This is a genomic window from Herbivorax alkaliphila (assembly GCF_030848475.1).
Taxonomy (GTDB): Bacteria; Bacillota; Clostridia; order Acetivibrionales; family Acetivibrionaceae; genus Herbivorax.
The window spans coordinates 1-57,671 of the sequence record NZ_JAVDDS010000001.1 but is presented as its reverse complement, the minus strand read 5'-3'; the positions used below and the strand labels follow the sequence as shown (position 1 = coordinate 57,671).

Below are 57,671 nucleotides of genomic sequence, written 5' to 3'. Positions count from 1 at the left end.
ATTTTTTATGAGTTGCTTTTAGATTTAAAGTTTTAAAAACAGAAAATGCAGTCTTTTAATGATTGATAAAAGGAGGATGTTTTATGCCAGAGGGAAGATTTGGAATTCATGGTGGACAGTATATACCAGAGACACTTATGAATGCAGTTAGTGAACTTGAAAAATCATATAACCATTTTAAAAATGACAAGACTTTTAATACAGAGTTAAAAGAATTGTTAAAAAACTATGCAGGTAGACCGTCACTTATTTACCATGCAGAGAAAATGAGTGAAGATTTAGGTGGAGCAAAAATTTATTTAAAAAGAGAGGATCTTAATCATACAGGCTCACATAAAATAAACAATGTGTTAGGACAAGTTTTGCTTGCAAAGCATATGGGTAAAACCCGTGTGATTGCGGAGACAGGAGCAGGGCAGCATGGTGTGGCAACTGCTACTGCAGCAGCTCTTTTAGGACTAAAATGTGAAATTTTTATGGGAAAGGAAGATACAGAGAGGCAGGCACTTAATGTTTTCAGGATGGAACTTTTAGGTGCAAAAGTACACACAGTTACAAGTGGAACTCAAACTTTAAAAGATGCAGTTAATGAAACAATGCGTGAGTGGACAAATAGAGTTGATGATACTCACTATGTGCTTGGTTCTGTAATGGGTCCTCATCCTTTTCCTACAATTGTAAGGGACATGCAGAGCATTATAGGAAGAGAAGTTAAATCACAAATGATAGAAAAAGAAGGTCGTCTGCCGGATGTTTTAATGGCGTGTATCGGAGGAGGCAGTAACGCAATGGGGTTATTTTATGATTTTATTAAGGATACAGAGGTAAGGCTTATTGGATGTGAGGCAGCAGGGCATGGTATAGATACAGATAAGCATGCAGCAACTATGACAGTAGGAACTCCTGGTATATTTCATGGAATGAAGTCATATTTTTGCCAAGATGAATATGGTCAGATTGCACCTGTGTACTCAATATCAGCAGGACTTGATTATCCTGGAATAGGTCCGGAACATGCAAATTTAAAAGACATGAAGAGAGCAGAATATGTGTCTGTTACAGATGCAGAAGCTGTTGAAGCCTTTGAATACCTTTCTAGAATGGAAGGCATTATTCCTGCAATTGAAAGCTCTCATGCAGTGGCATATGCCAAAAAACTTGCGCCTAAAATGAAGAAAGATCAAATAATTGTAATTTGTCTTTCTGGAAGAGGAGATAAAGATGTTGCTGCAATAGCTCGTTATAAGGGGGAAGAAGTATATGAGTAAATTAAAACATGCATTTGAAAACAAGAAAGCTTTTATACCATTTATTACAGCAGGAGATCCTACCCTTAAAGTCACTGAAGAATTGGTAATAAAAATGGCTGATGCAGGTGCTGACTTGATTGAACTTGGTATACCATTTTCTGATCCAGTTGCAGAAGGGCCTGTAATCCAGGAAGCGGATTATCGTGCACTGGAAGGTGGAACAACGACAGATAAAATTTTTGATATGATCTCAGATGTCAGAAAATCCTGTGATGTTCCGTTAGCTTTTATGACATATGCAAATCCTGTATTTACTTATGGGACTGATAAGTTTATGAAAAAGTGCAAGGAAGTAGATGTATCGGCAGTTATTATCCCTGATATTCCTTTTGAAGAAAAAAAAGAAATCATCCCCTTTTCATCAAAATATGGAGTTGATTTTATTTCAATGATTGCACCAACCTCACAAAGTCGTATACGTACCATTTCACGTGAAGCACAGGGATTTTTGTATTGTGTTTCCTCTATGGGAGTAACTGGAGTTCGTCAGGATATCGGAAGTGAAGTAGGAGAAATGATTAAGGCGGCAAAGCAGGTAAATGACATTCCATGTGCAATTGGCTTTGGTATTTCTGATCCAGAGCAAGCAGCAAAAATGAGTAAAATTTCTGATGGGGTAATTGTGGGAAGTGCAATTGTTAAAATTATAGGCAAGTACGGTGAAAACTGTGTACCCTATGTGTTAGATTATGTACGCACTATGAAGGAAGCAATTGTTTGATTTTGTGTAAATTCATCCCAAAGATTTTGTTATTGTTAAATGGCATATTTTAAGAATTACTAAAAGTGAAGGTTCACTTACAAAAATATATTTAAAAAGCATCTCTAATCATTATACTTAGAGGTGCTTTTTTAAAAATAAAAAAATTTTAAAAATTTATTATTTAGCAGGATATTCTACTGATATTGTAGAATATATAAGATAAGTAATGTTTACTAAGACTACGTGGAAATGTTAGACATGTTATTAGATATAAAGACTTGTGTTATCTCGTAGATATTCATTTCAAAATGGATGCTTTTGTTTGCAAATCATTATACATAAATATCGCATTTAAATTTTATACAGACTTTTGTCAATCTAATTTAAGAAAATAAATTACCTAAACAGATTATAAAGCTAAAAATAAATAAGAGTTATACTATAAAAAATTGTCGGAGGTATTTTTATGAAAAACAATATAAAAGGAATAAAAAAATACTTGAATCCATTAAACATAGCATATAGTTTCGTAATCGTTATTGCAATATTTTTCGGTCTTTTTATTTATAGAATGTCTGAGGCACCTATGGCTTTCGTAAGTGGTGCAGGTGTCTGTATTATAATTGCTTTAATTATAAATAAAGCTACAAATTTAACGCTAAAAAAAGCAATTAACAATATGAATAAGCAACTGGAAAAATATAATCAGGGTGATTATTCACAATCATTAGAAAAAATCAATGTTGATTATATTGATAAAATAATATCCTGCATGAATAATTTAGTTGAAGATACAAGAAGTCTTATTGGAGATTTTTTTTCACTGTCATCTTCAATTGTTGAGTCAACTAAAGGTGTAGCTGTAGTTTCGGAAAAAACATTAAAATCAATTGATAAAATGTCAAAAACTGCTGAAGATATAGCAGCAGGAGCATCTTCCCAAGCAGAAGAAGCACATCAAAGTGTAAAAGTGGTAGATAGGCTATCAGATCAAATAAACTTTTTATCTGATAGCTATGAGGATGTAACTAAAGAGACAAACAGTATTAACCAATTAAACTCTGTAGGTCTGCAATCAGTGAGTGTTTTACATGAAAAGTCAGAGGTCACTTATGATTCCTATGAAAAGATATTTTCAGTAGTTGAAAAGTTTGCTAATAAAACAAAAGATATTGGTTTGTTTGTAGAATCAATAGAAACAATTTCGGAACAAACAAATCTTCTTGCATTAAATGCAGCTATAGAAGCTGCAAGAGCTGGAGAAGCAGGTAAAGGTTTTGCTGTTGTTGCTGAAGAAGTAAGAAAACTTGCAGATCAAAGCAGAAAATCTACAGAGGAAATAAATATTCTTATGTCAAATATTGAGCAGGAGTCTAAAATGGCAATTGATTCAATGGAAACGTTTAAGCAGGTTTCCATTGATCAGAATTCTGCAGTGGGTAAAACAGATAGGGCTTTTAATGATATCGCCAATGCAATTAATTCTTTAGTACAAAAAAATAATGAAATTAATCAGTCAGTATCTAAAATGTTAGATGTTAAAAATGAAGCAATTTCATCAAGTGAGAACATTTCGTTGGTATCACAGAAAACAGCTTCTTCCACTCAAGAAGTTGCTGCCATTACTGAAAGTGAATTAAAGTATGTAAAAGAAATGAAAGAGAATTCTTTAAAGTTAGAACAGATGGTAATAGATTTAGATAACAAGCTTAAAAAATATAAAATTAAGTGAGTGAATAAAAGTACAGTATATATTAAATGTGAAGAACAAGATTCTAGAAACACCCTATACTACCCTTAAAATTTATATCATAACTTTCAGGTGGATTGAAATCTCCACCTGAATTTAACTAAACCAATTCATATACACTCCCTCCATAGATACCTATCTTTTTTAAGATATAGAAATATGAGAGTAGTCTAACTTTTTTCTGAATAACACTTGTGTTATGCAATAACAGTATGTACAATATAAATATAAAAGTTTTAAAAAAAGCCTTGTACTATTTCTAATGGATTGAATGCAGTCCTTGATAGTAAAGTCTTAGAAAAACAAATTAATGTATATAGGGGTATTTTTATGAGGACAAAAGTATTTGTTGTTTTTTTTATGTTTGTTTTTTTTATGTCAAATTTAGTTGTTACAAGTTCAGGTGGAGATAGAGATGAAAATATAGAAATAATTACACCTGTTTCTGTTATGGAAAGAGCTCCTTATTATGAAGGGCAAAAACTTACAGTTGTTTTTTCTATAAAAAACAAAGAAGAAGAACCAATTTATATTGATTCTATAATGGCAGCAGTTGTTAATGGAGAAGAACAATACTCGAATTCTCAATGGTTTAGAACTGTTGCGATTAATCCAGATAGTTCATATCATTTTAAGGGAGATATTACCTTTGATGAATCAGGTAAGTATAGTGTTTTTATCTGTTATAAAAGGCAAGATGGCAAGTGGATTAAATTTGATGAACAATCTTCAACTTTTGAAATAGAGATAAATAGTAAAAGTGACTCTGAGAATATGAAACCTAAAGCTTTACCAAATGCCTATAAAGGTAGCCAATACGGACCTATAAATATATTTTCAAATGACAACAATGAAAAAATCAATTTAGATGGTAAAGTTCTTCCAGAAGGCTTGGATTTTTCTAAGGATGGATACATTTCAGGTATTCCGACTAAAGCAGGAGAATTTATATTTGAGATAACTGAATTAAAAAAAACATATAAAATTAAAGTAGAGGAAAATACCGATTCCTTATTCGAGGAAGTTGTGATAAAAAAGGATGAGGTTCTTTTTCCAACTGCACAGGCAATAGAGTTTTCAGATATAAAAAATCATTGGGCTAAAGACATAATTATGCGTATGTATTCATTGGGAATTATAAAAGGTTTTCCTGATGGGATGTTTTATCCTGATGAGCCTGTAACAAGAGCAGAGCTTTCAGCAATGGTGTTTAATGCATTGAACTTTTCACTAGATGAAGATTTTACAAGTGATTTTATAGATATTGAAAAACATTGGGCAAATGATTTTATATCTCAAATAAGCAATCATTTTATATTTATAGAAGATGAAGTTTTTAATCCAGATATACCTGCAAATAGAGAAGAAACGGTGGCAGTTATTGCAAGTGCAGCAGGACTAAATCATTCATATGTTAATCCTGCAATCGTGGATTGTGTTTTTGAAGATTCTGCATCAATTTCTCATTCATTAAAAGAATTAATAGCCCAGTGTTATTTAAATGGTATTGTTAGAGGATATGAAGATGGTAGTTTTAATCCCAGTTCAAATGTAACAAGAGCAGAGGTGTGTACCATTATTGAAAACATTTTAGCAAATGGTGTGTCAAGTGACATTCTTTCTTCAAGACCTTTTGATAATCAAGATTATTTAATAGAGGCCAATTCATTTGATAGTTTTTTAGCTCAAAACTACTCAGACTCAGATGAAGATTATTTAATGCCGGCTACAAGAGGTGGTTCTTCTTCTAGATTTGATGAGAGAAAATTGAGGGAAATGAGACTTGAATACATTTTTGGGAAAAATGATGATGGCACGTATAACACTTATAGCACTAAAGAAGAAGCTGATGCACATATGGTAAAAATTGATATTAAAGTATGGGATTTTGATTCTAGTACTGGAGAAAAAATCACAAAAACTTTAGATCTTACAGTTAATGAGAAAATTGCAGATGAGACTTTAGAGATATTTAATTTAATATATGAACACGAAGAAAGGTTCCCTATTAATTCAGTAGTTGGATATGATTGGAGACCACCTTATGGTTCAAATAACAGAATTTCTGAACACAATTATGGAACTGCTATAGACATAAATTGGGCAGACAATCCCCATGTATTAAATGGAGTAGCGGTTACTCAAGGTAGATGGGAACCAGGAGTAAATCCTTACTCTATACCACCAGATGGTTCTGTAGTGCAAATATTTAAAGCTTACCAATGGGCGTGGGGTGGTGACGCATGGGGAAGCCACAATAGAGATTATATGCACTTTAGCTTTTTAGGAAATTAAAGGTTTTTGATGTTCTTCTAAGATTGTGGATGTTTGATAAAGTTAAACCAGTTTACTTAAAAGATAAAAATGAAAATTTTAACCTCAGATTTTATAAAAGAGGGCTTTTATTATAAAAAGCCCTCTTTAACAATAGAAAGTTGTCTATAGATAAAAAATGTGATTGCCTATCCTTGTAAGATATTGCCTATTTTGTACAATCCACGTTCCAGCCGATTTATCCGGATTAAAAAAGTACATTGAGTTTCCAACAGGCCTTGCTCCATTTAATGAGTCTTTTGCAGCTTGTACACTGGACTGGGAAGGCATATTATAAATTGTACCTTCAGCAACAGGACTGAACTGAGGAATGTGCTTGTAGTATTCAAAAATAACACCATAAATTGTATCTGGAAACCGAGGTGAATTAACTCTATTTAACACAACGTTTCCAACAGCTACCTGTCCTTGGTAAGGTTCACCTTGAGCTTCTGAATTTATAATTCTAGAAAGCCAGTATACGTCGTCTGAATTATATGATTGTGAAGAAAATTCAGTGCTGTTTTCTGAATATAACAAAGACTTTGTTTGAGTTCCAGCAATGCCATCCACTGTAAGTCTATTATCTGATTGAAAGTTAATAACTGCTCTTTCAGTTATTTTTCCAAATATGCCGTCTATGGAACTTTGATAGTATCCTCTGTTTTGCAGAGTTTGTTGAAGCCTTGTAACTTTACTTCCTCTACTTCCAAATCTTAAATTAGAATAATTGTTATTTGGTTGACTGGAGTAAAGTAGAGATTTTGTTTGAGTTCCAGCAATGCCATCAACGGTAATTTTATTATCTAATTGAAAGTTAATGACTGCTCTTTCGGTTATACTTCCAAATATACCGTCTACGGAACTTTGATAGTAGCCTCTGTTTTGTAGAGTTTGTTGAAGCCTTACAACATCATTGCCTCTACTTCCCAATCTAAGATTTGAATATGATGAATTTCCATAGGATGATATTGGTTGTAGAGAGCATACAACTATAATTAACAATAACAAAATTGTTTTTTTAGCTTGCATCTGTATCCTCCTTTCTGTACTAAACTTTTTAGGGGTTTGCAGTGTTGCAATAATGGTATTATACAAAAGTGAACTAATTATGTAAACCTATTCTGAACACATACCACAAATTACTAAAATCAAGACAAATAATATAAAACTATAAAGTGCAGTGCCATTATTAGGTAGGATGCTTTTATTGACATAGTCCAAAGGTTATTATAAAATCGATAATGTAGTAAAATTAAAAAGTTATATAATTAATTCACAGAGATTCTAAAGGAGATAATGAATTTTACCCTTAAGTGAATTAGAATTGAAAATTATTAAAGGTGGTATTGTTAAATGAGATGGATGAAGCAGACTATAGCGATTCTTTTGCTTTTTTGTGTGTTTACAGTGGTGCAACAGGAAGTTCAGGCAGGACTTTCAAGGCAGACATTTATAACTGTTAAGGTAAACGATAATTTTGTTAAAATGGATGTTCAGCCGTATATAACTGATGGCAGGACACATGTTTCGATACGTTTTATAGCAGAGACATTAGGGGCTGATGTAATCTGGGAACCTGAAAAAGAAAAAGCAGTTATACTTTATGAGGACACTGAAATTGAAATGTATGTTGATGATAATATACTTTTAGTAAATGATATAAAACAAACAATGGATACAAGTATTGAAATTGTTGATGGTCGCATTATGGTGCCTGTTAGGTTTATTGCTGAAAACTTAGATTGTGGTGTAAAATGGGATGAATCAACATATTCTGTAGTAATTGAGAAAGAAGATATTGAGATTTCAAAAGACTACATATATGAAAGGGAGTACACTGACGAAGACTTAATGTGGCTTGCTAGAATAACAAATGTGGAAGGTGGAGGTTTATCTCTAGATGCAAGGGTAGCAATTGCAAATGTGGTACTAAACAGAAAAGAAAGCCCACGGTTTCCTGATAACATTTATGATGTTATTTTTGATAAGGCATATAATGTTCAATTTCCCCCTGCACACAGGGATGGATTTAAAGAGCTAGAGCCTACGAGAGCCTGTATTATAAGTTCTAAAATGGCGTTAGAAGGAGTTAATAATATAGATAATGCTTTGTTTTTTAACAATGTGCCATTTGCAACTAACAGTGTAACTTTACATGAAATAATAGATGGTATGTATTTTTATTTCTAATAAAATATAAATTCAATTTAAGTTGCCAAACCTATTTCAAATTAGCACTAAATTGTTTATAATGGATTTAGGGAATTATTATATCAAGAAAAGTAAAGGAAATTATTAAAAGCTTACATGTTTAAGTTTTTAGTAAGTAATGGGGGTTTTTTTATGAAGTGTAGAAAGTTTATAAGTTTTATTTTATTAAGTTTTATTATTTTTAGTTTATCTTCATGTTTTGTTTCAGATGGTAATGAAGTTAACGATGAAAATGGACATGCTGTTGAAGATTACGACAGCTTTGTAGCAGAGGTTGAAGGTGAAAAGATAACAGAATCAGAATTAAGATTTATCCTTGGTCATATGAAAGATATATCAGAAGAAAGTTCTAATTTAAGTGGGGCAGATGATGAGCAAATAAAAATGTTTTGGGAAGAAGAAATTGATGGCGAAAAGAGAAAAGATATAGTAAAGAGGGCTTCTCTTGATGATTTGATAGAAGTAAAATTATTGGTTAGCAGAGCAAAAGAAGAGAATGTTCAGCTAGATGAATTAGACAATATAGAAATAGATGAGCTTATGTGGCAATATATTCAAACAAATGGAGGAGAGGAACTTGCAGAAATAAAACTACAAAAAGACTTTGGTATGAATTTAGATGAGTACGAGAAGATAAATGAAGAGCTTATACTTTCGGCAAAATATAAAGATGAGGCAGCTAAAAATATTGAAATTGACGAGGAAGATATTAGAAAGTATTATGATGATAATATTGATAGAGTTGAAATGGTGAGTATTAAGTATATTTTGTTTCTTACAGAGACTCATGAGTATGATGACCCTATGACGGAAGAAGAAATAGAAGAGAAAAAAGAGTTAGCGAAAGAGGTCTTGAGCATGGCGGAGGCTGGTGAAGATTTTGATAGCTTGACAGAGGAATACACAGAAGACCCGGAATATCAATTATATGGAAATGAGTATACTTTTTCCAGAAACAGTGCAAGCGAGGATTTAAAAGAATGGAGTTTTAGTTCAGATGAGGGAGAACTCACTATGCTAGAAGTACCTGCGGGCTTTATGGTGTTAAAGCTTAATGAAAGACATGGTTTTGAATATGTTAAAGAAGGCATTAAACAGACTTTGCAAAAACAGGAATTTGAAAACAATTTAAAACAGTGGAAAAAACAAGATTTTGCAATCAATCAAGAAGTATTAGACTCAATTAGTATACTTGATTAGTAAGTCGATATAAACGTTAAAAAAGTTTAGTTGTGCAGCCTAGCAAGATGGATTTAAAAATGTTTTGTTAGGTTGCTTCTTTCATAAAGGTATTATATTTAAGAGCAAAGTATTTAATATGTTTAAGATTTAAGCAAAAAATATAAGAGAGTTCTAAAAAAAGAAGTTGTTGCAATAATTTAAAAAATAGCTTTTTAAGTAGTGCTTACAAGATACAAAATGATTGTTAGGAGGTACAGTTTATGGGAATAGGTAGTAATGAATTTTATGACAACAAAACATTAGATGAATTAACTGAGCTAGCAAAAAAAAGCGATAAAATCAATCCTGAACTATATGGTAAGTTTGATGTAAAACGAGGTTTGAGGGATATCAATGGTAAGGGTGTAATTGCAGGGTTAACTGAAATTGGAGAAGTACATTCATATATTATCGATGAAAATGAAGTGGTACCAGTTCCAGGCAGGTTGCTTTATAGGGGAATTGATATTGAAGATTTGGTAGAAGGCTTTATTAATGAGGGACGTTTTGGTTTTGAAGAGGTCTGCTATTTGTTGTTATTCGGTGAGCTACCTGACAGAAATCAACTTATATCTTTTGAGGAGTTTCTTGCAGAGTATAGAAGACTTCCTAAAAGCTTTGTTCGTGATATGATAATGAAGGCACCTAGTAAGGATATAATGAATGTACTTTCAAGAAGTGTACTGGCATTATATAGCTATGATAGTATGGCAGATGACACTTCTATTAAAAATGTGCTAAGGCAGTGCATTCAAATGATAGCATACTTTCCTTTATTGGCAGTGTACGGATATCAAGCCTATTCCCACTATCATGGAGATAAAAGTCTTTTTATTCATAGCCCTAGACCAGATATGAGTACTGCGGAAAATATTTTACATATGTTAAGACCTGATAGTAAATTTACAAGGTTAGAGGCATCTCTTTTAGACCTTGCTCTTGTACTTCATGCTGAACATGGAGGAGGAAATAATTCTACTTTTGTCACCCATGTTGTAACTTCATCAGGAACAGATACCTATTCTGCTATGGCAGCTTCTCTTGGCTCTCTTAAAGGTCCGAGACACGGAGGAGCTAATATAAAAGTTGTTCAAATGTTTGAAGACATTAAAGAAAATGTGAAGGACTGGAAAGATGATGAAGAAATTGCAAATTATCTTGATAAAATTCTAAAAAAGGAAGCTTTTGATGGTGCAGGTCTAATTTATGGAATAGGTCATGCTGTTTATTCTATATCTGATCCTAGAGCTGTTATATTCAAGGAATATGTTGGAAAGCTTGCAGAGGACAAGGGGTTAGAGGAGGAATTTCAACTTTACGCTAGAGTAGAAAAAATAGCTCCTGAAGCAATTGGGAAAATAAGAAAAATATATAAAGGTGTTAGTGCAAATGTAGACTTTTATTCTGGATTTGTGTATAGAATGTTGGATATTCCACCTGAATTATATACACCTATATTTGCTATATCAAGAGTGGTTGGTTGGAGTTCTCATAGGATTGAAGAAATATCAAATAGAGGAAAAATAATCAGGCCGGCATATAAAAGTATTGCTAAAAGAAGAAACTACACAAAAATAGATAAAAGATAACCTTAAATCAATATATCACTAAAATAATTCCATTGGGAGCTGTTTTTATACATTTCAGCGAAATTTTAATACAAAAAAATATAAAAATAGTATAATATAAAAGACGATGTGATAATTCCAGTAGATAATCAGGGATGTGAAATGACAATTTCACATCTTTGATTATAGGTTTTGTAGTGAAGTTAATGTTTTAAAAGTGAGAAGAATTTTAATAGATTCATCTGCATTCTAGTCCTAGCAGTTGTTTTAGTTTTTTGATTTTAAATCTACTTATTGGAATGTCAACTTCTAGTCCTTTTAATTTGGCAATGTAACTGTTAGTTCCTAGCCAAGGGGTTATTTTTATTATGTTATTCATGTTGACAAGATAGCATCTGTGGCATCGAAAAAAATTCAAGTCGTTTAAACGATTTTCCAAAGAGTCCAAGGTTTCTTTCACCTTGTACTTGTCATTATTTGTCATTGCAAGGGTGTTTCTGTTTTCAGATGTAAAACAAACAATGTCGCTTATATTAAAAACAAACATTTCATCATCTTTCCAAACAGCGATTTTTTCACTGCCTAAAGTGATTTTCTTTTCTATATTGCTTACTCTTTCCATTAGACTTGAAATACAGTTATAAATTACTGCACTGTTATCTTCCTGTTGTAAATTAAGAATATTTCCAGGAAATAGTGCATCCTTTTTTTTAATTGATGAAAATTCCGACAAAATATCATCAAGAACCTGAGAAGTTTCGGCATAAAAGTTGTCAACAACTGTATTTGTTTCAAAATCATTTTTTGGTAATTCAGTACTTACTTTTTTTATTGAGTCTATATTTTGATGTATAGTTATCAAAGCAGAGTTAATTTTCTCAGAAGCATTTTTTATATATGATTTAATAGATGATATTTCAGAATTATCGTCATTTTCATGTAAATAATTTTTTATCTTAGAAATTTTACTTTCATGTAAAATGCCTTCAATTGTGGAACATAAGTATTCTATATCCCAAGGTTTTTGAATAAACTTATTTATTACTCCATTATTGACAATAGTTTTTATAGCATTAAGAGTTGCCTGTCCTGTAAGAAGTATGCAGGAAGTAGAAGGGCAAAGAAATTTTATTTTTGTTAGCAACACATCACCTTTCATATGAGGCATAAGATAATCACATATTACTATAGGAATGTCCCTGCCTTCAGATATTAGTTCTTCTATTAGATCTAATGCTTCTTCACCACTTTCAGATATTTCAACTTGAAAAGAATCATTAAATTTAACTTCAAGTTGGCTTTTAAGACTATCAAGAACTATTTTTTCGTCATCTATACATACAACAACTGGAATCATCATAATACGGTCTCCATTTAAAAAAAATATTATTTATTATTTTAAGTTTTCTTAAACTCAATTTTATTTTTAATGTTTAGAGTTAGCTAAAGCTAAGCTAGCTCACTAAATATCATGTTTCTATTATTTTCAACATATTTCTAAGACTATCTATTTCTGATTCAATATTTGATATTCTTATATCATCGCATGAGTCGATTATATTTTTTAGTTTTAGCACCGTTGAATACATTTCTTTTAAAGTATTTAAATGAGATATAATTTCACCTGCTTCATTTGAGTTTAGAAATCTTTCTTTTAAGAGAGAGTTCTCCATATCCTGTATTTTTTGCTTTATTTGCATTTCTTCACTAGAAAGAAATAAAAAATCCTCTTGTTGTCTCTTTTTCATATAGTATAAGTCTATGCCTTCAGTAATAGCTTTTTTAAGGTCTTTTTTATCCCATGGTTTGTCAAAATATTTGTATAACTCAGCATTGTTTATTGCATTTGCTACGCCATCGATAACCGCTTGGCCGGTAAGCAATATTTTTAATGTATGGGGAGATTTCTGATGAATTTTATTAAGCAAAACATCCCCTTTCATTTCTGGCATTATATAGTCGCAAATAATTACAGGAATATCATATTCATCTGAAAGAAGTTCATCTACCAATTCGAGGGCTTCAAAGCTACTTTCTGCAATTTCTATGGCATATTTGTCGTCAATATAAGTTGATAATTCTGACTTCAAGCTGTTTAAGACAATTCTTTCATCGTCTATTAAGATAATAGCAACTTTGTTAAATGCATCACAATTCACTAAATCCCTCCAAAAGCATTAATTATAAATAACATCTACCGATATAATTATATAATATATTTGCAAATATTTAAACAAAAATAATCAAAATGATTGTCAAAAGTAGTTTGATTACAAAATATAGTGACTGAAATAGTTGAGCTTTGTAGTATGATATTTTTTATAGAAAGAATATTATTTAACTTAAAAAGAGGTATAAGATATGAAATTTTTTTATGACTTTTATGATGAGTTAAAAAAGGTATTTGAAAATTGTCAGGAAATTATATCAAATTATCCTGAAGGCTTAAGTGATACAGGGAAAAAATATCTTAGCCGATACAATGTATTTGAGGAGAATGCTTCAAAAAACTATATATGCTATTTGCTTTCCTTTTGGGTAAACCATGAATGTGGGGTCAAAAAAGATATATGTATAAAAATTACAGTAGCCAATACATTTATGATGTTGTTCGCATTTATACAAGATGATTTAATTGATAGAGAAATAGAACTCAAAGACATGCCCGAAATGATATCACTAGGAAATTTATTTTTTTTAGAATTCATGTCTATTTACAGAGAAATTTTTGAATCCCATAAGAAAATTTGGGATTATTATGACTTTTACATGAAGAGATGGAGTAAATCCATTACAGATGAACAAAAAAATATAAACAATGAAATTTCTCTACTAGAAGAGGAAATGGTATCTATAGTTTCATCAAAAGCAGAGTTGGTTAAAATTGCTGTAACAGGAATTTGTGTTTTATCCAAAAAGGAAAAACTATTAAATATTTATTCTAAAGCTGTTGATAAAATTTTATTTTCTCTTCAAATTGCAGATGATTATATTGATTGGGAAAAGGATCTTAAAAAAAGTAACACCAATATTTTGTTGAGAGAATTTATGAAAAAGGAAGGAATAAAGTATAGTATGGATATAAAGGCATCTGATGTCAAAGAAGAAATAATCTTTGGGACAATAGTAGATAAGCTGTGTACTGTATTGCGTGAAAATTCTTATAACTTAAATTTAATGATAGAAGATAAAAATATTTATATAAAAGAATATAATAACAGTATATTGGGGTTCATGGAAGATCAAAGACGAAAGTGTTTGGAAAAAAAGAGAAAAATAGAGATGGGAGGATTCTCTAATTGGGTTGATAAAAACATTTTTAATATTTGAAGTGAGTGTACCTAGGTAAGCAAAATAAGTAAAAAAAAGGAGGGTTCTAGATGAAAGCAGAGGAACTTAGAGAAAAGATAATAAAAAAAGCTACTTGTGACGAGGAATTTAAACAAAACTTATTAAAAGAACCTAATAAAACTATTGAAAAGGAATTTGGTATATCTACAGGTGATAATGAAATAAAGGTTCTTGAGGAAAAGCAAAATCTATTTTATATTGTACTACCCTATTCAGGTGAAGAAGTTGGAAGTAGAGATTATGAATGGTAGTTAGTAAAGTTTAAATTACAATTATCTATATACTACCATCAGTTATCTCGGAATTTATATTTTCCTGCATTGGAATAAAAACAGAAAAAGTTGTTTTACCAGGTTTACTGCTCACTTCAATTTTTCCATAATGATTTTTAATGATTTTACTTACAATGTCAAGTCCTAATCCAGTTCCTTCACCTAAAGGTTTGGTTGTGAAAAAAGGCTGAAATATTTTATCCCTTATGTCATCAGGAATTCCTGAACCTGAATCGGTAATTGATACAACTATATACTTGTTCTGTATATAGGTATCTATTGAGAGGGTTCCATTATAATTCATAGCCTGAAGGGCATTGTGAATTATATTTGTCCATACCTGTGTAAGTTCATCAACATTAGATTTTATTTTAGGAAGAGGGGTATAGTTTTTTACAACTTCTACACCTGACTTGATTTTATTATTATATATTGTAAGCACTGTCTCGATGCTTTCAATTATGTCTGTTTCTTCATTCTTATTTAAATTTCCCTGATGGGAATAGGATTTTAGTGCAAATACAACTTTAGTGGTTTTTTCTGCAGCTAAAGATAGGGTATATGAACTATTTTTAAGGCTTACTATTAAATAAACTATTTCAATTATTACATGAAGCTTAGGATTTTCCAAAATTTTAATATAGGGTTTATAATCTAATATACCTAAAGCAGTAAGTTGTTCTGCAAGTCTACGTGCATTTTTTATTTCCAGCTGATTTAATTCTTTTAATAGTGCTCTTTTTTGTTTTCTTTCATCTCTTGTGGAAATATAGTTGCTATTGTTTTTTGAATTTTTAAGAAGGCATAAAAACATTTGAATTTTTTCAGTTGTAATATCTTCGAGGAAATCAAAAAACAAGCTAAATATAGTTTGAGTATATTCTGTTATATTGTTGACTGAAGCCTGTATAGCAGCTAAAGGAGTATTTAATTCATGGGCAATTCCTGAAACAAGTTGACCTAATGCTGCCATTTTTTCTGATTTTATCAATTGATCTTGGGTATTTTTTAGCATTTCTAGGGTATCGTTTAGTTCTACATTTGAGGCATGTAATTCTTCATTAAGCAAAACCAGTTCTTCATTTGCTTCTTGAAGCTGGTGAGTTCTTTCAATAACTTTATCTTCTAAAGTTCTATTGAGTTCTGCAAGATTGTCCCTAGACTCTTTAACTTCATTCCACATTAAATCCAATTGGGTATTCTTTTGTTCAAGTTCTTTAGAATAGAGAATTGTTTTATTATGAAAAGAAGTAATTTTCCTTCCTAGAATTATTATATGTGAAAGTATAAATGCTAGAATGCCCCATTTAAAAACTGAAAATCTATAATTATTAGAATAAAATAAAAATACAAACATTTCAGTTATTAAAATGAGTGCAAATATACAAAAGCCTAACATAAATATCTTGGCATCAGTGTTCCCTTTATATGAATTATATGAGGCACTTATCAAGAGTATTGATATATTAATTAATGACCAGCCTCCAAGGATATAAACGTAGGCGTGATAGCCTAATGAAAAGTTATCTAAAGCATTATGTAATAGCATAATAAAGAATATAATCAGTGTTAACTTTAAACAGATATCTATTATTTTTCTATACCCTGATCCAAAAATTTGTTTAAAAAAATAGGTTATTGAAAACAATGATGCCAATATAAGAGAGCTAAACAATCCATTTAGAATCCAGTCGTACTCAGGAAATCTTGCAACAAAGCGAGAGAAATGTACGATGTAAATTAACCCCATGCAAATCAATACAGGACATAGAGAAATAACAATCTTTTTATTAGAACCAGCAATAAGAAATGCTGTAATAAGCAAAACTACGCCCAAAAATATTAAACAGAACCCCAATATTTCGCTGGAATGTCCTTTTCTTGTAAACAAAAGCGACAGGTGCTGGTAGTCTCCCATATAAACATTATGTATAGGGCCAAATCTGTGATAACGATTTAATGCTATGCGAATGTATAAATATTGTCCATAATCTTCAGAGATAAATGGTACAACAAATGAGTTTTTGTCACTTCTTAAATATGAGTCCCCAGTGTCAAGAATTAGTCGTTCATTTATGTACATTGAAATAGATTCACCATATATTTCTTCAAAATAAATAGCAGGTGATATCCAATCCGCATCTGGTATTTTTATTCTAAGCCAAGCTACATCACAATCGTCAGGTCTTTCTATATAAGTTGATATCTCCACATCAGTCCACTCGAAATTGTCATCCTGTATCAAAAGAGGCAAATCATTACTTCCTGTAAGAGAATCCCCTATATGATATTGCCAATTTTCATTCAAAAGAATAAATTCATCTTCATTATACGAACTAGAATAAACAGGAGTAGAAGCAAAAAAAATCAGGAACAAAAACAGCACAATTAAAACTTTTTTTATAAAAGTTAAATTTTCTATAAATCTGTACATTGATAAAAAAATAACTTTAAAAAGTTTTTTTATACAAAAGCAGTCTGTGATATTTGACATAAAATAATGTTTCATTATTTATCTCTCCTGTTTTATTTCAGATATAATAATAGCAATAATAAAATAAATAACTATGTAAAATCTTCTACTTAAAAATGGAGGTTAGTATTGCCTTATTCCTAAATACAAAATGTTTTAATAATTAAATTATATATATACATGCTCTACATGTCAAAGTGTTTGTCGAAAGGGGGTATATAATAAAGGTGAAGAACAATTAAATATTATGCAACCTAAATAGAAAGTATATTGTGAAAAAATTTCATAAAAATAAAGGATTTTAAAATTACTTGTAGAATTAATATAATTAACAGAAAAATAAAACTTATGTTTTTCTTAAATTTTTCCATAAGGAGCAGAAACTTATCTCTTTTTAGAATTTTTTCCTATAATCTATAGGGAAATTTCTCATGATATGTATTAAAACTAATTGTGTACGAGTAACTATGTGTATTAGATATTTGCCTAATGCCCTTAAATGACTCTTGGGCAAAAAACAATCTATGCAGTAATTCAATTAAGAAAGGAGTATGGTAACTATGAAGTGGTTTTACAATCTAAAAATTTCAATGAAGCTTTTGACAGGATTTATTTTTGTGGCTTTGATTGCAGGTGTTGTAGGTGTTGTAGGTATAGTCAATATAAGAAATATTAATCAAAGCTATACAGATTTGTATCTTGAGTACGGAATAGCTTTAGGCGACATTCAAAACGTTGCAGTTTCAAATCAGATAATACGTGGTGCATACAGAGATGCTGTTATGCAGGAGGATACTAGCAATATAGAGCAGTATGTAAATCTTATTAATGAACATGACAATATAATAGGAGAAAATTTGGCTGAGTTTGAAGAATATATTAACGATGCTGAAGTCCAGAGAGATTTTGATGAGCTAGTCTCAAATATGGAAAGGTTCAATCCAATACGGGACAATATAGTGAACTTGGCATTAGAAGGAGAAAATGAGCAGGCAATTGAGCTTATGGAAGGTGAAGCGGTTGCACTGGCAGAAGGGGTTCAGGAGAGAATTGATGGACTTGTAAATATGAAAACTGAAGAGGGTGAAATTATATCAGCGGAATTAACGAGCACAACAAATGATACTATTACAGCTATGATAATGATTATTGCAGGAGCTATGATTTTTGCTATAATACTTGGAATATTTATATCTAATATCATTAGCAAGCCAGTTAAAAAAATGGTTAAAGCTGCTGATAAGCTGGCAGTAGGAGATGTGGAGGTTGAAATTGATTCTAATACAAAAGATGAAATAGGCAGTTTGATGAAGTCTTTTGGTAATATGATTGAAAATATAAGAGAGCAGGCTTTTACAGTTGAAAGGATGGCAGATGGTGACTTGACTGTTGAGCTTAAAGTTAAATCAGATAAAGATATTTTAGGAAAAAATATTAATGAGATGCTTAGAGCCAACAATGAAATTCTTTCTAACATAAGTTCGGCATCGGATCAAGTGGCTGCAGGTTCAAATCAGGTATCATCTTCTAGTCAGCTGTTGTCTCAAGGGGCAACAGAACAGGCAAGCTCAATAGAAGAGGTAACGACGTCTATTGATCAGGTGGCTACACAGACAAAGCAAAATGCTGCTAATGCAAACAGGGCAAATGATTTAGCGTTGGCTGCAAAAGAGGATGCCATTGAAGGAAATGGTCAGATGGATGGAATGCTTAATGCTATGTCTGACATTAATGAGTCATCCTCTAACATTTCAAAAATAATTAAAGTAATAGATGAAATAGCTTTTCAGACTAATATTCTTGCCCTCAATGCAGCAGTTGAAGCTGCCAGAGCAGGTCAGCATGGAAAAGGTTTTGCTGTAGTGGCAGAAGAAGTTAGAAATCTTGCAGCAAGGAGTGCAAATGCAGCTAAGGAGACAACAGAGATGATTGAAGGCTGTATATCAAAAGTTGGAACAGGAACGAAAATTGCAAATGATACATCAGAAGCATTGAAAAAAATAGTAGAAGGAGTTACAAAGGCTGTTGATCTTGTAGGAGAAATTACACAAGCGTCAAATGAACAGGCTACAGGAATATCTCAAGTAAATCAGGCTGTTTCAGAAGTATCCCAAGTTGTGCAAACAAATTCTGCTACTGCTGAAGAAAGTGCTTCTGCAAGTGAAGAATTATCAAGTCAGGCTGAGTTGTTAAAAGAGTCTGTTAGAAAATTCAAGCTGAAAGAAACATCTAATTTTAGCAATGGGAATCCAATAAATTCTGATATGATTAATATGCTTGAAGATATGATTGAAAAGAAAACTTCTTTTAAAAATGAACAAAAGGGAACAAACTATGAAAAGAAAAATTTAGAAGATAGTTCCCATATACCAGCTACGTCAGAAATATCTTTAGATGAAAAAGAATATGGTAAATATTAATTTTAAATCTTGTTTAGCTAGAGCTAAATGACTTTACTTTAGCCAGCCTATCATATAATTGATATGTTGGCTTTTTTTATAGAACAAAAGGTGTGGATGTCATTTATCTTAATGAAAATATAAAATATTATTATTTACATTTATTATGTACACATAGAACAAATTGGCTTATTGCTTTTTTCTTATTTTTTTGATAAAGTTTAAATGTAAACAATTCTTTTACAGGGCTTGTATTAGGTGTTTCTGGTATTTTTTACAATGTTTGCATTTGTGTATATTTTTTATTAAAAACTAATTGGGAGGTCGTTTTCTATGAAAAAATCGTTTATTAAAAGTATTTGGTTATTAACTTTAATTAGTACTTTAGTTGTAGTTTTAGTTGGATGTGGTATAAATGCTCTTGAAGAGGAAGGAGATAAGCCGGTAAATACTCCAGTTCCAGAAACTCAAAATGAAATTGATGAGTCTTTAAATGATACTGAAGATTTTGAGGAAGAGGAAGAAGAGGAAGATGAAGGAGATGGCACTCCCTTTAATAATGCAGATAAAAAAAGAGTTAAGGCAAGAGGACTATACTTGACTTCATCTACAGCAGGAGTGAGGCTGCAACGCTATATTGATCTTGCAAATACTACCGAAATAAATGCCTATGTTATAGACATAAAAAATGAAAAGGGTATAGTAGGATATAACTCAGATGTTCCATTGGCAAATGAAATGGGAGCAGTTGCATCAAGATATGATATTGATAAAGTTACAAGCGAATTAGAGGAAAATGATATATATTCAATAGGAAGAATAGTGGTTTTTAAAGACCCAATTCTTGCAGAAAATAAACCTGAGTATGCTATAAAAAATAACGATGGTGGACTATACGTTTTTAATGGTGTAAATTGGGTGGATCCTTACAACGAAGAATCCTGGCAGTATGCAATAGATCTTGCAAGAGAAGCACTAGATAGAGGTTTTAATGAAATTCAGTTTGATTATATAAGGTTTCCAGATGGAAGAAGAAGTGATATGGTATTTGAAAGCCAGGATGACAGGGAAGCATATCAAGTTGTAAATGACTTTTTGTCCTATGCAAGGCAGGAATTACATGGGGAAATAATATCTGGCGATATATTTGCAATTGTTTGCGAGAGTCCTGGTGACAGAGAGGGAATAGGTCAATACTTTGAGCATGTTGGAAAGGAATTAGACTATATATCCCCTATGATATATCCTTCTCACTATGCGTTGGGACAGTCAATTAACGGTGTAGTGTTTCCAAAACCGGATTTAGATCCATATGGAGTAGTTTTAAATACGCTTTTAAAAGCTCAATCAAGGTATGAAGATGTGGAAGGGCATACACCTGTTATAAGACCATTTTTGCAAGATTTCACGGGTTCTTGGATAGGTCAGGGCAATTATCAAAGCTATGGAGTTGAACAGGCAAAACAGCAAATACAAGCTGTTTATGATGCAGGATATGAAGAATGGCTTTTTTGGGATCCAATGAATAATTATAGTGTAGATGCATTTGAAAAAATTGATTAAAAAATATTTAAAAAAACCGTCCAGATGTTTAAATTAACATTTGGACGGTTTTAAAATATTTAATTAAAGGCTAACACCCAGATATATCCAGTATCCTGACCATATTGATTCCAGATACAGATTTAAGCTTTTCAACTGTTTCATCAGATATTTTTCCTCCAATGTCTACAATGGTATAGCCGGTTTTATCTTTGTTTTTGCTAATCATATCGGCAATATTATAATTGTTTTCTGCAAGTATTGTAGTAATCTGACCCAGCATATTAGGGATATTTTCGTGAGCACATACCACTCTTGAATCACCAGAAAAAGGAAGTTCGCAGTTTGCATAATTAACAGAGTTTCTTATATTTCCTTTCTCTAAAAATTCTCTAAGCTGACTTGAAGCCATCAATGCACAATTTTCTTCAGATTCAGGAGTTGATGCTCCTAGGTGAGGAATTGTTATTATATTTTCATTTTCCAATAATTCTTCACTAGGGAAATCGGTTACATAACATGCTACTTTACCGTTTTCGATAGATTCTAGCATATCTTTATTGTCAACTAAGCCCCCTCTTGCAAAGTTGACTATTCTCACACCATCTTTCATGATATTTAAAGTATCTTTGTTTATCATTCCGCTTGTATTATCATTATAAGGTGCATGTATGGAGATGTAATCAGAAACAGAAAGCAAATGTTCTAAGTTTGGAGCTTTTTCAACAGTACTTGAAAGTTCCCAAGCAGAATTTATGGAAATAAAAGGGTCAAACCCTACTACGTTCATTCCAAGTGCAAGGGCATCATTAGCAACCATTACTCCTATAGCACCAAGACCTATAACACCAAGTGTTTTTCCTTTGATTTCAGGACCTTTAAACTGTGATTTTCCCTTTTCAACAAGCCCGGGAACCTCGCTTCCCTTTCCTTTAAGGGATTGAGCCCAAGATATTCCTTTATTAATTTTTCTTGATGATAAAAGCAGACCAGAAAGCACTAATTCTTTAACAGCGTTAGCATTAGCTCCTGGAGTATTAAAAACAACAATACCATTTTCGGTACACTTGTCTACAGGTATATTATTAACGCCTGCTCCAGCTCTTGCAACTGCTTTTAATTTAGAGGGCAGTTCCATATCATGCATTTTAAAGCTCCTTAAAATTATTGCATCGGGATTTGATATTTCTGTTGCTATTTCATATTTGTCCCTTGAAAAAAGCTCTAGTCCTTTTGTTGAGATTTTGTTAAGAGTTTTAATTGTAAACATTTTCTTCACCTACCTATAAAAATTTTATTACTTATACCATTTACCTCAAAAACTGGTTAATGCTAAAGGTTTTTTGAGATAATAGTTAACATTGTTTTTGAAAAAGAATTTTATAATCTTTCCTATATTAGTCTTCTCAAAAATTTATATTATAATATAAATTTTAAGTGCATACTTGAAATCTACAATAAATTATCGAGATTGTCAATAGTTTAACAAAACCTTTTTCATTATTAAAAATTATAATAAATGTACAAATACTTTTTAATGTATTATAATTTATATTGTATATTGGGTGTATATAATAAATGTGAAGAAGAATATTCCATATTTTCTATGTACATAAATGACATACCATTTGTATATTAAGGTAAAATTAAAAAAGGAGTAGTAATTTTGAAAGTATTAGTTGATGCGGACGCCTGTCCAGTAAAAGATATAATAATCAAAGTTTCGAAAAAATATGACATACCTGTTATAATGCTAGTTGATACATGTCATGTAATTGATGATAATTATTCTAAGACAATAGTTGTAGATAAATTTAGTGATTCAGTTGATTTTGTACTTGTAAATAAAATTGAAAAAGGTGATGTTGTTATAACACAGGACTATGGTGTTGCAGCAATGTCACTAACAAAGGGTGCTAAAGTTATAAATCAAAATGGAAGAGTATATAACAATGAAAATATAGATAAACTGCTTTTTGAAAGGCATGTTAGTCAAAAAATTAGAAGAGGTGGAGGGAAAATTTCAGGACCATCAAAGAGAAAAAGAGAAGATGATGCTAATTTTGAAAAGGCATTTGGTATGTTATTGAACTCTCTTAACTTTAGTTAAAAATTAGGGCTTCAGCTGGAAATTGTACTATAACTAAAGATTATAAGAGTAACTTTTATATTAAATACATCCAACAAAAGGAGGGATATATTGGATAAAAAACTGATAGATAGAATAAATCAACTTGCCAAAAAGTCAAAAACCACAGAAGGGCTTACAGAAAAAGAGAAAGAAGAACAAAAAGTTTTGAGACAGAAATATTTAAAAAATTTTAAATCAAATGTTAAGGCAACTTTAAATTCTGTAGTTATTGTTGACAAGGATGGCAACAAAAAACCTCTTAAAAAAGATTCCTAAATTGGTTTATAAAAAAATTATATTTGTAGGTCTAGAAATGAACTCGCTTATTACAAAAAATAGGCGAGTTCATTTTTGAGATGCTTTTCATATATTGACAAACAAAATAATATGTTATATACTAGACTTAGTGGTCTAGACTGGTTGGTCTAATAAGGAGGTTGGACTAAAATGTTCAATGTTAAAAATCTAATTTTCAAGTATCCTAAGAATGAAGAAAATACCATTAAAGACATTACATTTGGTATTAATGAAGGAGAAATTTTTGGTTTGCTAGGACCTAGTGGAGTGGGAAAAAGCACTACACAAAAAATACTTGTTAAGCTTTTGGAAAATTACCGTGGAGAAGTGTTGTATAAAGGTAAAGAACTAGGTTCTTATGGGAAAGCCTTCTATCAAAGTGTGGGAGTTGGATTTGAAATGCCAGTTCATTTTTCAAAACTAACTGCCAATGAAAATTTAAGTTTTTTTAAAAAGCTTTATAAAGACACAGTGGATACAGATGAACTTTTAAAAAGAGTTGGGCTTTATGAGTACAGAGACAAAAAAGTTTCTGAATATTCAAAAGGAATGAAGGTTCGTCTGAATTTTGTAAGAGCTTTGTTGAATGAACCCAAAGTTCTATTTTTAGATGAGCCTACAAATGGTCTTGATCCTAAAAATGCAAGAATAGTAAAGGACATAATAAGGGAATTTAAAAAAAGTGGTGGTACAGTGTTATTAACTACCCATCTAATGAGTGATGTAGATGAACTATGTGACAGAGTCGCTTTCATGGCTAATGGCAAAATTGTACAGATAGACACTCCCAAAAATCTTAAATTAAAACACGGTAAAAGAGTAGTAGAGGTAGAGTTTGAAGGTAATAATGGTATTGGAAAACAGTCTTTTAATCTTGACAGCCTTAACTCTAATAAGATTTTTCTGGACATTGTAAAGACAAAAAAAATTATAACAATTCATAGTAAAGAGACAACTTTAGATGATATTTTTATTAAATTGACCGGGGTGATGGGCAATGAGTAATTTTTTGATTCTATTTAAAGGTGAGGTTGAAAGAATTAAGAAGTATAATATACTGACTGCTAGCTTTTTAGTATCATTTATATGGATAGGTATTCTTTATTTCATGGACAAAAATGCAGCAGAAGAAATGTTTCCTTTCTTTATTTTTCTTGATGCAACATCTATGTCTATGCTTTTAGTAGGGGTTACATTGTTTTTTGAAAAGCAGGAAGGAACAATAAAATCGTTGCTTGTTTCACCTGTTGGAAAGATAGAATATATTCTTGCAAAAGTATTTTCAAATATTTTCATAAATACAATATCTTTAGTGATAGTGTTGTTCTATGCAAAAGTATTTAAAGATATTAATATAAATATTATCATGTTGTTTTTGGCAGTATTATTAATAAGCCTTTTTCATTCACTTTTAGGTCTTATACTTACATTTTATTCAAAAGATTTTACAAACTTATTAATTGGAGTGATGAAATATGCTTTTATATTTATGCTGCCAATTGTATTTGAACAAATTGGAATAATAAAAAGTGATATAATAAATAATGTTTTTTATGTTTTGCCTACAAAGGCATCAATGATGCTTCTTAATGCTTCCACAGGAGGTGTGGAGACTTTAGAGATATGTGTTTCTTTTGGCAACTTGATTGTTTTTTCGATATTATTGTATTTTATAGTTTTGAAAAAGTTTGACCAATTTGCGATAAGAGAAAGTGGTGTTTAATTATGTATGGTAGCTTTTTATCAAATGAATTAAAAAAATGGACTAGAGACCCAATGATGAAATTTATGCTTTTTTATCCTGTTATACTTGGAAGTTTAGCCAGGTACATACTTCCTTTAATATCTGATAGCAGTGGTTTTGATATTGATGCCTATTCAGATTTTATAATTGTATTTTTAGTTTTAATGACACCTCAGCTTTTTGGTGCAATTATGGCATTCTCTGTTTTAGATGATAGAGATGATAATATTTTGACATCTATAAAGGTTACACCCCTTAGTGTACATCAGTTTTTATCATTTAGAATTGTTATAATTTTTGCACTATCTTTTATTGCATGTGCTTTTGTGATGTGGTTTTCGGATATAGGAGACTTACTTTTTAAAAATATTATAACAATTTCTTTTTTAGCATCTCTTTCAGCACCTATGACAGGATTATTTATAAATTCTCTGTCAAAAAATAAAATTGAAGGATTTGCAGTTATGAAAGGGCTTGGGATTATTTTAATATTCCCGGTAATTTCATTGTTTTTTATGGACAAAAAAGAATTATTTTTTTCTTTTGCCCCAGGGTACTGGCCAGCAAAAGCAATTAGCAGTATTATAAGAGGAGAAAGATTATTGTATTTTACCTATAATCAATATTATTTTATTGGATTAATATATGTATTAATTTTAAACATATTGTCATATAAGGTTTTTTTAAAAAGAATAAAATTATAATTTGATAAATTTTGAGGTGAATTAATATTGGATTGTAAAGATGAGAAGTTTTTTGAAAGAAAAAGTGAATTAATAAATGAGGCATTAGATGAATTTAGTAAAAAAGGTTATGAAAATGCCTCTTTAAATAAAATTTTACATGAAGCAGGTGTGAGTAAGGGGGCGTTTTATTATCATTTTAAAAATAAAGAAGACTTATATCTATACCTTGTAGGTATTTTGATAGAAGAAAAGAAAAAGTTTTTTAAATTAAAAATTAGCGAGGAAGATTTTGACAAGGATTTTTTTACTTTGTTGAAAAAGTTTACTGATGCAGGAATGGAGTTTGCAAGACAAAATCAAAAAATATATAATTTTTCACAAAGCTATTTATTGAAAGAGCGTGGGACAAAAATTCACGATAAAGCTTTAAAAAAATCTGGAATAGAGTCAAATCATTTTTTTGAAGCCATTATAGAAGATGCATATAAAAAAGGAGATTTGAGAAAAGATTTGCCAAAGGATTTTATTCAAAGATTAATTGTATACTTCTTTACTCATTTGCATGAAATGGTTGAGGTGGATAATATTGATGGGTATAAAGAGTCTATTGATAACTTAATTGAGTTCTTAAAAAATGGACTTAAGGGGAAAAATGAGTATTGATCTTATTCTAAGTCTCCACATGAAGCCGCGATGTTTAGCTTTAGCTAAACGAGTTCACTTTTGTGGATTTATGCTTAAATTAAATCACAGCATTTTGAATGTAAGCTAAAGTGTAATAACCTAAGAATATAATGGATATAAATGTGAGCGAGAAGTCAACATATTTGTTTTTTTGTGAAACAAGTGCAGTGAGAATGAATAGCGGAAATAAACAGAGTACATATCTTGAGCCGCTTATTAACCAAGTTGATGAATATATGATGATGGTATATATATATGTATATAAAAGATATGAACCACGTAATTTTTTTAAACCATATAACATAAGAACCACTATTATAAAGAGAAAAACCAATTGAGGAAGCCATATTGTGATTTTGTACATTTGAGAATCCCAAGTTTCTAAGTAGCGAAAATGATATTTTAAAGTGTCAACAATAAATGCAAGTTCATTATTCCAGTTTTCTGATTGATACTCAAGAAATTTAAACCAACTACCTGTTACAACTTTATTTAAACAAAGATATGTTCCAAATCCCATAGGAATAAAAAGAGTCCAGACAAATCTTTTTAAAAAGTTTGTAAACACTCTTTTTTTATGAGAAAAGATATAACGTATATTTGGGAGTTCTAAAGATATAATAATTTCTACAACAGCTGGTGCAAATAGAATAATTCCCTGATTTTTTGTAGTGGCTGATAAAAAACCAAAGATACCAGCTAAAGCCCAATTGTGTTTTCTTAAATGATAAAAGAATATTATTGAAAGCATAATAAAAAGGCTTTCGGTAAATACTATCCCAAAGTAAAAAGAAAATGGGAAAATTAACATATACTTTACTGCTGCAAAAGAGGTTTTATCGTCAAAATCTAGGTTGACCAGCTTATAAAGGTAATATGAAGCAAAGGCAATGCATGTATTTGAGACAATTACTCCTGCTAGTAGAGAGTCCTTAATTACAAAAGTTAAAATTCTCATTAAAAGAGGATAGAGGGGATAAAAAGCTATATAAAGTCGTGGCTCTCCCTCATTAACATACCAGTTTTCAGCTAAAAATATATAATTGCTAGAATCCCATTTTACCCACAAACCTTTAAAGCTGTCTAAAAAACCTTGAGGAATCTCTTGATTATAATAGTTCCATATAAAAGCAAGGAGAAAAATAATCAACCTTGAAAATAATGTTATCAGAGCAAGGGAAAAAAATAATCTTAAATTTTTCTTTTTGTCATCGTTTAATTTTATTATTTTTGAGAAATTAAGTTTCTTTTTAGCAGAATACATACCAAACAAGCATTTTTCCTTAAGTCTGATTAGTTTATTAAAATTCATAATTCCAATTTCTTTAAATATTTTTAGAATAATAAAAAGACCTATAAGACATAGGGATATTACCATTATGTATATATATAATTTTGATCCAAACTCATTTAATCCCATCTAAATACCTCTTTTATCTTATTTTAAGCCTCTACCTTTGTAATACATTATATTGCTATTTTCTTATAAAATCAACAGCATAAAAAATAAAAGTTACATGCATTACTGGTATTTTAAAATATGGAAAAAACATTAGTAGAAAGTTTATTAAGGCACATTGCAGTTACTGAGTGTACGTTGTTATTTCTTATTTACGAGCTTTTTTATTAGTAGATTTGATAAAATATAAGGGTCTCCTTTTAGTCTCCATATAAGTTTTAGAAAGATACTCTCCCATAACTCCTACACATATTAATTGGATACCGCTTACAGCAAGTAGAATACTTACTATAGAAGCCCATCCACCTACAGGGTCACCGAAAATCAGTCTTCTTACAACAACAAAAACTAAAGATATAAAGGATATAAGAGATATAATCATTCCAAAAAATGAAGCTACTTTCAAAGGCATGGTTGTAAATGCTACAATACCTTCAATTGCATATTTGAATAGTTTCCAAAAAGACCATTTGGTTGTTCCGGCTACTCTTTCGAGATTTTGGTAGTCAATCCACTTGGTTTTGTATCCTATCCAGTCAAATATTCCCTTGGAGAATCTATGATATTCAGTTAATTCTAATATTGAATCTACAACTTGTCTTGTCATAAGGCGAAAATCTCTTGCACCATCCATAATTTCTATATCGGATATTTTATTTATGAGTTTATAAAATCTACGGGCAAAAAAGCTCCTTATAACAGGTTCACCTTTTCGTTCAACTCTCCTTGTAGCCACACAGTCGTAACCTTCATTTTCTATTGCATTTATCATTTCTGGAAGAAGGGAAGGAGGATCTTGTAAATCTGCATCCATAAACACTGCAAAATCTCCTGAGGCATTTTTAAGACCTGCATACATAGCAGATTCTTTTCCAAAGTTTCTTGAAAATGAAAAATACAAAATACGACTATCTTTTTTGGAAAGTTCTTCTAATATCGCTAATGTATTGTCAGTACTTCCGTCATCAACAAATACAAATTCAAAGTTGTAGTTTGAAATTTTAGATATACATTCTAAGGTTGTTTTGTAAAAAATCCCTAAGGATTCCTCTTCATTAAAACAGGGTACGATAACACTTATTATCTTCATAAAAAAGTCCTTTTTATAAATAATACTTTACTATATAAATTATAAAACATTTCATAAAAAAATCAAGCCTCACTGATTAAGGGTGTATATATTAAGTGAAGAACAATGTTTCTTCCATATTTTCAACATGTGTGGATTTTTATATAACTTTTGAAAATAAAATGCTTAGAATGCTATGGTGCTATAATAGATAAAAAATTATCCGTTGGATATAAAAAAGATGAGATATAGATAAATAATATAATTTGTGCTAAAATTTTAATAGAAGTCAGAGGCTAAGGAGAGTAGATTTATTGTAAAAGTAAGGGAGGATAATATTTAATATGAAAAAAAAGCGTAATAACTCAAATAAAAAATCTCAGGCTGGTTCTGGTGACAATTTAATTTATAAGTTTTTAAATAAATACAAGTTTTTTATAATATTTTTAATTTTAGCGATTATTATGTATGGTTATCTCTACTCAGCTCTTAATCAGACAATAATGCATAATAGCCATTGGGATTCCTATACGTTACAGGCCAATGCTTGGCTTAGTGGACAAACTCATTTAGGACAAGACTATCCATGGCTTGAGTTAGCATATTATCAAGATAAAGTTTATCTTAGTTTTCCGCCATTTCCGACAGTGCCAATGTTTTTTTTGGCAATATTTTTTGGAGAAGAAACTCCAAGTTCTCTTGTTACTTCGCTATATGCCATACTTGCATTTTTAGCAATATATATGTTGTGTAAGAGGTGGAAATTAAGTGATTTTAGTGCGGTAATGTGGGCGGTTTTTTTAGCTTTTGGATCTAATTTAATATCTGTGTCTGTAATGGGGGGCGTGTGGTATCAGGCGCAGTCTCTTAATTTTGCACTAACATGTTTTTCTATATTCTTCATTACTTCGGACAAGAAGGCTCATTGGTATTTAGCATTAGCATTGTGGGCCATGGCAGTTGGATGCAGACCCTTTCAAATAGTTTATTTTCCTGTGTATATGTACATTGTATATCAAAAACTTAAAAAAGAAGGTTTTGATACAAAGTTTTTTTTAAAGGTATTAGTAAAATTATCAATAATTCCTGCTTTTATAGGTTTTTCATATGCTGCATATAATTTTATAAGGTTTGGGAATCCACTTGATTTTGGTAGGCAGTACCTTCTAGAATATGTAAATGAACCTGATGGTCAATTTAATATAAATTATTTTTTGAATAATTGGGGAAATATATTTAGATTGCCACTAAATGAGAATTATAAAATACAGTTTCCAAAGTTTAATGGTTTTGCTTTTTATCTTGCCAATCCATTTTATATTGTATTTCTTTTTAGTTTTTTTACATCAATTTTTATGGCTTTAAGAAAAAAAATAAAGCTTAATATGTTTGATTTATTGATACCAGGCACTATTTTATTACATTTTCTTGTTACATTAAGCCATAGAACTTTAGGCGGCTGGCAATTTGGTCTCAGGTACTTTATTGATATGCTTCCTATGGCTTTTTTATATGTTTTAATTAAAGGCTCAAAAATAAATAATTTTAAGAAATATGAAATACCTGTAACAGTATCTATTATACCTTTAATAGTGTTTTCAGTGGCATTAAATATATATGGTACATTATGGCTTTTCTTGGAATGGTGATTTTACCGTGAAGAAACAGTAAAATCTATAGAAAATATTAAAAAGTTGTGATAAAATATATAGTGAGCATTTTGAAAAAGGTCATTGCTTTTTTGCTGTTTCTAAAAATCATTATCCAATGAATGTTAAAAACTAAAGAGAATTAGGGGTGTACACTATGGTTAAAAGTGTGGAAGAGTTGCTGGACAATATGGAAAAAGTCATTGTTGGTAAGAGGTTTGTATTGAAACACTTTCTTGTGGCACTGTTAAATGATGGTCATGTATTAATAGAGGACGTTCCTGGAGTAGGAAAAACTCAAATTGTGGCGTGTATGGCTCGTTCTGTAAATGGAATGTTTAATAGAATTCAGTTTACTCCTGATGTAATGCCTTCGGATATAATGGGGTTTTCAATGTTTAACCCTGCTACTAGAGAATTTGAATATAGAGAAGGTGCAGCTATGTGCAACTTTTTGCTGGCTGATGAAATAAACAGATCTTCACCTAAAACTCAATCAAGTTTGTTGGAAATTATGGAAGAATATCAGGTGACAGTAGATGGGAAAACATATCCAATACCTAAACCTTTTATGGTATTGGCAACTCAAAATCCAATTGAAAGTTTTGGTACATATCCTTTGCCTGAAGCACAGATGGACAGGTTTTTCCTTAAACTCACCATAGGTTATCCAAGCAAAAGCGAAGAAAAACTTATTATTGATAGATTTGGAATTGAAAATCCTTTGCGTAAATTGAGCCCAGTTTGTAGTACTTCTGACTTATTGAAATTTCAGGAAGATGTAAGAAATGTTAAAGTTGAAGAGTGTTTAAAATCATATATTATTGAAATTGTCAGTGAAACAAGGGAAAACCAACATATTACAGTCGGATGCAGTCCAAGAGGAAGTCTCAATTTGTACAGAGCATCAAAGGCTTGGGCGTACATTAAGGGGAGAGATTATGTTTTGCCTGATGATATTCAAGATATGGCAATACCTGTCTTATCCCATAGAATAATAATGAATCAGGAAGCTAAAATGGAAAATATTACATCAGACAATGTTATAGAAGAGGTTCTTTTAAATGTAAAAGTTCCAGCTTTAGATTTAGCACTGTGATAAATTTAAAAGGGCGTGTATTATGATTAAATTTGTTGTGTATTTTTTAATGATAGTCTTTGTTTTTTTATATAATTACATAATTGGTGGAGAATCCAGTATGCTGATGTTGTATACTCTTATTTTTGCACCGGCAATTTCCATGATATTCACATATCCTGTAAAATCTAGACTGGATATTTTTTTTCAGGTTCCAAATACTGAAGTTGAAAAAGATAGATTAACAGAGATTAACTTAACTATAAAAAATAAATCCATTCTTCCAGCACCTTTTATAACTGTTTCCTTTATTGAAGCACTAAATCTTAGCATTTCTCATCCACCTAACATAAGCATTTTTCTTGGTCCTATGCAATCAAAGACTATAACGGTTGGATACAGGGCAAAGTGCAGAGGTGTGGCGAAGATAGGTGTTAAAAGTATTATATTGAAAGATTATATGGGAGTTTTAAAAATTTCTCTTTTAGATGAAATAAAAGAGAAAAAAAACATGGGGGAATTGATAGTAACACCTAAACTTGTACATATTAAACCAAACAATAAAATAATTAAAAACTCAAATGATGCAAATTCAAAAGAGGATACAGCAAATGCAGCAAATAATCTTTTAACATGGGGGGGAGAGCCAGGATACGAATTTAGGCAATATATACCTGGAGACCCTTTGCATAAAATTCATTGGAAGTTGTCTGCCAAAAATGATTCTCTAATGGTTAGAAAAGAGGAGGGAACTGGTGTTGTAAAAAAAGTTCTTATTGTAGATTCGTATATTAATTCCCACGGGGTAGAGAAAACTCAGAAAAGAGATTTGTTAGCAAGATTGAAAAGTAAAAAAAGTGAGAGTCAAAAAGGGGAGGAAGTTTTAATCGTTGAAGAAAAAGTACTTGAGGCGGTAATTGCAATAGCAAATGCTAATGTTGTATTTGGAAGAGAAGTTGATGTATGGTTATTTGAGGGTAATAAATGGGATAGATATCCTTTGGCAGACACAAAAAATATTTCTCAGCTTCAACACAGACTTGCACACTTTGAATTTAAATGGTCTTTAGATTCTAAATCTTCAAATAGAATTCCTCCAGTAAATATTATTGCTCAAAATGGGCAAAAACGCTATTCTGAAATAGGTGACGCTGTTGTTTTTACGGGAAATGAAGATAATCTACTGGCAAATGAAATTAACAAATTTTTAGATTTTGGAGTTTCCATAGATTTAGTTATGATAAAGGGTTTTGAAGATAGTGAAAGTAATGAGAAAAACACTTTATTCTCAAGAGCAAGAGTGGGGAGCCTGTGGGTAATAGATGCAGTTGAAGATCTTAATAGAGTTTTTTTGTAATTTCTATGCAGGGGATTGGCAAGAGAAACCCCTTGCTAGGTTTAAGAAAGGTTCTCAGGCTGAGAGTTTTGTTATGTGAAACTGCTCATATACGCAAACTAGGATACAAAGTAGCCATCGAAAGGAACCATCGAAAGGAACCATCGAAAGGAACCATCGAAAGGAACCATAGGGGGTTGCTAGGGAATTTTCTTGAAAGGAGCTTGCCATGAAAGATAAGTTAAAAGGTTATAAAAACTATATATTGCCCCTTCTATTTTCTATTGCAGCTGCTTATTGGGCTATGAGCTCTTTATTTGGTACATCTATAATTATGACATTAATAACTATATCTTTAATAAATAGTTTCCTGTTTTTTGTATGTATACATACAAAAGGGAAAGGCATAAAAGGTGGAATGGTTTTTGTTGCAATTAGTATCATTTACATAGGGTTAGTCATTATTGGTATAAATATATTTGGAAGTAAATACAGTGTAAATTATATTTTATGGTTCATAAGTTCTGGCACTGAAAACAATACACATATTATGGAGTTTTATTACATGACTATTTTAATAGCTTCGTATTTTTTTTCCTGTACAGTTTTTTATTTTACATCTATTCGGTTTAGAATTAGTTCTATTCTTTTAATTAGCATTGTACCCTTTATATTACAGTCAACAAAAACAGATGGAACAATTGAGGTTGCTTTTGTGATTTTTCTTGTTTTGTTTTTTTTAATATATATAGAAAAAAACAGAAGAGAAGGTTCTTATGGAGATCAAAAAAGTGTTTTTCAAATTAATAAATGGTACTTGGGCTCAGCTGTTATTTTGGTTTTGATATCTGTATTTTTTTCCATGACAGTTCCTAAACCTAATACAATACCGAAGCTTGCTTATTTAGATAGCATAATAGGTGAGGCAATAGATCCGGTAAATACAACAGTTCAAGAGGTTATTCAAAGTAGTGGTGATTTGGGAATATTCAATCCTATGGATTATACAAGGAATAGATATGTTGGTGCAGCAACTGCACCTTTGACAGAAAATGTATTATTTGAAGTTGAAGCCAAAGAACCTCTGTATCTAAAAAGCAGGAGTTGGGATAAATATGAAAACAATCAATGGTTAATAGAAAATAAATGGTTAACTGATGGATATAAATTAGATATAAATGTTACAAGGCTTATGAAGCTTGACACTATTATTAGATTTCTTGAGAGATTAGAAGGAGTAGATGAAAAACTTAATAAATTAGTAGATATTGTTACTGATGAAGGGTATACTTTAGCTTTAAATAAAGAAAGTGAAGCTGTTATTTATTCAAGATATTCTATAGGAAGAAATTTCATGACATCTAATGGGATAACAAATGTAAAACTTATTGATGGTAGAGAGGTATATAAAAATGAGCTTGGTTTTTGTTTTTTAGATGTGGAAGAAGAGCCTTATAGAAACGACATATATTCTTTTAATTACATGTCGAGGGAATTTTCATATTCGTCAACACAATTTCAAATTATGAGATTATTAGATAGGGATATTGTAAAGTTATTATTAGACTATGGAGATTATATTCTAGAAAGCGAAAACGTTGAAATTTTAAGGTATGATGATAAGCCAAATTTTAGCATTGAAAAAAAAAGAATATTGGATGAAGCTAGAAAGGAAATGAATATTGCTTATGACAATTTTACAAGTTTGCCGGAACAATTACCAAAGAGAATATATAGACTAGCAGAAGAAATTGTTGAGGGAGAAAAAAGTGATTATGATAAGGCAGTGGCAATTGAACAATTTTTTCATGATTCAGAATTTGTGTATGATTTATCTCCTCCAACAGCAGCTAATAGCAAAGACTATATTGATTTCTTTATTTTTGAAAGCAAAAGTGGAATATGTATTCATTATGCAGCTGCAATGGTTGTTTTAGCAAGAGCAGCAGGGTTGCCTGCAAGATATGTGGAAGGATATGTGGCAGATGAAATAGATGAGGAAACAGGCAAATATGTTGTAAGGCAAAAAGATGCCCATGCATTTCCAGAGATTTTTATAGCAGGTTATGGATGGATGACATTTGAGCCAACTGTTTCAAACGAAAGAACCAGTGAATTTATTTTATTTTTAATAAATGTTAGGGAAAAAGTAAAAGATATATCATCTTATATATGGCTTATATTTTTAGATACACCATTGTGGATTAAACTTTTATTAATACCATATTTGATTTTTATGTTTTGGGTATTTGTAAGAATATTTATTTTTATTCGTTATAGTGTATGGGAAGATAGGGTTTTTAAATATGGTAGAAAAGAAGCTCTTGAAAGCATTTTTAAGAAAACAGAAAATATTTTAAACAAGATAGATTTAGGTATTAAAAAATATGAAACCCCTTCAAATTATGCGACTAGAGTTTTTGATGAAAAAGGTATAGATATATATAGCTTTGTAGAGACCTTTAACAAATCTAAATACGGTGGAATAGAACCTACAAATGAAGACATAAAAAGTGGATTGGATATGTTCAAACACATCAAAAAGTACGTAAAAAGAAATAGCGGAAAATTAAAAGCAATGTTTATATAGTTTGCAAGTGGACTTACAAACTTCTGTTATTTTATCCTCAAAATCCTAGAAGCTTCTCTTATAATCTTAAGGTGGAGATTCAATGTTTAGCTAAAGTTAAACCAGTTTCAGTCGAATTCATCAAGAGATAGATAAAATCCAGGTATAAATTTCTCCATAAAAAAGTCAACTTCTAAAAGTCCAATTTTACAAATAGATGAATACAGAGTTTTTTTTGCCTGTTTAAATTCATTGTTACCTGACTTTTCTTCTTCAATACATTTTATATATGCAGAAATTTTGTCAGCCGCTTTTACTAGAAGCCATTCTTCATTTTGATCTTGGATTAGTATGTCCCTGTATGTTTTTTTCATATCGTCGGGCAGCATAGATAGAATTTTGTCAGTTGCCCTATCTTCTATATTTTTAAAAACTTCTCTCATTTCATGGTTGAAATACTTGATAGGAGTAGGAAGATCTCCTGTTATTGTTTCATTTGCATCGTGATATAAAGACAATATGGCACATCTGTCAGCGTTTACTTTACCGTTGAAGTATTTGTTTTTAATAACTGCAAGAATATGAGCAATCATGGCGACTTGAAGACTGTGTTCGGCAATGTTTTCTGTCTCGGTATTTTTCATAAGGCTCCAACGGTTTATATATTTTAGTCTTGATAAAAAAGCCATGAAGTTATAGGTATCTGTTTTTTTATTTTGCATCTCTTTCATGTTAAAATCAGCCTTTCCTTTTTAGTAATAAAGTTTAACTTACAAAATGTATTTACTGATATAGACTATTATATCATGCATTTATAAATCTTCTAGTAAAAAAAATGTTTTTTCACCTTTAATATATATATATATATATATACAGTAATTTGTCGATAATTTGAGGCTGGTGACGTTTTGTGTTATAGTTATAATTAGAATTATGTAAAAATCATATCTACAACAATTACCTGTTGATAAAGCAAAGGTGGTAGCTAAAACTATGTCATCAATGAAAAAGACAAGATACAAAAGAGAAAATGTCAAAATAAGGAGAAGGCGTGTCTTTCTTGTTTTAACTGAAATTTTGTTAATTGCATTATTTTACTTTTTAGTAAGTACTGTTGCAAGAATTTTAATTTTATTTTTTATTTTAATATGTGGGTTATTTTTAATAGGGTCTTTTTCAAAAACTCGTAAAAAGATTATCAAGAACAAATCTAAAGATATAAAAAGTTTTGAATCTAAGGATTTAAAAACAAATTTTAATGAGGAAAATGAAATTTATGATGAAGAAAAATATAAATTAAAGAAACTTGACAACAAAAATATAAATTTTGTCATAGATAAAGATGAAAATGATAACTCTTCAAGAAATAAAGAAAATTTTTTAGAAGATGACAACAAAGAGCTCAGAGAGAAAGTTGATAATTGGGTTGAAACAGTTAATTATTCAGATTCTGTTTTCAAAAGGATCATTAAGAAATCAAAAGAGGAAATGGAGGACAGCGATAAAAAGTATGAAGATAAAAAATTGGAAGATAGTGAATTAACAGAAAATAAAATAATAAGTAATGACGAAAACCCCGATATTTTTGATTCTACAAACTTCTTAAAAGAAAAGGAAACTATATTGGAAAAAGATGAAATGTATGACGATAAAGAGGGTGAATTTGATAAATCAGAAGAATATGATGGGGATGATATAAAAGACGAAATAGAAAAAGACGTAGAACAAAAAGAGAAAGATAATATAGAAAAAGACGTAGAAGAAAAAGTGAAGGATAATGTGGAAAGTGGAAGGGAAAATGATGAGGTTTTGAAGATTTCAAAGATTTCAAATGTTCAAGATAATGATGCTAAAGAGGAAAAGGTTGTAGACTCTGAGGTTTATAAGAATGGTTCTGATTATGAGAATGTGTTAAACTATCGTTTTTATACAGAACAAAAGAATAGAGACGATGAAGAAAATTGTATTCAAAAAGATAATGATAAAATGAGAAAGAAAAGCTTAAATAATGTTATTCCTCCAATGGAATTATTAAAAAAGCCTTGCATTGAAAAGAACTCTGAGCTAGTAGGAGTTGATTCTGGAAGAAATGCCAAAAAGCTTATTGATACTTTAAATAGTTTTGGAGTTAAGGCTAAAATTTTAAATGTAAGCGAAGGACCTTCAGTAACAAGATATGAGGTTCAACCTGATTATGGAGTTAAAGTGAGTAAAATTGTAAATCTTACAGATGATATTGCTCTAAATCTTGCGGCAACATGTGTGAGAATAGAGGCACCTATACCAGGAAAAGCAGCTGTTGGCATTGAAATTCCAAATACAGAAGTTACGCCAGTCTTACTAAGGGAAGTAATTGACTCTTATAAATTTTCAAAGCATACATCAAAACTCTCTTTTGCGGTTGGAAAAGATATTGCAGGGACTTCAGTTATAGCAGATATAGCTACAATGCCTCATTTGCTTATTGCTGGAGCTACTGGCTCGGGAAAAAGTGTTTGTATAAATACATTGATAGCCAGTTTAATTTATAAAGCTTCTCCAGATGAAGTGAGATTTTTGATGATAGACCCCAAAGTAGTAGAGCTAGGAGTGTACAATGGAATTCCTCACCTTTTAATTCCAGTGATAACCGAGCCTAAGAAGGCTGCAGGAGCCTTAAACTGGGCGGTACATGAAATGACCAATAGGTATAAACTTTTTGCAGACAATAGTGTAAGAGATTTAAAAGGTTACAATGATATAATGGAAAAGCAGGGGAAAGAGACTCTTCCTCAAATAGTAATAATAATTGATGAGCTTTCTGATCTTATGATGGTAGCACCTAATGATGTTGAAGATTGTATTTGCAGGTTAGCTCAGATGGCAAGGGCTGCAGGAATGCACTTAGTAATTGCAACTCAAAGACCTTCTGTAAATGTAATAACAGGTGTAATTAAAGCTAATGTGCCTTCAAGAATATCTTTTGCCGTTTCGTCACAGATAGATTCTCGTACAATATTAGATATGTCAGGAGCAGAAAAACTTTTGGGCAAAGGGGATATGTTGTTTAGTCCACTAGGTGTTTCAAAGCCTGTAAGAGTTCAGGGAGCTTTTATAACTGATAAAGAGGTTGAATCAATAGTTTCCTTTATTAAATCAAAGGAGACGTCCAGATATGATGAAAACATCTTAAAAGAGATAGATAGCCAGGTGGAGTCAACAAAAAAGGACAGCAATAATGAGGATGAATTATTACCTCAAGTTATAAACATGGTTATTGAACAGGGGCAGGCTTCAACTTCCTTGATACAAAGAAAATTTAAAATAGGATATTCTAGGGCTGCGAGAATATTAGACAGCATGGAAGCACAAGGTATAGTTGGTTCTTTTGAGGGAAGTAAACCTAGGAAGGTATTAATCACCAAAAGTCAGTGGCAGGAAAGGGAATTATCAGATTAAAAGTAAAATGATTATTAAGTAATGCTTTAGAAATAAATTTTTATCTTATTCTAAGAATCCACCTTATAGAAGGTGGAGTTGCTCTTATAAATCTTCAGGTGGAGTTGAGTCTCCACCTGAAGTCTCGATGTTTAGCTTTAGCTAAACGAGTTCACTATTTTTTAGCCATTACTAATCAAATAAGAATGAGCCTTTAGGCTCATTTCTTATTTGATATCTAAATGATAATTTTGCAGTGATTTGACTCCATTGTCTTTTGTCTGAGTTTCCTTATAAGCAGCAATGCCTTTAGCACTGGCCGAAGCAGCAGTAATAGTGGTAATGTAAGGTATATTGTGCTTTATTGCTGCTTTACGGATATAGGAGTCATCATGTTGACTTAACTTACCAGAAGGTGTATTTATAACTAGTTGTATTTCCTTGTTCATAATGCCGTCTACAATATTTGGACGCCCATCATGTAGCTTTTTTATAATTTCTGAATTTATTCCTTTTTCTTTAAGGAAAAGGTGTGTTCCCTCTGTGGCCTTGATATTAAACCCTAGTTTTGAGAATTCTTTTGCAACTTCCAACATAGCAGGTTTATCATGGTTAGCTACACTAATTAAAACTGTTCCTGATGTAGGCAGTGGAACCTGTGTGCCTTCCTGAGATTTAAAGAATGCAAGACCAAATGAGTCGGCAATCCCCAATACTTCTCCAGTAGAGCGCATTTCAGGGCCTAGTAGAGGATCTACTTCAGGGAACATGTTAAATGGAAATACTGCTTCTTTAACTCCAAAATGAGGTATTTTCTTGCGAGTAAAATCACTTATATCTGATTTTTTGCCTATTTCATCAAACATCATTAGATTAGTGGCGATGTTTGCCATTGAAATGCTGCAAACTTTTGATACAAGGGGAACTGTTCTTGATGCACGTGGATTTGCTTCTAAAATATATACTTTGTTATCTGAAATAGCGTATTGTATATTCATAAGTCCGATAACTTTAAGTTCTTTAGCAATTTTCCCTGTATATTCATAAATGGTTTCAAGGTGTTTTTGAGGTATGCTTGTTGTAGGGATAACACATGCAGAGTCTCCAGAATGAATACCAGCCAATTCAATGTGTTCCATTACTGCAGGTACAAAAGCGTCTACTCCATCGGCTATTGCATCGGCCTCAGCTTCAATGGCATTATTTAAAAATCTATCTATTAAAATAGGGTTTTCTTTTGTAACTCCAACAGCTGAGTCTAGATATTTTCTTAACATATCTTCATCATAGACAACTTCCATTCCCCGTCCACCAAGAACGTATGAAGGTCTTACCATTAAAGGATAGCCAATACGGTTTGCTACAGTTATGGCTTCATCTAGGTTACTTGCCATACCTGATTCGGGCATTGGTATATCTAGTTTTTCCATCATTTGGCGGAATCTATCGCGATCTTCTGCAAGATCAATAATTTCAGGTGGAGTGCCTAAAATATTTGCTCCTGCCTCTTCTAATTCGTTAGCAATATTTAAAGGAGTTTGACCTCCAAATTGAACAATGACTCCTAAAGGCTTTTCCTTTTCATAAATACTAAGAACGTCTTCAACAGTAAGAGGTTCGAAGTATAATTTGTCAGAAGTGTCATAGTCAGTAGAAACTGTTTCGGGATTACAGTTTACAATAATTGTTTCATATCCCATATCACGAAGGGCAAAAGCTGCGTGAACACAGCAATAATCAAATTCAATTCCCTGACCGATTCTATTAGGGCCGCCTCCTAATACCATTATTTTTTTGCGATTTGTGGAATAAGCTTTATCAGGTGCATTATAAGTGGAATAATAGTAGGCTGCATCATCAACACCACTAACAGGAACAGGTTCCCAGCCTTCAACTACACCTAAGGAAGTACGGCGATGACGAATTTCTTTTTCTGGTATATCTAAAAGCATTGAGAGATAACGATCAGAGAAACCGTCCTTTTTAGCCTGAATTAGTAAATTATCAGGCAAAGTATTGTTTTTATATTTTAAAACTTCTTCTTCCAATAAAACCATTTCATTCATTTGTTCAATAAACCAGTGTTTAATGTTGGTTAGTCTATGAAGCACATCTATTTTGGCACCTTTTCGTAAAGCTTCATACATAATAAATTGACGTTCACTTGAAGGTTCTACCAACATTTGCATAAGCTCTTCCAAAGAACGCTGGTTGAAGTCACTGGCAAAACCTAATCCATAACGACCAATTTCTAAAGAACGTACAGCTTTTTGAAAAGCTTCCTTGTAGTTTTTGCCAATGCTCATAACCTCTCCCACTGCCTTCATTTGTGTACCAAGCTTGTCTTCAGCACCTTTGAATTTTTCAAAAGCCCAACGTGGAAATTTAATAACGGTATAATCACCAGAAGGGGTATATTTGTCAAGGGTTCCATCACGCCAGTAAGGGATTTCGTCTAAAGTTAATCCAGCAGCTAACATGGCAGAGATAAAAGCAATAGGAAATCCTGTTGCTTTAGATGCTAATGCAGAAGAGCGAGAAGTTCTGGGGTTTATTTCAATAACCACTATTCGATCTGTTTTAGGATCATGAGCAAACTGAACATTAGTACCTCCAATTACCTGTATGGATTCTACTATATCGTATGCATGCTTTTGAAGTCTTTTTTGAAGTTCTGTACTTATTGTAAGCATGGGGGCACTGCAAAATGAGTCTCCAGTATGCACACCCAGTGCATCAATATTTTCAATAAAACATACAGTTATCATTTGGTTTTTGGAATCACGAACAATTTCCAGCTCCAGCTCTTCCCAGCCTAGTATTGATTCTTCTATTAGTACTTGACCAACCATACTAGATGCAATACCACGACTTGCAACAACTTTTAATTCTTCTACATTGTAAACCAAGCCGCCACCAGTTCCTCCCATAGTATAGGCTGGGCGGACAACAACTGGAAAGCCCAGTTCCATAGCAATTTTTTCAGCTTCTTCCACACTATATGCAGGTTTACTCCTTGCCATTTCAATACCTAGCTTATTCATAGTTTCCTTAAAAGCAATACGATCTTCACCACGTTCTATTGCATCTACCTGAATCCCGATTACTTTTACACCATATTTCTCTAGAACCCCTGCTTTAGAGAGTTCTAGACATAAATTTAATGCGGACTGGCCTCCTAAGTTAGGAAGCAGTGCATCCGGACGTTCTTTTTCAATTATTTCTGTTGCTCTTTTTAAATTTAATGGTTCAACATAGGTTGCATCAGCAATGCCTGGATCGGTCATAATGGTTGCTGGATTTGAATTTACCAGTACAATTTCATAGCCCATATTCCGAAGAGCCTTACATGCTTGAGTTCCAGAATAGTCGAACTCACAGGCCTGCCCTATAACAATAGGCCCAGAACCTATAATCATTATTTTTTTAATGTCATTAAGTTTTGGCATATTATTGACTCCTTACTTTAAAAATATATATTTAAAATAAATTATTTTCTTAACTATTATACACCAAGTTACATAAAGAAACAGCATATTTTTTTAGAAATTTTAATAAAAATATTATTTGAGAATAAAAAATTTAAATACAAAAAGAAACATATGCCTTTATAGAGAGCTTTTCAAGAAAAGCTTAAACATAAAATTGAGCACAAAGATTTTACTAAAACCAGATTTATATTATGGTTTTACATATAAGAGAAATTTCTATGGGAATAATATGTATGAATAAAGGAGTTTTTAAAAATATGTAGAATAAAAATAGTATTAACTTTTTGAAAGGGTTGTTTAAATTTGAATTGGATTGATAGACTTGAGCGTAAATATGGTGGATTTGCAATAAGAGGCCTTATAAAATACATTGTTATAGCAGCTGCATTTATATTTGTAGCAGTAAGTTTAAGTGAAAGATTGTATGTTATTGATGAAATGTTGAGGCTTAATCGCGATCAGGTATTAAGAGGTCAGGTTTGGAGACTTATAACTTTTATATTTATACCTCCGAGCTATAATATATTTGTAGTATTTGCACTATATATATTGTATATATTTGGGAAATCTCTAGAAGACATGTGGGGAAGCTTTAGATTTAATCTGTATTATTTTATTGGCATGTTGTCCGCTATTATAGCAGCTTTTATTACTGGATCAGGCTCTGTTATTTATTTGAATTTGTCAATATTCATTGCATTTGCCTATTTAAACCCGAATTTTAAGTTGCTCTTATTTTTTATCATACCTGTAAAAGTAAAATATTTAGCTTGGTTTAACATATTTTTTGTAATATTCACTGTAATTTTTGGAGATATGCCAGATAAAGTAGCGGCTGTACTTTCATTTTCTAACTTTTTTGTATTTTTTGGGAGAGGATTTTTTGAAAGGTGGATACTTCCTAAAACAGCTGCTTTATTGAAAAAAAGAAAGCGTAAAAAGTTCAAAGTTATAGCACCTCCTAAAAAATTTGAGTTTGTTCATAGATGCAGGGAATGTGGAAGAACATCGAAGGAGTTCCCTAACTTGTCTTTTGGGTATTGTAAAATATGTGGCAGTGATTATGAATACTGTGAAGATCATATAAATAATCACAAACATACAACTTAAAAGATATTTGTTTAAATGTTTTATAAAGAGTGTCAGTGATTTGTTTAAGGGGTGGAGTAAAATGTTTGAGGTAGTGTTGCTTATAGTTAAAGTTTTTTTTGCATTAATTATATATTTATTTATCTTTAGTATTATTCGTCTTATCTATCTTGATATAAAGTCTATGAATGTTAGTAAAGTTGATTTAGATAAAGGTTTTTCCTGCTTAAGATTAAAAAGTAAAAGAGAGAAATTTGATTTTAAGCTAGAAGATACCTATGTATTGTCTAAAAGCATGACAATTGGGCGACAGGACAAGAATGATATTGTCATAAAAGATTCTTTTATTTCTGGCATACACGCACAATTTATTTTAGAAGATGGGGAAGTCTATTTAAAAGATTTAGACAGTAAAAATGGAGTATTTGTCAACCAAAAAAGACTTGAAAATAATAGAAACTTATTAAGAGATAAAGATATAATAAAAATAGGACAAGTTGAATTTATTTTTGCTAAGGGTGAGTAAATGAGGTGTTTTTATGTTTGAAAAAATAAACTATTATAAACCTTTAAGTATGATTGTTTTTATTAATATCATTGCGTATGCATTTTTAGCCTTTAAGAATACACCATATAATTGGCATGCATTTTTACCCTGTTTTTCTATATTGGGAATGATTTGCATATCTTATATTGTAATTTTAAAGAAGAAACTTGGTGAAGGGTATCTATTTTTAATTGTATCAATGCTTTTGAGCATTGGAATTATGATGATATACAGATTAAATCCTGACCTAGCTATTAAGCAGATTATATGGATGTTTATAGGTATTATTGTGTTTTTTGCAACATATCATAGTTATTTTAAAATAAAAAATTGGGATAAATATACCAAGTTCTACATAGGTGTGCCTGTTGTGTTATATATTTTGACTCTTATTTTTGGAACTACAATTAATGGTGCTAAAAATTGGATTATAATAGCGGGACACAGCTTTCAACCTTTAGAACTTAGTAAAATTTTATATGTTTTTTTTCTTGGATGTTATTTCAAAAGTCCAGATAAGTTATTTTTAAAGAATTCTAATTATAGTCACAAAAATAGAATAATAATTAATAGACTATTATTAATGTTGATTACCTATTTACATATAGGGTTTCTTATTTTGCAAAGAGAATGGGGAACGATAGCGTTATTATTGTTGGTATATCTCTTTATTCTCTATATTTTTAGTGAAGACAAGAATTTTTTAAATTTAAACTGTGGGTTAATATTTCCAACTGTCTTAATAGGGTATATGTTTTTTTATCATGTAAGAGTGAGAGTTGAGGTTTGGCTCAATCCTTGGGAAGACATTTTAGGAAAGGGATATCAGATAGCCCAATCATTATTTGCCATAGGCTCTGGAGGCTTTTTTGGAACAGGATTGGGAATGGGTAAACCATATATGATTCCAGAATCTAGCACAGATTTTATATTTTCTGCAATATGCGAAGAGATGGGAACATTGACAGGTGCAGCAATAGTTCTTTTATATATGCTTTTATGTTACAGAGCATTTAAGATTGCTTTAAATATAAAGGATAGATTTGAGAAAGTAGTGGTATTAGGACTTACTCTTATGATTGGAATACAAACATGTACAATTATTGGAGGAGTAATAAAGCTTATTCCTTTGACTGGGACAACACTTCCATTTGTTAGCTATGGTGGAAGTTCTCTTGTTTCAAGTTTTATTATTTTAGGTGTATTACAGGCAATATCAAATGGGGATTTTAGCAGTGAGGGTGAAACTTATGGATGTAAATAAAAAAATTATCAGAGTATTGATAATAATGTGCGTACTTTTTTTTCTTATTGTAGCTTATTTAACATATTGGCAAATTTTTGAAGGTGAAAATATGATGCAAAATGTCTACAATAGAAGAAATAACGAAATAGAAGAAAACACTATGCGAGGTAGCATACTTGATAGAAATGAAGTTGTTTTGGCATATAGTGAGAAAAATGGTGATGTATACGAACGTGTATATCCATATGGGGCTTTATACAGTCATGTTATAGGTTATGATTCGAGAGTTTATGGAAAATCACTTTTAGAAGCATCGTATAATAGTTATTTATTGGGGATTGATAGATATAGTCAGGTTTTTGGAATGATTGATCGAGAAAGCAAAGGAAATAATATTTATGTCACGTTAGATCATAGACTTCAAAAACTGGGAGAAAGTCTTTTGAAAGATAAAATTGGAGCCATTGTAGCTATAGACCCTAAAAGTGGAGAGGTACTTTCCCTTGTAAGCAAGCCTAATTTTGATACTAATGATAAATGGCTTGAGGAAAACTGGGTAGGTATTGTTGAATCAGATAAAGCTATTCTTTTACCACGAGCGACTCAGGGACTTTATGCTCCAGGCTCAACTTTTAAAGTTATTACAACTGTAGGAGCAATTGAAAATGAATTTGATAAAGAAGTATTTGAGGATAAAGGCACAGTGATTATTGATGGTTATGAAATAAGAAATGCAGGGAAAAGGGCTCTTGGAAGTATAGATATAAAAAAAGCACTTGCTGCTTCAAGCAATGTTGTTTACTCGCAAATAGGCGTTAAACTTGGGAGTGACCAGCTTAAAGACCTAGCTAACAGAATAGGTATGAATAGGGATATACCATTTGATATTACTGTAAATAAAAGTATTTTTCCCTATGATAGTATGGGAGAAAATGATATGGCGGCAGTTGCTATAGGACAGGGTGAAATGGTGTTTACACCATTTCATATGGCTATGGTTGCAGCAGGTATAGCTAATGAAGGAAAAGTGATGAAGCCTGTCTTGGTGAAATCTGTTGAGTCACCAGATGAAAAAGAAATTGAAAGTGCAAAGATTGATATACTATATGAAATTATGGAACAGGAAACGGCAAATACTATTAAAGAGATGATGTATGAAGCTATAGAAAATGGAACAGGTAGAAGTGCAAAAGTTGGAAATATTAGCGTTGCAGGGAAAACAGGCACAGCAGAAAACAATTTGTCAGAAAAAAATAAAGATAAAGAGCATGCATGGTTTATTGGGTTTGCACCAGTTGAAGACCCTGAGATAGCAGTAGCAGTTGTTGTTGAGCATGGTGGTTCTGGGAGTGGGGTTTCTGCACCTATTGCAGGAGAAATAATGAATGAGTATTTGCAGAATTTAAAATAGATGTTTATAAGAGAAAAACTAACATTAAAACACAGGAGAAAATCAATTCCCCTGTGTTTTATAAAAGCTCTTCGGTGTGTGCTAAGAAGAGCTTGCTAGTATTATATGTTTTATATGTTTCTTTATACATTTTTTTAACAATCTTCTATATTTTCTTCACATTTAATATACACCCCCGTCATTTATGGGTGCATGTTATTTATGTGTGGCTTGCGTTTTATATATTTATTTATTAAGATAATAAAGAGGATAAATCTTTTAAAAAAGTGTTTTAGTGTAAAGATTTAACAAACCGTAAAATAATTATTGGTTTTAGGGCAGGCTGTTAAAGAATTATTCATATAGTTTATAAAAAAAGAAGGTAGGTGAAGATTAATTAGCAAAGGAAGAAATTTATTAACAAAGTTAATACTTTTATTTACAGTGATTCCTGTTTTAGAGTTATACGTTTTGATAAAAATAACAAGTATGACAAGTATTCTTTCAACTATTGGAATTATAGTTTTTTCAGGAATTATCGGAGCATATTTGGCGAAAAGTGAAGGTAGGATTGTAATTAGGCGTATTAAATTGGATATTAACAGTGGAAGGTTACCTGGTGATGAATTAATAAATGGGTTGTGTGTTTTAATTGGTGGTGCATTACTTTTAACTCCTGGAGTTATAACTGACATTTTAGGTTTTTCCCTTATCATACCTGGAACGAGGGGTCTATACCGAAAGATAATTAAAACAAAGTTATATAATTTAATTCAAGCTGGCGACGTGAAAGTTCGATATAAATATTATGATTAATTCACGTGTGTTTTAATATGTTTATATAGTGCAAACTAGATAGTAAACATGAAAAACAATATTCACACACAGGTGTTAGTACAAATATAATATATTTTTTGCAAGGGAGTTTGGATATGATTAAAATATACAATAGACAAACTAAGGAATACGATATAGAAAAGGTAGCAGGAGAAAAATTCATGAAAGTTTTATATAACACAACATGTGGCAAAGCTGGATTGGAACTGATGTTAAAAAGAAAGCTATACTCTGTGCTTGCCGGGAAATTGTGCGATAGTAGAGTTAGTGCCTTGAAAATAAAAAAATTTATAAAAAAATATAGTGTGGATATGTCAGAATTTTGTGATGAGCCAGAAGATTTTAGGACATTTAATGAGTTTTTCACAAGAAAAGTAAAGTCACATGCACGACCTTTTTCTAAGAACCCAGAATTTTTTTTATCACCAGGAGATGGTAGAATTCGAGGGTGGATGAATATAGATATAAACAAGAATATTGAAATAAAAGGTATTAGCTATACATTTAAAGAGTTAATATCTAGCGATGAAATTATAGATAACTATAATGGAGGAACTGCCATAGTGTTAAGGTTAAACCCTACAGATTATCACAGATTTCATTTTATTGATGATGGTATATGCAGCAAAAGTAAAAGAATAAAAGGACATTATTATTCTGTTAACCCTATGGCTTTATTGTCGTATCCTAAGGTGTTTTGTCAAAATATAAGAGAATATAGTGTTTTAAAATCAAAAAATTATAAAGAATTAATATATGTCGAAGTCGGAGCCACTTGTGTTGGCTCTATTGTTCAAACATATAAGCCAGGAGAATTTATTAAAAGAGGTAGTGAAAAAGGTTTTTTTAAATTTGGTGGTTCGACTGTTATAATTTTAATAAAAAAAGATTGTGTCAGGCTAGATGAAGATATATTACATCAAACAAAATTAGGATATGAAACTAAAATTAAAGCAGGTGAAATAATAGGAAAAAATAAGTTGTAATAGATAAAAAACAAAGGGATTTTGAGAAAACATAAGATTTTTGTATTTAATTACTTCTAAACAAAAACGTATAAGATAGTCATTTAATAAAAAGTATTGTATAATAAGAACATATGTTCGGTGGGGTTTTAGTGTTTGTAAAAATGTTTTTTTTGAACATGTAAAACAGTTGTTATTTTTAAGTTTTAGAGCAGACATATAAAACTTAAAAGCAAAAAAGTTCGTTACTCCAGAGGCTTTGCTTTATAAAAAGAACAGGAGGATTTCTTATGAGAGAAAAAGATATATTAAATGAATATCCTTATATATTAAACAATTTAAAAAAGTTAAACTGTGAACTAAATGAAGTAGTTAAAGATAAAGAACTTGTAGAAAGCATTTTAAATTATTGCAGGGAAAAAAATATGCAAGACTTTAATGAGCCAACATTGAAGGCAGTTGAGAGTGTTCTGGACAGATATGTTAATAATATCTTATATATGACAGGAAAAATAAATAATTTAAAAAAATTGAAAAACGAAATTGATGAAAAAAAGGAAGGAAATAAAAATGAAAGCAATTATATTTGATATGGATGGATTGATGATTGATACAGAAGGTTTATATTTTGAAACTGAAAGAATTATAGCAAAGAAATTTAACAAAGAAGTAAAAGACGAAACCCTATGGGAAATGATGGGTAGAAAGCCTATAGAGGCAATAGGGATTTTTGCAAATCATTTAGAAATTGATATTCCTTTAGAAGAACTTTTAGAGTTGAGGGATAAATTATTTGTTCAAAAACTCAAAGAAAAACTTGTTCCCATGCCAGGTATTTTTGACATTTTAGATGAATTTAAAAACAAGATGAAATTGGCAATAGCAACAGGTTCACCAGATAAGTTTTTACAAATTGTATTGGATAAACTGGATTTAAAAATTTATTTTGAAGTTTTACAGCCATCAGACAAAATAATAAACGGAAAACCACATCCTGAAATGTATTTGAGAACAATAGATAAGCTTCAAGTTTTGCCGTCAGATTCAGTTGTACTTGAAGATTCAAGTAATGGTGCATTAGCAGGTGTTAAAGCAGGGTGCTATACTATTGCAATTCCAAATAAATATACTTATAAACAAGATTTTAGTTTTGTAGATTACATAGCAGAAAGTCTTTTTGATGCTAAAGATCATATCAAGAAGATTGCAAAACATGGATAAATATTACTCTTGGTTGTCCCAAACCCGTTGAATGATCGGGATTTTGTCCTTGAAAACAGAGCGTTATTTCTAAGATTAAGATATTCCTTAACTAATGAGAGAGCCCCCACCTTCTAGAAGGCGGGGGCTTAGTGAAATCGTTTAGCTAAAGCTAAACATCGAGGCTTCAGGTGGAGACTCAACTCCACCTTATAGAAGGTGGAGTGTTAGAATAAGATAAAAAAGGAATCACTTGCAAATGATCCCTTAAAAAATAATGTTTTTTCAAAATTCAGATATTATTTCCAACACATATCTTTGTAGCAAAACACAGTCAGACGAGTCAATTACTCCATCACCGTTAAGGTCTGCAGCTAATTCTCCATTATCTATTGGAAAATCGGATGTTATTTCTAATACATACCTTTTCAGTAAGACATAATCAGAGGAATCGATTATCCCATCGCCATTAAGATCTCCCATTAAAACAGGTTCTTCTGACGATTCAGGTTCTAAACCAAATAATTTAGTGTTTCCATCATATACAGGTATATATTCAGTTTTTGATGTTACATGGTCACGTACAAGTCCTTGATATGAAAAATCATTGTCTGGATTCCAAAAATCCGTTGCTTGAGGAGCTGAAATACGAAATTGTACTTCCCGTTTATGTTCTGATTGTCCTCCAGGGTAAATGTCAGTGCCATCTTCATATGATATTTTTGTATAGTATATATTATCTGAGTAATGCTTCAATTGAGTTATGGTTGCAGGGATCTCTGCTATGCGCAAATCTACTTCTATATCATCTACATCATAACCTGCCTCAAAAACTTCTGTAAGATCAACATAGTAGTTAAATGATAAATCCTCAATTAGCCTTGCAGGCCATGCAGATCTATTATTTAATTCTGCTCTAATTTCAGTATAGTTTGGTCCCATTGAGTTAATGCTGGCTTCTACAAAAAACTCAGTTTCAGGCTGCTCTTTAGGTGGGAAGTTTTCTTCAGGAGTTCCTCCATAAAGAGAAACCATTTTTGAAAGAGCAGCTACAAATCCTGCATTATAATCGCAGGCTACTTCATTATGAACGAAGTCATCAATTTCATCAGAATATTCATCGTTTTGACCAGGACCTCCAACTAATGCTCCATAAAGAACATGTCTATGATATTCTGGTTCTTTATCAGTATCAGCCCAAGCACCATGAGAAGTTCTGTGATGTGGACGCTGAGGAGGGTTATCTCCAAATCCTACAACGAAACTTCTTCCTGTGCTGCCTAAAGCATAATCTACTTGTGTTTTAGCAAAATCTTCATAAATTTCTTTTTTATCAGGAGGGCAACCTTCCCAATCAGCATAAACACTTGCCAAAAACGCAGCGGTTGTTGCATATCTTAGTGAACCCCATTGGTCAAGCCAAGCCAAGCCTTCAGGTGTGTATGTTATACGTTCACCATTATATCCTGTTGTCCAGAAATCAAGATTTCTCTCAGTAGATTCTATGTATATATCCTTGTTGGTTATTCTAGCTAGGAGAAGTTGAGTACCATATCTTACGTCATCCCAACAGTGGCCCCACTTATATGATAAAGTGTCAGTTTGTGGTTCGGTGCCCCAGAATTCAATGTATGATTCGGCTTTGTCAAGATATGAAACGTCGTCTGTAGCAAGGTACAGCCATGTTGCAGCCCATGTAAGTTCGTCCCAGAATCCACTCCATGAGTCATAGTATCCATCGGCAGCAGTATATGTACTATCGCTTCTTTCTGTATCAGCAATATCAAATAAGCTTTTAGCGTTAGTAAGATAATCATCATCATCAAAAATTATTGATCCTATAGCAAGGGCAGCTGCCATTTGTGCAGTTACAGCAGAGCCTTTACCTGTGAAGTATGGGCGTTCCATTTCTTGCTCAATAACTTCAACTGGTCCCCACCATATGTGGTCAGTCGCACCATCACCTATTTGATACACCACACTTGATCCTTTGTTACAATCGACTAGGTAGTCAAGGACAAATCTTAGATTATTTTCCATATAAATCCTTTGTTCGGCTGCTTCAAAACCTTCAGGATATTCATATAGAGCCCATCCAAGCATTGATGCTGAATATGCCATAGGCAAGTTGAATTTAATGTGATCACCAGCATCATACCATCCACCAGTAACATAATCATTCAAAGTTGAATCCCCACGCCATTCAACACGATTCCATGATGGAAGAGGACCGGCTTGTTGGCACTCAAAAAAATAAATAGCCTTTTGAAGAGCTTCAGCATAATTAAAGGATGATTCAGCTGATGCCATTGGCAGGCCTTTAGGCATAAGAAATGCCAATAACATAATTAGTGACAAAAAAATACTAGCAGTTTTTTTCATTAAACTTTTCCTCCTATAAAAAAATAATATATAATAAAAAATATATATAACTCAATAAGAAATAACATCTGATTCTCATCGTCCAAAACCCTTTAAATGTAGGTCGTTATTTCGAAGGTATTCATAAGTAAATTGAAATTATGCTAGGAATTTCAAGTCCTATGGTCTTAAGCATATAATTTCTCTAAAACTTAGAATAAACAATTCAAAAAAACTTTTCGAAAAATATATTATTATTAAGCTATATATAAATTATATAACATTTATAAAGTTTCATCTAGTATAAAACAAAAAAAATAGCTTTGCTGAGTCTCTTTTGTGATATTTTTTGTGGTTTATAAAGGGGTTATGTTACATTTCCTGAAAAATAAGCAAACACAATATAACTTATATATAGAAGGAAAAATGAAAAGCCTTCTTTTCTTGTTATGGTTTTTTGTGTAAATGAGAAAAGCAATAACAATATAGAAGCTAGAATAATTATTATCATATCTATTCTAATTTCTGGGGAAGCTTCTATAGGATATACTAGAGAAGAAAGTCCAAGAACAAAAAGAATATTAAAAATATTGCTTCCAATGATATTGCCTAATACAATATCAGGTTCTTTTTTTAATGAACCAACAATACTTGTAACTAATTCGGGCAAAGAAGTTCCTAATGCAACAATAGAGAGTCCAATAAATGTTTCACTCAATCCAAAAACCAAAGCAATTTCTTTTCCGTTTTCGACAACCATGTTTCCACCAACAATTAATCCTGCCATTCCAATAAGCACTAAAAAAAGCAGTTTGAGTTTTTTCTTAGATGAATTTTCAGAAGTAACTTTGTCATTTTTTAGAACATCTATTGGGGGTGTACTTATATTATTTTTCTTTTTGGACTCTGAAGCTATATAAAAGATAAAAAATACAAATAGAGTAAGCAGTATTAAAGAATCAAATCTAGAAATAATACCTCCAATAGAGACTAGTAAAAATAATAGCATTTGTGATGCTATAGAAAGAGGTATGTCTCTTTTATAAATTGATTCCTTTACTTTTATAGGGAAAACTAATGCTGTTAAGCCAACAACTAATGCTATATTAGCTATTGAGCTTCCCAATACTGTACCAAGTATTATATCATTGCTTTGTTTAATGCCTGATAGAATGCCAATTACTCCTTCAGGGGCACTGGTGCCTAGAGCAACTATAGATATTCCAATTATAAAAGGAGACAATTTGTAAATAGCAGCTAATTTTGATGAAGAATCAACAAGTAAGTCGGCTCCTTTTATCAAAAAAACAAATCCTATAATTAAAAAAACAAAATACATATATATGTCCTTTCTTACCATTCGTCATAAACGTAAAAATCTTATAACATTTTAACGTATATATTTTTTACTGTAAAGTAATTTTAAATACTCGAATTTATTTAATAAATGTAAAAGAATATTCAAAAACCTAAAGTTAGAAGTTCAGAGATTGTAAATATTCTCATGTGAGAACAAATTTTACTTCGATTTAAGGAAAATGTACTTACTTTGTTTGGAGGTTTATCTTATTCAAAGACTCTACCTTCTATAAGGTAGAGTTGAGTCTCCACCTGAAGCTTCGATGTTTAGCTTTAGCTAAACGAGTTCACTATTTGCTTTAAATATAAAATAATAGGTGTGCACATGTACACAAAAAAAATAGAATTAACGAACTATATAGATGAGAGGTTATGTTTTATAATAATTTTCTAAAATATTCAGTACTTTGGAGTGCTTTGGCATACAAAGTCATTGTTTAAGCTAGTTTAGAACAGAAAGGCAATACACATATTAACAACTAAGAAAAATTAAACAAATAACTTTTTATAGATCATTAATTTTAGGAATCTAATTATAAAATAAAAACAAACGCTTTAATTTTGAAAAAATGTTGAAACAAAATCAAATTTAATATATAATGAAATTAAAAATATAGTATTTTGATAATAACTATGTATTAAGGGAAAATGAAGAGGTTGCAAGTTGTTAAATATGGTTTTTAGAATAATGATTTGTTCATTTCAAATAAGTAATTGTAGTTGTATTGTCTGTAATGACAAGCCTCGTGTTCCCAGTAATACTAAGTTAATAATATAATAGAATTTTCAATTAGGGAGGAATCTAGAAAATAATCAAATCTTACTTACAATTTAATTCTTATGTATTATAAGAGTGTACTAGAGGAGTATTTTTATTAAAGCTATAGGCGTGTTTGCGATATTGAAACTAAAATAGTTTGCTGAAATGATTGTTCCAAAGTTTTAGTATGTACATAGTAACCATGGCAATACTTGATATCATATTTAAATCCAATTCTAATCTTGTTATGAACTCTCTGGTATTTTAAAAGAATAAAAATTTACATGATAATATTATGCTTGTATTAATATTGCTTTACTTTAGCGTATGTATATAAGGTGTTTATTTATTAAATGCCTTTAGAGGTCTTTTTATTAAGATCATATATTATTAATTTTATGGGAGGAATGGTAATGAAAAAAGTTATCAGTATGCTTGTAGTTGTTGCGATGCTAACCGCTATATTTGCAGCAGGAGCCTTGCCAGATTCATTGGTTTCAGCGTCTCAAGAACTAACAGTAAAAATTGGAAGCGTCCAAGGTAGTACTGGGACAACAGTACAAATACCAGTAGACTTTTCAGGAGTGCCAGCGAGTGGGGTAAATAATTGTGATTTCATATTAAGTTATGATCCTGATTTGCTGGATGTAACAGAAGTTACACCGGGAGACATCATAGAAGGAGGATTGACAGACTTTGGTTCAAATGTAAATTCTTCAGACGGTAGAATAGCAACGATGTTTGTAGATGAAACCGGACTTGGAGATCGTATGATTGAAACAGATGGAACATATGCAATGATAACAGCAAGAGTATTAAGTGATGAAGCAGCTTCAATAACATTAGCAAGTCAAGGAGCATTTGCTGATTATGATTTAAATGCAGTATCTGTTTCTTTTGAAGATGGTGGAGTTAATGTAGATTCATCCACACAGCCGCCACCACAAGATGATGATGATGATGATGATGGCGATGATAGCGATGATTCACAGCCACCAGTACAACCACCGGTAACAGGTGATGGAACAGTTGTGACAATAGATAGTGTAGAGGCAAGTGCAGGTTCAACAGTAGAGATACCTGTGTACTTTTCTAATGTGCCATCAAGTGGAATAAACAACTGTGACTTTATATTCTGGTATGAGCCTGGAGTGATTGAAGTAACAGATATTACACCAGGGTCAATAATAGAAGGTGGATCAACAGATTTTGGATCACATATAAATGATTCAAATGGAAGACTATCCTTCATGTTTGTAGATGAAACAGGTCTAGGAAATCGTATGATAGAAGAAGATGGAGTGTTTGCGACGATAACAGCAAATGTGTTAACTGATGCAGCAGCACCAATAACGTTAGCACAAAAAGGAGCATTTGCAGACTATGACTTAAATTCACTGGATGTTGAAATTGTAGATGGTGGAGTTAATGTAGATTCAACAACACAACCACCACAAGATGATGATGATGATGAAGACGATGAAGATGATGAAGATGATACACCAGTGCCACCACCAGCAACAGGTGACGAAACAGTTGTGACAGTAGATAGTGTAGAGGCAAGTGTGGGTTCAACAGTAGAGATACCTGTGTATTTTTCTGATGTGCCATCAAGTGGAATAAACAACTGTGACTTTATATTCTGGTATGAGCCTGGAGTGATTGAAGTAACAGATATTACACCAGGGTCAATAATAGAAGGTGGATCAACAGATTTTGGATCACATATAAATGATTCAGATGGTAGATTGTCCTTTATGTTTGTAGATGAAACAGGATTAGGAAATCGTATGATAGAAGAAGATGGAGTGTTTGCGACAATAACAGCAAATGTGTTAACTGATGCAGCAGCACCAATAACGTTAGCACAAAGAGGAGCGTTTGCGGACTATGACTTAAATTCATTGGATGTTGAATTTGTAGAGGGTGGAGTTAACTTAGATTCATCAACACAGCCACCAGAACCAACGCCACCACAAGATGATGATGAAGATGAAGATGATACACCACCACCAGCGACAGGTGATGAAACAGTTGTGACAATAGATAGTGTAGAGGCAAGTGTAGGTTCAACAGTAGAAATACCTATATACTTCTCTAATGTGCCATCAAGTGGAATAAACAACTGTGACTTTATATTCTGGTATGAGCCTGGAATAATTGAAGTAACAGACATTACACCAGGAGCAATAATAGAAGGTGGATCAACAGATTTTGGATCACATATAAATGATTCAGATGGTAGATTGTCCTTTATGTTTGTGGATGAAACAGGATTAGGAAATCGCATGATAGAAGAAGATGGAGTGTTTGCGACAATAACAGCAAATGTGTTAACTGATGCAGCAGCACCAATAACGTTAGCACAAAGAGGAGCATTTGCAGACTATGACTTAAATTCATTGGATGTTGAAATTGTAGAGGGTGGAGTTAATTTAGATTCATCAACACCAGAACCAACACCAGAGCCAACACCACAACCAACACCAGAGCCAACACCACCACAAGATGATGATGATCATGGTGATGTGCCAGTACAACCATCAGGAGATTTGAGAGTAGAATTCTTTAACTCAATCACAACTGTTGATAGTAATTCAATATCTCCTCAATTTAGATTAGTAAACACTGGAAGCTCACAAATTAATTTAGCAGATGTTACGTTAAGATACTATTATACAGTTGATGGAGATCAGTCACAGACTTTCTGGTGTGATCATGCTGCGAAAGTTGGAGATCAATATGAAGCATTAACTTCAGATGTATCAGGTAGCTTTGAAAGAATGAGTAATAGTACAAGTGATGCTGATTATTACCTTGAAATTAGTTTTTCAAGTTCAGCAGGAAGCTTAGAAGCAAACAGACCTGTTGAAATACAGGGAAGGTTTGCTAAGGATGATTGGTCAAATTATAATCAATCAAATGATTATTCATTTAATGCAAATGCATCTAGCTTTACTGAGTGGGATAAAGTAACTGCTTACATAGATGGTCAATTGGTATGGGGTGTAGAACCAACAGGTTCACAACCATCAGAACCAACACCAGAACCAACACCACAACCAACACCAGAACCAACACCAGACGATCAAGATGATGATGACGATCAAGACGACCAAGATATTCCAGAAGGATTTTCAGTGGTAGTTGATATGGTATCAGGAAATGCTGGAGACGAAGTGCAAATACCG

42 protein-coding genes are annotated in these 57,671 nt (G+C 31.6%); 31 read left to right on the top strand and 11 right to left on the bottom strand.

The window, feature by feature from the left end:
• Positions 1–83 precede the first annotated feature (83 nt).
• The 4 genes from trpB (at position 84) to RBH29_RS00195 (ending at position 6,058) form a co-directional block, all read left to right on the top strand.
• Positions 84–1,268 carry a tryptophan synthase subunit beta gene (gene trpB, locus RBH29_RS00210; RefSeq protein ID WP_306694226.1) on the top strand — a complete coding sequence of 395 codons (1,185 nt, stop codon included), beginning with the start codon at positions 84–86 and terminating at the stop codon, positions 1,266–1,268.
• A complete protein-coding gene (trpA, locus tag RBH29_RS00205; RefSeq protein ID WP_306694225.1) occupies positions 1,261–2,031 on the top strand; it encodes a tryptophan synthase subunit alpha in 771 nt (256 codons plus the stop codon). Before trpB ends, trpA begins: the two co-directional genes overlap by 8 nt.
• Before the next feature lie 448 nt (positions 2,032–2,479).
• Positions 2,480–3,745, top strand: a complete 1,266-nt coding sequence (locus tag RBH29_RS00200; RefSeq protein ID WP_306694223.1) for a methyl-accepting chemotaxis protein — start codon at positions 2,480–2,482, stop codon at positions 3,743–3,745.
• A gap of 348 nt (positions 3,746–4,093) precedes the next feature.
• Positions 4,094–6,058, top strand: coding sequence for an S-layer homology domain-containing protein (locus RBH29_RS00195; RefSeq protein ID WP_306694221.1), 1,965 nt, complete (start codon positions 4,094–4,096; stop codon positions 6,056–6,058).
• Positions 6,059–6,202: 144 nt separating this feature from the next.
• On the opposite strand, the gene RBH29_RS00190 is transcribed toward RBH29_RS00195, so the two are convergent.
• Positions 6,203–7,108: a peptidoglycan-binding protein gene (locus RBH29_RS00190; protein WP_306694220.1), complete on the bottom strand. Its 906-nt coding sequence runs from the start codon at positions 7,106–7,108 to the stop codon at positions 6,203–6,205.
• Positions 7,109–7,432: 324 nt separating this feature from the next.
• Here RBH29_RS00190 and RBH29_RS00185 point away from each other — a divergent pair, with 324 nt between their 5' ends.
• The 3 genes from RBH29_RS00185 to RBH29_RS00175 all read left to right on the top strand — a co-directional run bounded on the left by RBH29_RS00185 (position 7,433) and on the right by RBH29_RS00175 (position 11,100).
• Positions 7,433–8,269, top strand: coding sequence for a stalk domain-containing protein (locus tag RBH29_RS00185; protein ID WP_306694219.1), 837 nt, complete (start codon positions 7,433–7,435; stop codon positions 8,267–8,269).
• A 153-nt stretch (positions 8,270–8,422) separates the two neighbouring features.
• Positions 8,423–9,490: a peptidylprolyl isomerase gene (locus RBH29_RS00180; protein WP_306694218.1), complete on the top strand. Its 1,068-nt coding sequence runs from the start codon at positions 8,423–8,425 to the stop codon at positions 9,488–9,490.
• 242 nt (positions 9,491–9,732) lie between these two features.
• The gene (locus tag RBH29_RS00175) at positions 9,733–11,100 is read left to right on the top strand and encodes a citrate/2-methylcitrate synthase (protein WP_306694217.1); all 1,368 of its coding nucleotides are present in this window, start codon (positions 9,733–9,735) and stop codon (positions 11,098–11,100) included.
• A gap of 217 nt (positions 11,101–11,317) precedes the next feature.
• Here the strand turns inward: RBH29_RS00175 and RBH29_RS00170 are convergent, their stop codons facing one another.
• Positions 11,318–12,439 carry a response regulator transcription factor gene (locus RBH29_RS00170; RefSeq protein WP_306694215.1) on the bottom strand — a complete coding sequence of 374 codons (1,122 nt, stop codon included), beginning with the start codon at positions 12,437–12,439 and terminating at the stop codon, positions 11,318–11,320.
• A gap of 109 nt (positions 12,440–12,548) precedes the next feature.
• Positions 12,549–13,238 (bottom strand): response regulator, encoded by a 690-nt coding sequence (locus RBH29_RS00165; RefSeq protein WP_306694214.1) that lies wholly within the window; start codon positions 13,236–13,238, stop codon positions 12,549–12,551.
• 202 nt (positions 13,239–13,440) lie between these two features.
• Here RBH29_RS00165 and RBH29_RS00160 point away from each other — a divergent pair, with 202 nt between their 5' ends.
• Positions 13,441–14,409 (top strand): hypothetical protein, encoded by a 969-nt coding sequence (locus tag RBH29_RS00160; RefSeq protein WP_306694213.1) that lies wholly within the window; start codon positions 13,441–13,443, stop codon positions 14,407–14,409.
• Between the two features lie 50 nt (positions 14,410–14,459).
• Positions 14,460–14,681: an NHLP leader peptide family RiPP precursor gene (locus RBH29_RS00155; protein ID WP_306694212.1), complete on the top strand. Its 222-nt coding sequence runs from the start codon at positions 14,460–14,462 to the stop codon at positions 14,679–14,681.
• A gap of 25 nt (positions 14,682–14,706) precedes the next feature.
• Here the strand turns inward: RBH29_RS00155 and RBH29_RS00150 are convergent, their stop codons facing one another.
• Positions 14,707–17,211 carry an ATP-binding protein gene (locus RBH29_RS00150; RefSeq protein WP_306694211.1) on the bottom strand — a complete coding sequence of 835 codons (2,505 nt, stop codon included), beginning with the start codon at positions 17,209–17,211 and terminating at the stop codon, positions 14,707–14,709.
• A gap of 524 nt (positions 17,212–17,735) precedes the next feature.
• On the opposite strand from RBH29_RS00150, the gene RBH29_RS00145 reads away from it, so the two are divergent.
• Positions 17,736–19,595, top strand: a complete 1,860-nt coding sequence (locus RBH29_RS00145) for a methyl-accepting chemotaxis protein (protein WP_306694210.1) — start codon at positions 17,736–17,738, stop codon at positions 19,593–19,595.
• Between the two features lie 312 nt (positions 19,596–19,907).
• Positions 19,908–21,137, top strand: coding sequence for a putative glycoside hydrolase (locus tag RBH29_RS00140; RefSeq protein WP_306694209.1), 1,230 nt, complete (start codon positions 19,908–19,910; stop codon positions 21,135–21,137).
• 70 nt (positions 21,138–21,207) lie between these two features.
• Here RBH29_RS00140 and RBH29_RS00135 read toward each other — a convergent pair whose 3' ends face one another.
• On the bottom strand, positions 21,208–22,386 hold the full coding sequence (locus RBH29_RS00135) for a phosphoglycerate dehydrogenase (protein ID WP_306694208.1): 1,179 nt from the start codon (positions 22,384–22,386) through the stop codon (positions 21,208–21,210).
• 396 nt (positions 22,387–22,782) lie between these two features.
• Here RBH29_RS00135 and RBH29_RS00130 point away from each other — a divergent pair, with 396 nt between their 5' ends.
• The 6 genes from RBH29_RS00130 to RBH29_RS00105 all read left to right on the top strand — a co-directional run bounded on the left by RBH29_RS00130 (position 22,783) and on the right by RBH29_RS00105 (position 26,637).
• Positions 22,783–23,226, top strand: a complete 444-nt coding sequence (locus RBH29_RS00130; RefSeq protein ID WP_306694207.1) for a YaiI/YqxD family protein — start codon at positions 22,783–22,785, stop codon at positions 23,224–23,226.
• Positions 23,227–23,316: 90 nt separating this feature from the next.
• The gene (locus tag RBH29_RS00125) at positions 23,317–23,523 is read left to right on the top strand and encodes a DUF896 domain-containing protein (protein WP_306694206.1); all 207 of its coding nucleotides are present in this window, start codon (positions 23,317–23,319) and stop codon (positions 23,521–23,523) included.
• 171 nt (positions 23,524–23,694) lie between these two features.
• Positions 23,695–24,549 carry an ABC transporter ATP-binding protein gene (locus RBH29_RS00120; RefSeq protein ID WP_306694205.1) on the top strand — a complete coding sequence of 285 codons (855 nt, stop codon included), beginning with the start codon at positions 23,695–23,697 and terminating at the stop codon, positions 24,547–24,549.
• Positions 24,542–25,267: an ABC transporter permease gene (locus RBH29_RS00115; RefSeq protein ID WP_306694204.1), complete on the top strand. Its 726-nt coding sequence runs from the start codon at positions 24,542–24,544 to the stop codon at positions 25,265–25,267. Before RBH29_RS00120 ends, RBH29_RS00115 begins: the two co-directional genes overlap by 8 nt.
• A gap of 2 nt (positions 25,268–25,269) precedes the next feature.
• Complete coding sequence (locus RBH29_RS00110) at positions 25,270–25,992, top strand: ABC transporter permease (RefSeq protein WP_306694203.1); 723 nt, start codon at positions 25,270–25,272, stop codon at positions 25,990–25,992.
• 27 nt (positions 25,993–26,019) lie between these two features.
• Positions 26,020–26,637 (top strand): TetR/AcrR family transcriptional regulator, encoded by a 618-nt coding sequence (locus RBH29_RS00105; protein WP_306694202.1) that lies wholly within the window; start codon positions 26,020–26,022, stop codon positions 26,635–26,637.
• 79 nt (positions 26,638–26,716) lie between these two features.
• On the opposite strand, the gene RBH29_RS00100 is transcribed toward RBH29_RS00105, so the two are convergent.
• Together RBH29_RS00100 and RBH29_RS00095 are read right to left on the bottom strand one after the other, a co-directional pair.
• The gene (locus RBH29_RS00100; RefSeq protein ID WP_306694201.1) at positions 26,717–28,078 is read right to left on the bottom strand and encodes a glycosyltransferase family 39 protein; all 1,362 of its coding nucleotides are present in this window, start codon (positions 28,076–28,078) and stop codon (positions 26,717–26,719) included.
• Between the two features lie 187 nt (positions 28,079–28,265).
• On the bottom strand, positions 28,266–29,207 hold the full coding sequence (locus RBH29_RS00095) for a glycosyltransferase family 2 protein (RefSeq protein WP_306694200.1): 942 nt from the start codon (positions 29,205–29,207) through the stop codon (positions 28,266–28,268).
• A 323-nt stretch (positions 29,208–29,530) separates the two neighbouring features.
• On the opposite strand from RBH29_RS00095, the gene RBH29_RS00090 reads away from it, so the two are divergent.
• From RBH29_RS00090 to RBH29_RS00075, 4 genes are all read left to right on the top strand, one after another.
• Positions 29,531–30,835: a hypothetical protein gene (locus RBH29_RS00090; protein WP_306694199.1), complete on the top strand. Its 1,305-nt coding sequence runs from the start codon at positions 29,531–29,533 to the stop codon at positions 30,833–30,835.
• Positions 30,836–30,992: 157 nt separating this feature from the next.
• Positions 30,993–31,934 (top strand): AAA family ATPase, encoded by a 942-nt coding sequence (locus tag RBH29_RS00085; protein ID WP_306694198.1) that lies wholly within the window; start codon positions 30,993–30,995, stop codon positions 31,932–31,934.
• A gap of 100 nt (positions 31,935–32,034) precedes the next feature.
• Positions 32,035–33,270 (top strand): DUF58 domain-containing protein, encoded by a 1,236-nt coding sequence (locus RBH29_RS00080; RefSeq protein WP_306694197.1) that lies wholly within the window; start codon positions 32,035–32,037, stop codon positions 33,268–33,270.
• Positions 33,271–33,478: 208 nt separating this feature from the next.
• A complete protein-coding gene (locus RBH29_RS00075) occupies positions 33,479–35,839 on the top strand; it encodes a transglutaminase-like domain-containing protein (RefSeq protein WP_306694196.1) in 2,361 nt (786 codons plus the stop codon).
• A gap of 107 nt (positions 35,840–35,946) precedes the next feature.
• On the opposite strand, the gene yfbR is transcribed toward RBH29_RS00075, so the two are convergent.
• Positions 35,947–36,540, bottom strand: a complete 594-nt coding sequence (gene yfbR / locus RBH29_RS00070) for a 5'-deoxynucleotidase (RefSeq protein WP_306694195.1) — start codon at positions 36,538–36,540, stop codon at positions 35,947–35,949.
• Positions 36,541–36,811: 271 nt separating this feature from the next.
• Between yfbR and RBH29_RS00065 the strand changes: the two genes are divergently transcribed.
• Positions 36,812–39,256, top strand: a complete 2,445-nt coding sequence (locus tag RBH29_RS00065) for a DNA translocase FtsK (RefSeq protein ID WP_306694194.1) — start codon at positions 36,812–36,814, stop codon at positions 39,254–39,256.
• Positions 39,257–39,462: 206 nt separating this feature from the next.
• Here the strand turns inward: RBH29_RS00065 and carB are convergent, their stop codons facing one another.
• A complete protein-coding gene (gene carB, locus RBH29_RS00060; protein ID WP_306694189.1) occupies positions 39,463–42,684 on the bottom strand; it encodes a carbamoyl-phosphate synthase large subunit in 3,222 nt (1,073 codons plus the stop codon).
• 345 nt (positions 42,685–43,029) lie between these two features.
• Between carB and RBH29_RS00055 the strand changes: the two genes are divergently transcribed.
• The 8 genes from RBH29_RS00055 (at position 43,030) to RBH29_RS00020 (ending at position 50,021) form a co-directional block, all read left to right on the top strand.
• A complete protein-coding gene (locus RBH29_RS00055) occupies positions 43,030–43,836 on the top strand; it encodes a rhomboid family intramembrane serine protease (RefSeq protein WP_306694188.1) in 807 nt (268 codons plus the stop codon).
• Between the two features lie 61 nt (positions 43,837–43,897).
• Positions 43,898–44,341, top strand: a complete 444-nt coding sequence (locus tag RBH29_RS00050; protein ID WP_306694187.1) for an FHA domain-containing protein — start codon at positions 43,898–43,900, stop codon at positions 44,339–44,341.
• 13 nt (positions 44,342–44,354) lie between these two features.
• The gene (locus tag RBH29_RS00045; RefSeq protein WP_306694186.1) at positions 44,355–45,626 is read left to right on the top strand and encodes an FtsW/RodA/SpoVE family cell cycle protein; all 1,272 of its coding nucleotides are present in this window, start codon (positions 44,355–44,357) and stop codon (positions 45,624–45,626) included.
• Positions 45,613–47,019, top strand: a complete 1,407-nt coding sequence (locus RBH29_RS00040; protein WP_306694185.1) for a peptidoglycan D,D-transpeptidase FtsI family protein — start codon at positions 45,613–45,615, stop codon at positions 47,017–47,019. The genes RBH29_RS00045 and RBH29_RS00040 overlap by 14 nt, the downstream gene beginning before the upstream one ends.
• Positions 47,020–47,394: 375 nt before the next feature.
• Positions 47,395–47,814, top strand: a complete 420-nt coding sequence (locus tag RBH29_RS00035; protein ID WP_306694410.1) for an FxsA family protein — start codon at positions 47,395–47,397, stop codon at positions 47,812–47,814.
• Between the two features lie 116 nt (positions 47,815–47,930).
• Positions 47,931–48,821 (top strand): phosphatidylserine decarboxylase, encoded by an 891-nt coding sequence (locus RBH29_RS00030; protein ID WP_306694184.1) that lies wholly within the window; start codon positions 47,931–47,933, stop codon positions 48,819–48,821.
• Between the two features lie 269 nt (positions 48,822–49,090).
• The gene (locus RBH29_RS00025) at positions 49,091–49,390 is read left to right on the top strand and encodes a hypothetical protein (protein ID WP_306694183.1); all 300 of its coding nucleotides are present in this window, start codon (positions 49,091–49,093) and stop codon (positions 49,388–49,390) included.
• A complete protein-coding gene (locus RBH29_RS00020; protein ID WP_306694182.1) occupies positions 49,371–50,021 on the top strand; it encodes an HAD family hydrolase in 651 nt (216 codons plus the stop codon). The genes RBH29_RS00025 and RBH29_RS00020 overlap by 20 nt, the downstream gene beginning before the upstream one ends.
• A 264-nt stretch (positions 50,022–50,285) precedes the next feature.
• Here RBH29_RS00020 and RBH29_RS00015 read toward each other — a convergent pair whose 3' ends face one another.
• Positions 50,286–52,382 (bottom strand): glycoside hydrolase family 9 protein, encoded by a 2,097-nt coding sequence (locus RBH29_RS00015; RefSeq protein WP_306694181.1) that lies wholly within the window; start codon positions 52,380–52,382, stop codon positions 50,286–50,288.
• Between the two features lie 346 nt (positions 52,383–52,728).
• Positions 52,729–53,700 (bottom strand): calcium/sodium antiporter, encoded by a 972-nt coding sequence (locus tag RBH29_RS00010; RefSeq protein ID WP_306694180.1) that lies wholly within the window; start codon positions 53,698–53,700, stop codon positions 52,729–52,731.
• Between the two features lie 1,193 nt (positions 53,701–54,893).
• On the opposite strand from RBH29_RS00010, the gene RBH29_RS00005 reads away from it, so the two are divergent.
• Positions 54,894–57,671: cohesin domain-containing protein (locus RBH29_RS00005; protein ID WP_306694179.1), on the top strand; the 2,778-nt coding region annotated here is incomplete at its 3' end.

Coding starts and splice junctions, on each gene's coding strand:
- trpB (WP_306694226.1), top strand. CDS start 84: ATGCCAGAGGGAAGATTTGGAATTCATGGTGGACAGTATATACCAGAG.
- trpA (WP_306694225.1), top strand. CDS start 1,261: ATGAGTAAATTAAAACATGCATTTGAAAACAAGAAAGCTTTTATACCA.
- RBH29_RS00200 (WP_306694223.1), top strand. CDS start 2,480: ATGAAAAACAATATAAAAGGAATAAAAAAATACTTGAATCCATTAAAC.
- RBH29_RS00195 (WP_306694221.1), top strand. CDS start 4,094: ATGAGGACAAAAGTATTTGTTGTTTTTTTTATGTTTGTTTTTTTTATG.
- RBH29_RS00190 (WP_306694220.1), bottom strand. CDS start 7,108: ATGCAAGCTAAAAAAACAATTTTGTTATTGTTAATTATAGTTGTATGC.
- RBH29_RS00185 (WP_306694219.1), top strand. CDS start 7,433: ATGAGATGGATGAAGCAGACTATAGCGATTCTTTTGCTTTTTTGTGTG.
- RBH29_RS00180 (WP_306694218.1), top strand. CDS start 8,423: ATGAAGTGTAGAAAGTTTATAAGTTTTATTTTATTAAGTTTTATTATT.
- RBH29_RS00175 (WP_306694217.1), top strand. CDS start 9,733: ATGGGAATAGGTAGTAATGAATTTTATGACAACAAAACATTAGATGAA.
- RBH29_RS00170 (WP_306694215.1), bottom strand. CDS start 12,439: ATGATGATTCCAGTTGTTGTATGTATAGATGACGAAAAAATAGTTCTT.
- RBH29_RS00160 (WP_306694213.1), top strand. CDS start 13,441: ATGAAATTTTTTTATGACTTTTATGATGAGTTAAAAAAGGTATTTGAA.
- RBH29_RS00155 (WP_306694212.1), top strand. CDS start 14,460: ATGAAAGCAGAGGAACTTAGAGAAAAGATAATAAAAAAAGCTACTTGT.
- RBH29_RS00150 (WP_306694211.1), bottom strand. CDS start 17,211: ATGAAACATTATTTTATGTCAAATATCACAGACTGCTTTTGTATAAAA.
- RBH29_RS00145 (WP_306694210.1), top strand. CDS start 17,736: ATGAAGTGGTTTTACAATCTAAAAATTTCAATGAAGCTTTTGACAGGA.
- RBH29_RS00140 (WP_306694209.1), top strand. CDS start 19,908: ATGAAAAAATCGTTTATTAAAAGTATTTGGTTATTAACTTTAATTAGT.
- RBH29_RS00135 (WP_306694208.1), bottom strand. CDS start 22,386: ATGTTTACAATTAAAACTCTTAACAAAATCTCAACAAAAGGACTAGAG.
- RBH29_RS00120 (WP_306694205.1), top strand. CDS start 23,695: ATGTTCAATGTTAAAAATCTAATTTTCAAGTATCCTAAGAATGAAGAA.
- RBH29_RS00115 (WP_306694204.1), top strand. CDS start 24,542: ATGAGTAATTTTTTGATTCTATTTAAAGGTGAGGTTGAAAGAATTAAG.
- RBH29_RS00110 (WP_306694203.1), top strand. CDS start 25,270: ATGTATGGTAGCTTTTTATCAAATGAATTAAAAAAATGGACTAGAGAC.
- RBH29_RS00100 (WP_306694201.1), bottom strand. CDS start 28,078: ATGGGATTAAATGAGTTTGGATCAAAATTATATATATACATAATGGTA.
- RBH29_RS00095 (WP_306694200.1), bottom strand. CDS start 29,207: ATGAAGATAATAAGTGTTATCGTACCCTGTTTTAATGAAGAGGAATCC.
- RBH29_RS00090 (WP_306694199.1), top strand. CDS start 29,531: ATGAAAAAAAAGCGTAATAACTCAAATAAAAAATCTCAGGCTGGTTCT.
- RBH29_RS00085 (WP_306694198.1), top strand. CDS start 30,993: ATGGTTAAAAGTGTGGAAGAGTTGCTGGACAATATGGAAAAAGTCATT.
- RBH29_RS00080 (WP_306694197.1), top strand. CDS start 32,035: ATGCTGATGTTGTATACTCTTATTTTTGCACCGGCAATTTCCATGATA.
- RBH29_RS00075 (WP_306694196.1), top strand. CDS start 33,479: ATGAAAGATAAGTTAAAAGGTTATAAAAACTATATATTGCCCCTTCTA.
- yfbR (WP_306694195.1), bottom strand. CDS start 36,540: ATGCAAAATAAAAAAACAGATACCTATAACTTCATGGCTTTTTTATCA.
- RBH29_RS00065 (WP_306694194.1), top strand. CDS start 36,812: ATGTCATCAATGAAAAAGACAAGATACAAAAGAGAAAATGTCAAAATA.
- carB (WP_306694189.1), bottom strand. CDS start 42,684: ATGCCAAAACTTAATGACATTAAAAAAATAATGATTATAGGTTCTGGG.
- RBH29_RS00050 (WP_306694187.1), top strand. CDS start 43,898: ATGTTTGAGGTAGTGTTGCTTATAGTTAAAGTTTTTTTTGCATTAATT.
- RBH29_RS00045 (WP_306694186.1), top strand. CDS start 44,355: ATGTTTGAAAAAATAAACTATTATAAACCTTTAAGTATGATTGTTTTT.
- RBH29_RS00040 (WP_306694185.1), top strand. CDS start 45,613: ATGGATGTAAATAAAAAAATTATCAGAGTATTGATAATAATGTGCGTA.
- RBH29_RS00030 (WP_306694184.1), top strand. CDS start 47,931: ATGATTAAAATATACAATAGACAAACTAAGGAATACGATATAGAAAAG.
- RBH29_RS00025 (WP_306694183.1), top strand. CDS start 49,091: ATGAGAGAAAAAGATATATTAAATGAATATCCTTATATATTAAACAAT.
- RBH29_RS00020 (WP_306694182.1), top strand. CDS start 49,371: ATGAAAGCAATTATATTTGATATGGATGGATTGATGATTGATACAGAA.
- RBH29_RS00015 (WP_306694181.1), bottom strand. CDS start 52,382: ATGAAAAAAACTGCTAGTATTTTTTTGTCACTAATTATGTTATTGGCA.
- RBH29_RS00010 (WP_306694180.1), bottom strand. CDS start 53,700: ATGTATTTTGTTTTTTTAATTATAGGATTTGTTTTTTTGATAAAAGGA.